This window comes from Odoribacter sp. AF15-53 (genome assembly GCF_003479425.1).
GTDB lineage: Bacteria > Bacteroidota > Bacteroidia > Bacteroidales > Marinifilaceae > Butyricimonas.
The window spans coordinates 1-55,000 of the sequence record NZ_QUHC01000016.1 but is presented as its reverse complement, the minus strand read 5'-3'; the positions used below and the strand labels follow the sequence as shown (position 1 = coordinate 55,000).

At 48.2% G+C, this 55,000-nt stretch carries 42 protein-coding genes, 3 tRNA genes and 2 rRNA genes (1 of these 47 cut by a window edge); 20 read left to right on the top strand and 27 right to left on the bottom strand.

What is annotated here, in order from left to right; genetic code table 11:
- From DWW52_RS19280 to DWW52_RS19255, 6 genes are all read right to left on the bottom strand, one after another.
- A 23S ribosomal RNA gene (locus DWW52_RS19280) occupies positions 1-2,168 on the bottom strand (it extends 718 nt beyond the left edge of the window).
- Positions 2,169-2,383: 215 nt separating this feature from the next.
- Positions 2,384-2,457: transfer RNA gene (locus DWW52_RS19275), tRNA-Ala, on the bottom strand.
- Between the two features lie 74 nt (positions 2,458-2,531).
- Positions 2,532-2,605 (bottom strand) — tRNA-Ile (locus DWW52_RS19270).
- Between the two features lie 68 nt (positions 2,606-2,673).
- Positions 2,674-4,197, bottom strand: a 16S ribosomal RNA gene (locus DWW52_RS19265).
- The 16S and 23S rRNA genes sit together here with 2 tRNA genes alongside, the layout of an rRNA operon.
- An 828-nt stretch (positions 4,198-5,025) precedes the next feature.
- On the bottom strand, positions 5,026-5,814 hold the full coding sequence (cdaA, locus tag DWW52_RS19260) for a diadenylate cyclase CdaA (RefSeq protein ID WP_118717424.1): 789 nt from the start codon (positions 5,812-5,814) through the stop codon (positions 5,026-5,028).
- An 85-nt stretch (positions 5,815-5,899) separates the two neighbouring features.
- Positions 5,900-6,766: a DMT family transporter gene (locus DWW52_RS19255; protein ID WP_118717422.1), complete on the bottom strand. Its 867-nt coding sequence runs from the start codon at positions 6,764-6,766 to the stop codon at positions 5,900-5,902.
- A gap of 123 nt (positions 6,767-6,889) precedes the next feature.
- On the opposite strand from DWW52_RS19255, the gene DWW52_RS19250 reads away from it, so the two are divergent.
- Positions 6,890-7,525 (top strand): outer membrane lipoprotein carrier protein LolA, encoded by a 636-nt coding sequence (locus tag DWW52_RS19250; protein ID WP_118717420.1) that lies wholly within the window; start codon positions 6,890-6,892, stop codon positions 7,523-7,525.
- Between the two features lie 43 nt (positions 7,526-7,568).
- Here DWW52_RS19250 and DWW52_RS19245 read toward each other — a convergent pair whose 3' ends face one another.
- The 8 genes from DWW52_RS19245 to DWW52_RS19210 all read right to left on the bottom strand — a co-directional run bounded on the left by DWW52_RS19245 (position 7,569) and on the right by DWW52_RS19210 (position 19,063).
- The gene (locus DWW52_RS19245) at positions 7,569-8,765 is read right to left on the bottom strand and encodes a DUF255 domain-containing protein (RefSeq protein WP_118717418.1); all 1,197 of its coding nucleotides are present in this window, start codon (positions 8,763-8,765) and stop codon (positions 7,569-7,571) included.
- 9 nt (positions 8,766-8,774) lie between these two features.
- On the bottom strand, positions 8,775-10,343 hold the full coding sequence (locus tag DWW52_RS19240) for a PKD-like family lipoprotein (RefSeq protein ID WP_118717416.1): 1,569 nt from the start codon (positions 10,341-10,343) through the stop codon (positions 8,775-8,777).
- Positions 10,344-10,355: 12 nt separating this feature from the next.
- Positions 10,356-11,063, bottom strand: a complete 708-nt coding sequence (locus DWW52_RS19235; protein ID WP_158582672.1) for a DUF4843 domain-containing protein — start codon at positions 11,061-11,063, stop codon at positions 10,356-10,358.
- A gap of 27 nt (positions 11,064-11,090) precedes the next feature.
- Positions 11,091-12,542 carry a RagB/SusD family nutrient uptake outer membrane protein gene (locus DWW52_RS19230; protein WP_118717412.1) on the bottom strand — a complete coding sequence of 484 codons (1,452 nt, stop codon included), beginning with the start codon at positions 12,540-12,542 and terminating at the stop codon, positions 11,091-11,093.
- A gap of 13 nt (positions 12,543-12,555) precedes the next feature.
- Positions 12,556-15,918: a SusC/RagA family TonB-linked outer membrane protein gene (locus DWW52_RS19225; protein ID WP_118717410.1), complete on the bottom strand. Its 3,363-nt coding sequence runs from the start codon at positions 15,916-15,918 to the stop codon at positions 12,556-12,558.
- A gap of 76 nt (positions 15,919-15,994) precedes the next feature.
- The gene (locus DWW52_RS19220) at positions 15,995-17,173 is read right to left on the bottom strand and encodes a FecR family protein (protein WP_118717408.1); all 1,179 of its coding nucleotides are present in this window, start codon (positions 17,171-17,173) and stop codon (positions 15,995-15,997) included.
- Positions 17,174-17,929: 756 nt separating this feature from the next.
- Entirely contained in the window at positions 17,930-18,544 is a 615-nt protein-coding gene (locus DWW52_RS19215) for an RNA polymerase sigma factor (protein WP_118717406.1), read from the bottom strand.
- Positions 18,545-18,604: 60 nt separating this feature from the next.
- On the bottom strand, positions 18,605-19,063 hold the full coding sequence (locus DWW52_RS19210; RefSeq protein ID WP_118717404.1) for a hypothetical protein: 459 nt from the start codon (positions 19,061-19,063) through the stop codon (positions 18,605-18,607).
- Between the two features lie 71 nt (positions 19,064-19,134).
- Between DWW52_RS19210 and DWW52_RS19205 the strand changes: the two genes are divergently transcribed.
- From DWW52_RS19205 to DWW52_RS19160, 10 genes are all read left to right on the top strand, one after another.
- A complete protein-coding gene (locus DWW52_RS19205) occupies positions 19,135-19,644 on the top strand; it encodes a calycin-like domain-containing protein (RefSeq protein WP_118717402.1) in 510 nt (169 codons plus the stop codon).
- A 172-nt stretch (positions 19,645-19,816) separates the two neighbouring features.
- Positions 19,817-21,907, top strand: a complete 2,091-nt coding sequence (locus tag DWW52_RS19200; protein ID WP_233556989.1) for a M3 family metallopeptidase — start codon at positions 19,817-19,819, stop codon at positions 21,905-21,907.
- 138 nt (positions 21,908-22,045) lie between these two features.
- A complete protein-coding gene (crcB, locus tag DWW52_RS19195) occupies positions 22,046-22,423 on the top strand; it encodes a fluoride efflux transporter CrcB (protein ID WP_118717398.1) in 378 nt (125 codons plus the stop codon).
- 275 nt (positions 22,424-22,698) lie between these two features.
- Complete coding sequence (locus DWW52_RS19190; protein ID WP_118717396.1) at positions 22,699-23,832, top strand: efflux RND transporter periplasmic adaptor subunit; 1,134 nt, start codon at positions 22,699-22,701, stop codon at positions 23,830-23,832.
- On the top strand, positions 23,829-26,936 hold the full coding sequence (locus tag DWW52_RS19185; RefSeq protein WP_118717394.1) for an efflux RND transporter permease subunit: 3,108 nt from the start codon (positions 23,829-23,831) through the stop codon (positions 26,934-26,936). Before DWW52_RS19190 ends, DWW52_RS19185 begins: the two co-directional genes overlap by 4 nt.
- Before the next feature lie 104 nt (positions 26,937-27,040).
- Complete coding sequence (locus DWW52_RS19180; RefSeq protein WP_118717392.1) at positions 27,041-28,417, top strand: efflux transporter outer membrane subunit; 1,377 nt, start codon at positions 27,041-27,043, stop codon at positions 28,415-28,417.
- A 197-nt stretch (positions 28,418-28,614) separates the two neighbouring features.
- Complete coding sequence (locus DWW52_RS19175; protein WP_118717390.1) at positions 28,615-29,817, top strand: MFS transporter; 1,203 nt, start codon at positions 28,615-28,617, stop codon at positions 29,815-29,817.
- Positions 29,818-29,924: 107 nt separating this feature from the next.
- The gene (gadC, locus tag DWW52_RS19170) at positions 29,925-31,472 is read left to right on the top strand and encodes a putative glutamine/gamma-aminobutyrate antiporter GadC (RefSeq protein WP_118717388.1); all 1,548 of its coding nucleotides are present in this window, start codon (positions 29,925-29,927) and stop codon (positions 31,470-31,472) included.
- A 171-nt stretch (positions 31,473-31,643) separates the two neighbouring features.
- Entirely contained in the window at positions 31,644-32,609 is a 966-nt protein-coding gene (glsA, locus tag DWW52_RS19165) for a glutaminase A (RefSeq protein WP_118717386.1), read from the top strand.
- Positions 32,610-32,851: 242 nt separating this feature from the next.
- Positions 32,852-33,532 (top strand): ion transporter, encoded by a 681-nt coding sequence (locus DWW52_RS19160; RefSeq protein WP_118717384.1) that lies wholly within the window; start codon positions 32,852-32,854, stop codon positions 33,530-33,532.
- Positions 33,533-33,539: 7 nt separating this feature from the next.
- Here DWW52_RS19160 and DWW52_RS19155 read toward each other — a convergent pair whose 3' ends face one another.
- The 8 genes from DWW52_RS19155 to DWW52_RS19120 all read right to left on the bottom strand — a co-directional run bounded on the left by DWW52_RS19155 (position 33,540) and on the right by DWW52_RS19120 (position 40,575).
- On the bottom strand, positions 33,540-34,022 hold the full coding sequence (locus DWW52_RS19155; RefSeq protein WP_148315413.1) for a hypothetical protein: 483 nt from the start codon (positions 34,020-34,022) through the stop codon (positions 33,540-33,542).
- A 75-nt stretch (positions 34,023-34,097) separates the two neighbouring features.
- The gene (locus DWW52_RS19150; protein WP_118717380.1) at positions 34,098-35,231 is read right to left on the bottom strand and encodes a hypothetical protein; all 1,134 of its coding nucleotides are present in this window, start codon (positions 35,229-35,231) and stop codon (positions 34,098-34,100) included.
- A gap of 182 nt (positions 35,232-35,413) precedes the next feature.
- The gene (locus tag DWW52_RS19145) at positions 35,414-35,617 is read right to left on the bottom strand and encodes a hypothetical protein (RefSeq protein WP_118717378.1); all 204 of its coding nucleotides are present in this window, start codon (positions 35,615-35,617) and stop codon (positions 35,414-35,416) included.
- Positions 35,618-35,635: 18 nt separating this feature from the next.
- Positions 35,636-36,088, bottom strand: a complete 453-nt coding sequence (locus DWW52_RS19140) for a cold-shock protein (protein ID WP_118717376.1) — start codon at positions 36,086-36,088, stop codon at positions 35,636-35,638.
- Positions 36,089-36,147: 59 nt separating this feature from the next.
- A complete protein-coding gene (locus DWW52_RS19135) occupies positions 36,148-37,299 on the bottom strand; it encodes a DEAD/DEAH box helicase (RefSeq protein ID WP_118717374.1) in 1,152 nt (383 codons plus the stop codon).
- 274 nt (positions 37,300-37,573) lie between these two features.
- Complete coding sequence (locus tag DWW52_RS19130) at positions 37,574-37,876, bottom strand: RNA-binding protein (protein ID WP_118717372.1); 303 nt, start codon at positions 37,874-37,876, stop codon at positions 37,574-37,576.
- A 486-nt stretch (positions 37,877-38,362) separates the two neighbouring features.
- Positions 38,363-39,760 (bottom strand): glutamate decarboxylase, encoded by a 1,398-nt coding sequence (locus tag DWW52_RS19125; RefSeq protein WP_118717370.1) that lies wholly within the window; start codon positions 39,758-39,760, stop codon positions 38,363-38,365.
- Positions 39,761-39,900: 140 nt separating this feature from the next.
- Positions 39,901-40,575 carry a pentapeptide repeat-containing protein gene (locus DWW52_RS19120; protein ID WP_118717368.1) on the bottom strand — a complete coding sequence of 225 codons (675 nt, stop codon included), beginning with the start codon at positions 40,573-40,575 and terminating at the stop codon, positions 39,901-39,903.
- A 165-nt stretch (positions 40,576-40,740) separates the two neighbouring features.
- Here DWW52_RS19120 and DWW52_RS19115 point away from each other — a divergent pair, with 165 nt between their 5' ends.
- Complete coding sequence (locus DWW52_RS19115) at positions 40,741-42,387, top strand: AMP-binding protein (RefSeq protein WP_118717366.1); 1,647 nt, start codon at positions 40,741-40,743, stop codon at positions 42,385-42,387.
- Between the two features lie 251 nt (positions 42,388-42,638).
- Positions 42,639-43,220 (top strand): DUF4251 domain-containing protein, encoded by a 582-nt coding sequence (locus tag DWW52_RS19110; protein ID WP_118717364.1) that lies wholly within the window; start codon positions 42,639-42,641, stop codon positions 43,218-43,220.
- A gap of 56 nt (positions 43,221-43,276) precedes the next feature.
- Here DWW52_RS19110 and DWW52_RS19105 read toward each other — a convergent pair whose 3' ends face one another.
- The 3 genes from DWW52_RS19105 to DWW52_RS19095 all read right to left on the bottom strand — a co-directional run bounded on the left by DWW52_RS19105 (position 43,277) and on the right by DWW52_RS19095 (position 45,757).
- Positions 43,277-43,672 (bottom strand): hypothetical protein, encoded by a 396-nt coding sequence (locus DWW52_RS19105; protein ID WP_118717362.1) that lies wholly within the window; start codon positions 43,670-43,672, stop codon positions 43,277-43,279.
- A gap of 298 nt (positions 43,673-43,970) precedes the next feature.
- A complete protein-coding gene (locus DWW52_RS19100; protein WP_118717360.1) occupies positions 43,971-44,981 on the bottom strand; it encodes an AI-2E family transporter in 1,011 nt (336 codons plus the stop codon).
- A gap of 107 nt (positions 44,982-45,088) precedes the next feature.
- The gene (locus tag DWW52_RS19095) at positions 45,089-45,757 is read right to left on the bottom strand and encodes a Crp/Fnr family transcriptional regulator (RefSeq protein WP_118717358.1); all 669 of its coding nucleotides are present in this window, start codon (positions 45,755-45,757) and stop codon (positions 45,089-45,091) included.
- A gap of 243 nt (positions 45,758-46,000) precedes the next feature.
- Here DWW52_RS19095 and hcp point away from each other — a divergent pair, with 243 nt between their 5' ends.
- Positions 46,001-47,644, top strand: coding sequence for a hydroxylamine reductase (gene hcp, locus DWW52_RS19090; RefSeq protein WP_118717426.1), 1,644 nt, complete (start codon positions 46,001-46,003; stop codon positions 47,642-47,644).
- 54 nt (positions 47,645-47,698) lie between these two features.
- On the opposite strand, the gene DWW52_RS19085 is transcribed toward hcp, so the two are convergent.
- Positions 47,699-48,082, bottom strand: coding sequence for a hypothetical protein (locus tag DWW52_RS19085; protein WP_148315412.1), 384 nt, complete (start codon positions 48,080-48,082; stop codon positions 47,699-47,701).
- A 156-nt stretch (positions 48,083-48,238) separates the two neighbouring features.
- Between DWW52_RS19085 and DWW52_RS19080 the strand changes: the two genes are divergently transcribed.
- Positions 48,239-48,898: a helix-turn-helix domain-containing protein gene (locus tag DWW52_RS19080; protein ID WP_118717354.1), complete on the top strand. Its 660-nt coding sequence runs from the start codon at positions 48,239-48,241 to the stop codon at positions 48,896-48,898.
- 11 nt (positions 48,899-48,909) lie between these two features.
- On the opposite strand, the gene lpxB is transcribed toward DWW52_RS19080, so the two are convergent.
- The gene (gene lpxB, locus DWW52_RS19075; protein ID WP_118717352.1) at positions 48,910-50,037 is read right to left on the bottom strand and encodes a lipid-A-disaccharide synthase; all 1,128 of its coding nucleotides are present in this window, start codon (positions 50,035-50,037) and stop codon (positions 48,910-48,912) included.
- Between the two features lie 82 nt (positions 50,038-50,119).
- On the opposite strand from lpxB, the gene mtaB reads away from it, so the two are divergent.
- From mtaB to DWW52_RS19050, 5 genes are all read left to right on the top strand, one after another.
- Positions 50,120-51,400 carry a tRNA (N(6)-L-threonylcarbamoyladenosine(37)-C(2))-methylthiotransferase MtaB gene (gene mtaB / locus DWW52_RS19070; protein WP_118717350.1) on the top strand — a complete coding sequence of 427 codons (1,281 nt, stop codon included), beginning with the start codon at positions 50,120-50,122 and terminating at the stop codon, positions 51,398-51,400.
- 111 nt (positions 51,401-51,511) lie between these two features.
- Complete coding sequence (locus DWW52_RS19065) at positions 51,512-52,528, top strand: NAD-dependent epimerase/dehydratase family protein (protein ID WP_118717348.1); 1,017 nt, start codon at positions 51,512-51,514, stop codon at positions 52,526-52,528.
- Positions 52,525-53,352 carry an EFR1 family ferrodoxin gene (locus DWW52_RS19060; protein ID WP_118717346.1) on the top strand — a complete coding sequence of 276 codons (828 nt, stop codon included), beginning with the start codon at positions 52,525-52,527 and terminating at the stop codon, positions 53,350-53,352. The genes DWW52_RS19065 and DWW52_RS19060 overlap by 4 nt, the downstream gene beginning before the upstream one ends.
- A 58-nt stretch (positions 53,353-53,410) precedes the next feature.
- On the top strand, positions 53,411-54,748 hold the full coding sequence (gene nhaA, locus DWW52_RS19055) for a Na+/H+ antiporter NhaA (protein ID WP_118717344.1): 1,338 nt from the start codon (positions 53,411-53,413) through the stop codon (positions 54,746-54,748).
- Between the two features lie 42 nt (positions 54,749-54,790).
- Positions 54,791-54,875, top strand: a tRNA-Ser gene (locus tag DWW52_RS19050).
- Positions 54,876-55,000: the final 125 nt, after the last annotated feature.

Here is a 55,000-nt window from a genome sequence, read left to right as displayed (position 1 = left end):
CACGATTCCTGGCGAAACCGCTTCATTGCCTCCGACCTATCCTACACGTCCCGTGCCCGGGAACAACGCGAAGCTGCAGTAAAGGTTCACGGGGTCTTTCCGTCCCGTCGCGGGTACCCGGCATCTTCACCGGAACTACAATTTCACCGAGCTCATGGTCGAGACAGTGCCCAGATCGTTACACCATTCGTGCAGGTCGGAACTTACCCGACAAGGAATTTCGCTACCTTAGGACCGTTATAGTTACGGCCGCCGTTTACCGGGGCTTCAATTCAAACCTTCTCGTTGCCGATGAGCTCTCCTCTTAACCTTCCGGCACCGGGCAGGTGTCAGGCCATATACGTCATCTTTCGATTTGGCATAGCCATGTGTTTTTGGTAAACAGTCGCCTGGGCCATTACTCTGCGGCTCTATCACTAGAGCGTCCTTTTTCCCGAAGTTACAGGACTATTTTGCCTAGTTCCTTGACCATGAATCACTCGAGCGCCTTGGTATATTCTACCCGACCACGTGTGTCCGTTTACAGTACGGGTCCTCGTCACTTGAAGTTTAGCGGGTTTTCTAGGGGGTAAATTGCCGGGATGCTATCCACTCGACCGGGGTCTCGCGGTACTATCGGCTTTCGCCTCGGGTGGCGGGCTTGACTACCACCCTCATCGGGTACGGCCTTCAACGCGGTATTCCGTCAGCGCGCGATCCCTTCATCACCCCGTCACCGCGTTACGGTGACGAGAAGCACGGGAATATTAACCCGTTTCTCGTCGGCATCCCCCTTCGGGTTAGCCTTAGAGGCCGGCTGACCCCCGGCTGATTGACATTGCCGGGGAATCCTTGGTCTTACGGCGTGGGGGGTTCTCGCCCCCATTATCGTTACTTATGCCTACATTTGCTTTTCATGCCGCTCCAGTCACTCTCGCGGGTGACCTTCGACGCGGGCAGGAATGCTCTCCTACCGGTCAGTTTTTAACTGACCCCACGGCTTCGGTTGACGGTTTGATGCCCGTGTATTATCCACGCGGGATCGCTCGACTAGTGAGCTGTTACGCACTCTTTAAATGAATGGCTGCTTCCAAGCCAACATCCTAGCTGTCTCCGCGATCCCACCTCGTTTTATCAACTTAACCGTCCATCCGGGACCTTAGCCGGTGGTCTGGGTTCTTCCCCTCTCGTCCGCGGACCTTAGCACCCGCGGGCTCACTCCATGGTTTGATGTTCTAGCATTCGGAGTTTATCCGGATTTGATAGGCGGTGAAGCCCTCGCGTCCAATCAGTAGCTCTACCTCTAGAACAGAACACCACAGGCTGCACCGAAATGCATTTCGGAGAGTACGAGCTATTTCCCAGTTTGATTGGCCTTTCACCCCTACCCTCGCGTCATCCGAAAACTTTTCAACGTTTACCGGTTCGGTCCTCCATCCCGTGTTACCGGGACTTCAACCTGCACGAGGGTAGATCACAAGGTTTCGCGTCTAGCGCCACCAACTCGACGCCCTGTTAAGGCTCGCTTTCACTTCGGCTAACGGGCCTGAAGCCCTTAACCTCGCTGGTGACGACTAACTCGTAGGCTCATTATGCAAAAGGCACGCCGTCACTGCACAAGGCAGCTCCGACCGCTTGTAGGCGCGCGGGTTCAGGGTCTATTTCACCCCCCTGCTCGGGGTACTTTTCACCTTTCCCTCGCGGTACTGGTTCACTATCGGTCTCTCGGGAGTATTTAGCCTTGCCAGGGGGTCCTGGCGAATTCAGGCAGGATTCCTCGTGTCCCGCCCTACTCGGGATACCACTATCTTCGATGTCACTGTCGTGCACGGGGCTATCCCCCTCCGCGGCTTACCTTTCCAGGTAATTGCTCTTCGTTCATCGTCGAATGGCGTGGTCCCATGCCCCCGGTATCGCCGAAACGGTCCCGGTTTGGGCTCTTCCCCGTTCGCTCGCCACTACTGGGGGAATCACTGTTGTTTTCTTCTCCTGCGGGTAATGAGATGTTTCAGTTCCCCGCGTTCGCTTGCGTGTAACGCATGACCGTCATCCAGACGGCCGGGTTGCCCCATTCGGAAATCCACGGGTCAAGGGTTACTTGCACCTCGCCGTGGCCTATCGCGGCTTATCACGTCCTTCATCGCCTCCGAGAGCCTAGGCATCCACCGCGCGCCCTTAATCGTTCACGTTCGTTAGACTCGTGTGTCTAAATTATCTACCTTGCCGTCGTGTCACCACGACAGCGGCTCTATGGTTATACTACATTTATTCTTCGTGGATCAAATGATCCATTAACGTTCCAGCATGTCAAAGAACTTTCATTCAACGCAAAATTGAAAGTTGAAGATTGAAAATGAAAAATCACTATCAACATCTACTTCCAGTCTTGTCAATGAACTTCAAGTGGAGAATAAGGGAGTCGAACCCTTGACCTCCTGAATGCAAATCAGGCGCTCTAGCCAACTGAGCTAATCCCCCGGCTCAAGCAAGATAAAAACTAAAAGTTTAAAGATAAAAGTTTGGATCTTTTACCTGTTAGTTTTTAACTCTTGTAGTCCCTCGCGGAGTTGAACCGCGGACCTCTACATTATCAGTGTAGCGCTCTAACCAACTGAGCTAAGAGACTATGGTTAACCCGTGAAGGGCTTTCTGTAAACGTGAATTTCGTAGCGAGCAACATGAACTCGTCTCCAGAAAGGAGGTGTTCCAGCCGCACCTTCCGGTACGGCTACCTTGTTACGACTTAGCCCCAGTTACCGGTATTACCCTAGCCCGTTCCTCGCGGTCACGATCTTCAGGTACTCCCGGCTTCCATGGCTTGACGGGCGGTGTGTACAAGGCCCGGGAACGTATTCACCGCGCCATGGCTGATGCGCGATTACTAGCGAATCCAACTTCGTGGAGTCGGGTTGCAGACTCCAGTCCGAACTACGACCGGCTTTAGAGATTGGCATCCAGTCACCTGGTAGCGGCCCTCTGTACCGGCCATTGTAACACGTGTGTAGCCCCGGGTGTAAGGGCCGTGCTGATTTGACGTCATCCCCGCCTTCCTCGCACCTTACGGTGGCAGTCTCGACAGAGTGCACGGCCGAACCGTTGGCAACTGGCGATAGGGGTTGCGCTCGTTATGGGACTTAACCCGACACCTCACGGCACGAGCTGACGACAACCATGCAGCACCTTGTGAATAGTCTCGAAAGAAATAACCGTTTCCAGCTAATGCAATCCACATTTAAACCCGGGTAAGGTTCCTCGCGTATCATCGAATTAAACCACATGTTCCTCCGCTTGTGCGGGCCCCCGTCAATTCCTTTGAGTTTCATCGTTGCCGACGTACTCCCCAGGTGGCTCACTTAATACTTTCGCTTGAACCCGGACGGTGTATCGCCCAGATCCAGTGAGCATCGTTTACGGCGTGGACTACCAGGGTATCTAATCCTGTTCGCTACCCACGCTCTCGCGCATCAGCGTCAGATAAAGGCTGGGAAGCTGCCTTCGCTATCGGGGTTCCAAGTGATATCTATGCATTTCACCGCTACTTCACTTGTTCCGCCTCCCTCGACTTCTCTCTAGGGCGCCAGTTTCAACGGCGTGCTACAGTTTAGCTGCAGTCTTTTACCGCTGACTTGGCGTCCCGCCTACGCGCCCTTTAAACCCAATAAATCCGGATAACGCTCGCATCCCCCGTATTACCGCGGCTGCTGGCACGGAGTTAGCCGATGCTTATTCACGAGATACTGGCATCAAAGCACGCGTGCTTCTTATTCTTCTCTCGTAAAAGAGGTTTACAGGCCATAGACCATTCTTCCCTCACGCGACTTGGCTGGTTCAGGCTCTCGCCCATTGACCAATATTCCTCACTGCTGCCTCCCGTAGGAGTCTGGACCGTGTCTCAGTTCCAGTGTGGGGGACCTTCCTCTCAGAACCCCTGGACATCGTCGGCTTGGTGGGCCGTTACCCCGCCAACTACCTAATGTCGCGCGTGCCCGTCCCGTACCACCGGGGTTTTAAATCCCCCATCATGCGATGGAAGAGTGTTATGGGATGTTAGTCCACGTTTCCGCGGGTTATCTCCCGGTACGGGGTTGGTTGCACACGTGTGACTCACCCGTGCGCCGGTCGCCACCAGTGTATTGCTACACCGTGCTGCCCCTCGACTTGCATGTGTTAAGCCTGTCGCTAGCGTTCATCCTGAGCCAGGATCAAACTCTTCATTGTAAAATATTATTCAGAAATTTTTCTGGCCGGGTCATGTGTTTTATGAATCTCGACTTCTCGTCGATTCCGATTCACGCTCGCTACGTTTTGTTCATTTCAATATCTTAAAGAACTCTTTTTGTCTTGTAAAACTTTCACTCATTTTTGAAGCGAAAGCGGATGCAAAGATAAATCGTTTTTCTGTCTACTTCCAAATTTTTTCGCAAGTTTTTTCAAACTTTTTTTTCTTGACTCTCGTAATCATTCATTTTGAACAATTAAATCAAGTAAGCGATCCCTTCCGATTTTACTTATCAACATCTCAAGAACTCTGCTAAAACCTCCGTGATTTGTGCTGTTTTGCCCATCCTCTCTTCCGTTTTAGCGGGTGCAAAGATAAGGCAATTAAATCTCCTTCTCCAAATATTTTCATCATTATTTTTCAACTTTTTTACAACTCACTAAAGAACAAGGCCTTAAAATTGATCATTTTTCACGGGATTAAAAAAGAATTACCAAACAACAAGGTTCGCTCTTCCATTTCACCCACAGATCACCTTCAGTCCCACTCCCGTCGTGAGTGTCTCTGGAGCGTCTCTGTACTGGAGGTGTAGCGTCTGTGATGCCTTTCTTGTACGGGTTCACTACAGGTTTACCCCAAATTTAATACCTGTACGACAAACGACAGGAGAACAACTATAAACAAATGATTAAACATGTCTTAAGCTTACATCTGTTCGTTATGTCTTCGATATACATTCCTTAAAACAGGGTCTATAGGAACGAAAGTATAACGATGATTTATCGAAGACATAACGAACAGATGTAAGCGAAGGAACGAGGGTGGTATTACTTATTCACGACGAAACCCGTGAAATCGTTATGTAGGAAGCTATTCAATTCCTGTGGAGTAATACGCACTTTAAAATGCCCGTCCTTCACGAAAGATATGTTTCCCGTCTCCTCACTGACCACGACAATGTGGGCATCCGTCACGGAACTCATCCCGATGGCGGCACGATGGCGCAACCCCAGACTTCCCGGAATATTATTATTATCCGAAACCGGTAAAATACATCTTGCCGCTAAAATCTTATTATCCGCGATAATCACGGCCCCGTCATGCAGCGGTGAATTCTTGAAAAAGATATTCTCAAGCAACTCCTCCGTCACGATCGAACGAATGAGCACTCCCGTCTGGGCGTAATTAAACAACTCCGAATTTTGCGACAACACGATCAGGGCACCCGTTTTAGTCTTGGAAAAATAGTCACAAGCCCGCACTATCGCGTCTGCCACCTCATCCTTGATCGACGTTTTCGCGAAGAGTCGCTCCAGGTTAAACAGATTCTGCAAATTATACTTACTACCAAGTAACAAAAGGAATCGCCGCACTTCCTGCTGGAACACGATCAACAAGGCGATCACCCCCATCCCGATGAACTGCCCCAAGATACTGGAAACCAGTTCCATGTTCAAAGCCTTCACCAGCAACCAAGCCACGTAGAAAGTAAAGATTCCCGCGAAGATATTTATCGCAACCGTACCTTTCACCAGCTTGTAAACCTGGTAAAAAATAAAAGCAGCCAACAATATATCCGCTATGGTATAGAAACTTACAGTTATAAATAACAGCATACTATATTCTTAAAAGTCAATTTCATCCGCAAAAATAGCCAAAAATAAATAGGATTCACAAAAAAACAGGATAAGATTTCCCCCGTTATTTTTTCATCCTGTATATCACGATTAAAACAGCGACTATCACGATAAGCAACCCCAGGTAATTGGCGTACGAAAGTTGTTCGTTAAAATACAAGACACCCACGACAATCGCGGTAATCGGTTCCAGAGTTCCCAGAACCGAACTTGTCACGGAACCGATCAATTTCACGGCAGCAACCAGTAGTCGAGCCGAAACGATCGTGCTCAACACGGCCAACTGTAGCATATCCAACAAGAAACGGGGTCTCGTGATCACTTCCATTTTTCCCTGGGCAACGGCTATGATCAAGTAAAAGACGGCAGTAAACAATAACACGTAACACGTGAGTACATCCGGGTTTATTTGTTTCAGCACGGGACGGTTCAGCGCCGTGATATAACACCCGTAAGTGACCGTTGACATCAACACGAAGAATAATCCCAACCATTTCACCTCCCCGGGAGCCCACGACAACAGATATACCCCGCATATCGCCAATACGATCCCGGCCTTTACTTCCAAGGGCAGTCGCTCCTTGTAAAAGATGGCCATTAATATCGCCACGACAACGGGATAAAAGAAATGAATCGCCGTCGCCACCCCCGTGGGCATGTAGTGATATGACCACATCAGGAAGAAAGCCGTGATACCATATCCCCCGACCCCGGCCAGCATGATTTCTTTCGCCTCTTTTCGGGTCAATCGCATGCTCATTTTCCTGATCAACAAATAAATAGCGTACACGATTCCCGCTATACCATACCGATATACCAGTATTGTCTCGTTATTTACGCCATCCAATATAGCCTGATTTGCATATAGTGGAATCAACCCGAAAGTTGCCGCGGATAGCGCGGCGAACAAAATCCCTTTTACCTTATCCATCTCCTGATTCAAAAAACGGTGCGAAAGTAGCAAATTTTCTTATAAGTTTTTGGTTCTACGGGATAATCCCTATATTTGCTTTAGTTTTTAAGAAAAAGGACACAATAAAAACATCACACGAATATGAAGTACATTCTAACATTAATGATTCTAGCCCTTAGCGGCACATTTTTATTTGCACAAACAGACAGCAAGGCGAAGACAATTCTTGACAAAGCCGTGGAACACATAAAATCGTATCCGGCCTTGGAAATCACGTTCGACCTAACCATGATCAATAAAGCGGAAAACATCAAGGAAAACCATCATGGCAAGGCTTTCATGAAGGATAAGATGTACAAGATCGACGTGATGGACGTCACCAACTATTTCGACGGCGAGGTCATCTATACCTACATGCCCGAATCCGAAGAAGTAAATATCAAGAACCCCGACAACAACGAGGAAGAAATGTTGAACCCCACGATCCTGTTCGATATACACAACCAGAAATTCAACCAGAAACTGGTAGAAGAAAAAGACGGCAAAGCCTATATCGAGTTGACGCCCAAAACAGTACACAAGCAGATCAGTAAAATCGGGGTATGGATTAACACGAAAACCAACACCGTCGAGAAAGTCACTTCTTTCGGCAAGGACGGGAATGACATCGAAATCTCGATCAAAGAACTAAAAAAACCGGCCACGGAACTGGATGTGAAGTTTTTCCGTTTTGACAAGGAAGCACATCCGGAAGTCGAGGTAATTGATTTGCGATAAAAATAAAGAAGCCTGAAAATCAAATTTTCAGGCTTCTTTATTTTTACCTGTATGCACTCCCCACGAAAGGCAAATTCAAATACCGATACAGGGCCAGTGATAACATGGGTTTCCCAAACATCGGCATGCTGGCCAACACGGCATAAGCTTGTTTATAATCCTCCCGTTTAGCATGAGCCACCGCCAAGTATAACAAATTCTCCTGACTAGGTTGTGCTTTCATCGCACAATCGGCAACCCGGATCACTTCTTCCACCTCTTCATCCACGACGGGAGCCTCTCGAAAATAATTGGCAATAATCATCGTGTAAAAAAGCTGGCTATACAAATACTTGTGTTCATCGCCATACTTCTCCGCGAGAGGTATAATCGCGGGAATCGCTTTACCATATTCATGATCAAAAAGTAGCCTTTCCACCTCCAGAATATCATAATACATGATTGCTAAAGGCGAATCCAATCTTTTCAAATCCTGTATATATCGTTCATATTCCTTCGGTTTCTCTTGATACATGATACTCCCGACACGAACGACAGCCCGGTACATGTTGATCCAGAAATCCTTATCGTAATTTTTGTACACATCCGCATGCAAAATAAGTTGCTTGACAACCTTTTTATCTGGAGAACGTATACAAGATCGCAACACGCTGTAAGCATCTTCCGAGAGCAACTCCTCATCCGTAAGTCCCGACAAATAATCTTCCAGACAAACATCCACCCGATCCGGGTCGAGCTTCCCCAGAGCGCCGAAAACATAAGATCGCACGAGTTCAATGGAACGTTCGCCGCCCTCCCATCGTTCTTTCATTGCCGCCAACTGTCTCGGAAAATCCGAATCCTTGGAAGCCTTCCCTTTCTCGATAAAAGCGAGAGCCTCCAGATACCCCACGTGCAAATCAAGCAAATCACCGTTCTCGTTCAGCCAGAAAAAAGAAGGATAACCACCGGCTTTATACTTCTTAAAGAACCCGTGCTCACTCTGTTTTTCCGCGTCCAACTTCACGCAAACAAAATGAGCATTATAAAACTCTCCCACTTTCTCATCCGTGAAAACGTTCTTTGCCATCATTTTGCAAGGCCCACACCACGAAGTATACACGTCTACAAAAATCCCTTTTTTCTCGGCCCCGGCTCGCTTCACAATCTCTTGGAAATCTCCGGTCGTGAAATGGATCCCCTGTGCAGCAACAAGCTGCACGGAGATACACATCATTAAAAATAAAACAATCTGTCTCATGTTTATATATTATTCGTATTTCTCTTCTATATCTATCACCCGATCACAAAATCCAGCTTTCCGGTATACCGGATCAGCATGAATCCCCCCTACCGTACCCAACTCGTAATAAGCGATCCCGCCTTTACTGTTTCCCGTCACATTTTGGTCCCGTATACATAAACGTACCTGTTGTGCCGTCCGGGTTGCCAAAGGATTTTCCGGTGTCGGGGCCGGAACCAGAATGGCATCCACTTTCATCCCCGTGATAGAGAAACCATCTTTATTCCCGTCTATGATTTCCGCCTCCAAATTACTTGTCACGCCCTCTCTCAGACTACTCAACGCGATCGAATAGACACTATTCCCCGTTGAATAAAACAAGATATCTTTCATATCATTCAGAGAGGCAAAACACGTCGCTTCCGCAAAATGAGGAGCAATTTCGGGAGTTATCGCAATCTTTGCCAGACTGGTTCCCTGATTGGCCGATGTAATCCTTATTTTATACAAATAACTCTGCATCGTTTCTTTTTGGCGTAACAACATCCAACATTCATTATTGGCAGAGAGTAATCCCCCCGCCAGGTATTCCATTCCCGTCCCCATATTATTACAATCGAAATAATTCAAATCTCCGGCCTCTGTTTTCAACTGCTTCAACGGGGCTTTATTCCACACCGTATTACTATGTACTAGAATCCGTCCGTTCAGTTCATCATAAAATGCAGGCCCACTGGTCGACTGTACCATCCCCGTTCCGATCTGGTATTCCGTCGCCCCTTCCACCACGACCATCGGGGCATCCCAAGTCATGGCCCCCATGTTTGTTCCTCTTTTAAACACCTGATTACTGATAATCAAATAATCAACAGACCTTGATGTACTTGCCACGTGCAATTTTGATGAATAAATCCCCGTTTCCGGCATGAAAGTTATCGCGCTCTCGACAGTACGATTACTTTTCATAGATACCGGATTCAGAAAATAACCTCCCGTTTCATTCTCACACAACACCAACACCTCTTTCATCTGCGGTTGGTATTTATTGGGATTCAAGGCATAAACCCGCGTGGGATGAACTAATTTCTCCCCGTTAGCCGCCTCGAAAACATTCTTGATAAATGTCTTCTCCGCGTCATCAACCATGAAATGAAGCGCGCTAGAACCATTTTCCTCGCACAACAAAAGTGTTCCTTTCGTGAAATCGGAAAGAACTTCCAGTTTCATTTTCTTCCGATAATACACGCCGGTAGTCTGATCCGTGATTTTCACCACCAGGGAATAATCCTCCCCCGGTACCAGGATTTTCGGATCAATGAAAGCATTCAAATCTTTCGTCTTTCCCAACGTATCCGCCTTCAACCGGGAAGTCGCCGTGTAAGTATACCACACGAAACTCAACCGGGATTCATCCCCCGTCGCGGTTTTTATCGACAAGGGAATCTGTAAATAGCTCCCCAATTTCGCGCTGTACTTGTCCTGTAATCCCTCCAGCGTAACCTCGTTCAGTTCCTCGATCCGGGTATTACTCTCGTCGTCCACGCATCCCATAAAAGACGCGAGGAACACAAACCATATCAATAAATATTGTCTCATACTTTTTACGAATTAAAATGGATCCCACACTTCTATTTTCTTACCGTTCTCGTCTTTCACGTCATGCGTCGCGTAATAGTAACAAACCGTCCTCCCCTGAATCATAAAATAGCTGTAACTACCGGGAAAACTAGCGACCTCATCCTGCGTCAGCGGGAAATCATGCCCCATCACCTCGATACATTTCTCGTGTTTCACCTGAGAATACTCCCCGAAATAGATGACCAACAAGTCTTCCCAATAACTGGGCTTCACCAGTTGATTCGTTACCCTCACGTACACGCGGGATTTATCCTCGTAAGCCACGTCAAAATCGTCCGTGGGCACGAGCCGGAGTGCCAAGGTCAAGATATCATCGTCTATATCCGTCCCTCCCTGTATCAGGTAAACAGGTATTTTTACTTCTCCACTACCCGGTTCAAGCCAATACGTCTCGTCCATTTCGTAATACACGCCTTCTCGTGCAGTCGTTTCATCCTTATCCACGACCAAGCCTATGGGCGCCCTGTGTTCTAAACTCTGTCCGACCAGCTTAACGGTCAGATAAACGGTATCCCGATCTTCTTTCGTCATCCGGAATGAATAAGTCACACTATCTTTACCTGCCGTGTAATCCGGGAAGAAAACAGAAGGTTTGGTCGTGTATACCAAACGATCATTCTCCTGACATCCTATACACGAAACGGCAAATAAACACATCCATACTATATTTCTTATCATAGAGCCATTCATTTAAAAATTCTTTGTCTACATGTTACCATAATCCAATTCATCTTTCGGCACGGGAATCCGGTAAACCGCATTTTTATCCGCCAGGTTCACCGTGGAGAAAACGCCGATACGTCCCAGATTCATCCGTTTATAATAGAAAAACATCTGTCCCTCGGCCACGAACTCTTTCCGGTACTCCTTGGCGATCTCGTCCGCCAGGTCAACCTCCCCCTCCAAGGCCGCCAACCCGCGATGAGCACGGATCTTGTTCAGGTAAGCCAGACCGTCATTACCGGAAGCACACTCCGCCGCAATCAAGTACAATTCGGACAGTCTCACGATAGGAATAAACTTCACGTTCTTGTATTTTGCCGGCATCCACGACGAGCTGACATCCGTCGGCTGAAACCACAATTTCAAGCGAAAATCATCATCCCCCGCCGTCACCGCCTGGTAGAGATTCGTCACCTTGGTTCCCGTGAAACACAGCGCCGTGGCACTCGTACTCACGCCATTTTTTATGGCATTCTCGCCAAAATAGGCCGATGTTCCCTCTTCCAACTCCTCCACGTTCAACCGGAATAATATCTCATCTTTAAACAACCGATCACTCTCACTGGCGGAATTTGCCAATCTTAAAGGCTCCATAGGCTCCCTCGTGTTCTCGTTGATCACCTCGCGGATAGCCCTCATCGCGTTATCCTTGTCCCCGATATAGCTATACGCTCTCGCTTTCAACGCTGACACGGTGAAACAATTCATCCGGCTCCCGCGATCGCTCATGCTGGAATCACGGGTTTCATACAGATTTTGATACGCCGGACCGAACCAGTCGGAATTAACCAGCATCACCCGTGCCGAATCCAGATCACGAACAACCCGGTTGACAAACGTACCCATGGACAAAGCCGGTTGAGCCACGTTCGTGTAAGCATCGGCATAAGGAATCGTCTGTTGCTCCAACCCGTCTGCCGGTGAAGCTCCGAATAAACGGAGCAAATCCAAATGCAGGAACGCGCGTAAGCCCAAAGCCTCCCCTTTCACGACCCGGTAATGTTGTTCGGAACTGAACACGGCTTTATTCTTATCGACGTATTCCAACAACACGTTCAGATTCACAATCGCCTTATAGTGTCCTTTCCAGATAGCCTGCAAACGGGTTTCTTCCTTGGAATCCTTGTAATCATAGCTTTTCGCCTTGTAATAATTATGTGTCTGGCTCGTGATCTTATCATAGTACTGCGCCATCACATCCAGGTAACCGTAAGTCAGTTCCCGCCCGTACGCGGAGGGAGTCACCATAACGGAATAAACACCCGTCAACACATCCCAGAAGCCATTCTCGTCCTTGAATAAATCATCCGATTTCACGTCCGATTTCGGGGAAACATCAAACCACGCCTCGCACGAAGTCATGCCCAAACATACAAAAAAGGCGACAATCATTATTTTCATATCCTTCATAATTTCATAGCTTTTATATTCCATGTATCACAACATTTTAAAAGACAACTTGCAGCGACAGCGTGTAAGTCCGGGCAAAAGGATAGACCGTTCCCCGTTCCATCTTCACCGTGGAAGCTCGGAATATATCATTCCCGATAGCAGTGACTTTCAATGATTCCATACCCAAGCGACGTAATTTCTCTGCCGGGAAACGATACGACACGCTCAAAGAAGAAAGTTGCACGTAATTCTCCTTCTCGATAAAACGCGATGTCGGCATCGTGATTTCCGTGTTACCGATCGCTTTAAACCGGGCCACATCCCCCGCCTCCTTCCAACGATCGTACAACACCCGACGATCGGCATTATTCTTCGGGTCCACGTTCTCCACCTTATCCACCAGAGTCTGGTTGTATATATCCCCCCCGATACTGTATTTAAAGAAAGCGTTCAATTGCAATCCCCTGTACATCAACATTGTTCCAAAACTTCCCTCAACATCCGCATCCTTACAACCCAACGGTTTATAATTATCCGTACTCCACTTGTCTACCTTCTTCCCATCCTGATCAAGAAATATCTCGTCCCCGCTATTCGGGTCAATCCCCAGGGACTCGTTCGCCCAAATGGCATTAATAGATTTCCCTTTCTGGTATCGAACCACCGGGCGATTACTTTTCTTGTCATCTTCAGCATTATTTACCTTGTCATCTTGCATACGATTATACGCGGCCAAAGCATCGTTCAGTTTCAACAACCGGTTCCGGTTACTCATCACGCCGACAAAAAGATCCCATTGCAACTCTTTCCCCGTGTCACGAATCACCGATCCCCGGATATTGGCCTCGATCCCCCGATTCTCAACCTCACCCAAATTATCCTTGTAAGAATTAAAACCCGTTGAAGGAGCCAACAACACATCTATCAACAAAGCCTTAGAATCCTCTTTATAGTAATTCACGTAACCCGACAACCGGCTCCTGAAAAAGGCAAAATCCAACCCGATATTACGTTTCAAATTCTTCTGCCATTTCAAGTCCGTGTTCCCGTAACTCTTCAACAACGCCCCGATACTCCCGTTGTAAGTGATTCCATCCACCAGATCATCTTTGTAACTAAACATCCGGATAGACTGGAACGGGTAAAAATTCTGTCCCCCGGTACTCCCGATCGACCCCCGCAATTTCAAATCACTCACGACACGGGAATCCTCGAACCATCTCTCCCGGTGTATATTCCACGCTACCCCGACGGAACCGAACGTTCCCCAGCGTTGATTCGCACCGTACACGGACGAACCGTCCGTACGAATGGAAAGATCAAGCAGGTAACGATTATCCCAACCGTAATTGACATTGCCCGCGAATCCCATCAAGCGACTCACCTCGTAATCTCCCGACGGTTTTCCTCCCTCTTTAAAAGCGGTTCCCATCCCGAAATGATCCATTTGCTCGTTCGGGTAATTCACCGCCAGCACGGAATAACTGTCAACACTACTCTCCCTCACGTTCCACACGGCCGCCACATTTATACTGTGTTTCTCGAACGACCGGGCATAATTGAACACCACGTTAGCATCGTACGTGAACGTCTTCCGTTCCCCTTTTTCGTAGCTTCCTTTATATTTTGTTGTCGTGAAATCCGTGTGCGTGGCAGGTTTAAAGTCATCGGAACTCTCCTTCTTGCTGTTCAACGACAACTTCCCGCGTAACGTCATCCCCTCCATGATATTCCATTCTATCGAGAAATTATTATTAAACTCGCTGTAACTGGATTCGCTCCGCGTATTCTTGGCCGCGTTATACAACGGGTTCGGAACCGTTACATCCCCGTCAAGCGTCGGTTGATACAGGTATTGCTTCACGTTCCCGTTCTCGTCATACGGGTAAAAATAAGGATTCTGGTACGTGTAAGTAGTGAAAGAACCGTAAGGAGAATTCGTACCTTTCACGCTCGAATAGATCAAGTCATTGATAAAACGCAGATTTTTATAATTATATTGCAATTTACTCCCGATCCCGATCGTCCGCCGCCCCGACTTTTTCATCACCCCGTCCGTCACGTTATAATTCACGGAAAGGCCATACCGGATAGAAGAATCTCCCCCTTCTACCAGCAAAAAATGCTTATGCCCGAATCCAAGGTCTTTTATCGGCTTACTCAACCAATCGGTATCAATCCCCTGCTTCACCCACTTCAACCGCTGGTTATACCGGTCGCTATACCTATCACCCTGCTCGATATTACTATGCTTGTACAATCCCGCCAAACGCTCGTACTCCAACTTTTCCGCGGCGTTCATCAGGTCGTAAACCCCCAAGTCCGCGAACGAGAAATCCCCGGAAAACGTGTAGCTCAACCGTAATTTCCCGGCTTGAGGCTCCACGGTTTCCACCACCACCACCCCGTTCGACGCTCTCGAACCGTAGATGGCCGTGGCGGCGGCATCCTTCAATATCGTGATCGAGGCCACCCGGTTCGGGTCCAAATCGAAAATCTTCTCGGCATTCACCTCGAACCCGTCCAGTATAAACGTGGGCATGTTAGGCGAATTCTCGTATTCCGACTGCAAGCTCCCACCCCCGCGGATCGTGAACTCCGGGATCGTGTTCGGGTCACTCCCCATCTCTATATTATCCAGCAACTTGAACGAGGGGTCCAGCACGGAAAGCGTCGACAACACGTTGCCGGAAGACACCATGCGTAATTTATCCCCCGTGAAAGAAGTTGTCGCTCCCGTGTAACTCTCTTTCTTACGATTGTAATATCCCGTGGAGACCACCACCTCGTCCAGGGCCTCGATATCCTCTTCCAGCACCACGTTCACTTCTTGCTGGTCCGTAACCTTCACCTCTTTACTTTGCATACCGATAAAAGAGAATATCAAGACAAGGTCTTGCCGCGCGGGCAACGTGATTTTATACCTTCCCGCCGTATCCGTAACCGCCCCGATCGAGGTCCCCTTCACCAGCACGGTCACGCCGATCAACGGTTCCTTCCGCTTATCCCTCACCACCCCGGAGATCGTGATCTTCTTCTGTTCATCCGGTTTCTGTTGCACCTTCATCAGGATCACGAACTCCCGGTCCATCTCGAAAGTCAAGCCTCGACCCGATAGTACTTTCTCTAACAAATCCGCCAACTCTATCCGCCCGAAATTGGCCTCGACCCTCATCTTCTTGTCCAGCACATCGCTATTATACATCACGATACAACCGGTTTGCTCACGAATCTCCTGAAACAACTTCTCGAAAGTAGTTTCTCCCATTTTCACGTTCATCTGGTTCTGCGCCGTGCTATTGGCGTATCCTCCCAACATGAAACAAAAAAGAAATACAAGTGTTAATCGCATAGCTAATAAGAATTTCCAGCGTTCGTTTTTCACCCAAACGAACCCCATTAATGGATTTTTTTTCATACATTTGTGTTTTAAGTTTCCAAAACTTTATCCAGACCGAAAGGTGGTACGAACACCTGACGGTCTTTTTTTATCATTATCTCTCGTGAATCTGAATCACTTTCCCGTCCACTTTAAAATACACGTCCGATGTCTTCTCTATAAAATCGAGCATGAACTGCAACGTGTTATTCCTCTTGATCGCCCCCGTGAATCGCTTGGCACGGGCACCGCTATTGACAAAGAAAAAATCCACGTCATACCAACGACTCAATTTCATCACCAGCTCTTCAAGAGTCATCTCCCCGAAATCAAACAACCCGTCCCGCCACGACACGTAAGAAGAAACATTTACCTCCCGGCGGGAAAGCTGCCTTGTGTCACTGTCCACGACGGCCTGCCAACCGGGGGTCAACAAGCATGTATTCCCCCGGCTCTCGACTTCAACCTTCCCTTCCACGAGCGTGATTTCCGCCAACGGTTCATTCTCGTAAGCCATCACGTTGAACGAGGTTCCCAGCACCCGCGTCGAAACCCCGGAAGCATGCACGATAAACGGCCTTGAAGAATCCTTCACCACCTCGAAATAAGCCTCCCCTTTCACGTGAACTTCGCGTTTATCCTTGGCGAACACGACGGGAAATCTCAACTCCGTCTCCGCGTTCAGCCACACCCGAGTTCCGTCCGAAAGCGTCATGATATATTCTCCCCCGCGAGGAACCACGAGTCGATTGTACGTGATAGCCTGTCCCCGCGATATATCTCTCAGGCTATCTGGAATTTCATATTTCAATCCCCCGATGGCATCTTCTTTTAACAAAGTTCCTTGCACCTGCATGCGAAAAAGCGTGTCCGCCGCCAAAGAAACATGCCTCCCGTCACTTAATACCAGGGTCGCTTTCGGGCTACCGGACCGCACCTCCGACAGGTTCAACGGAAATTCTCCCGTCCGGGGTATCTCTTTCATCCATAGAAACATCATCCCGCCAACAATCACGCACGCTGCCGCGACACACCTCCACACGTAACGTGACATTTTCCGTTTCCGAGTTCTCGAAATCCGTTTTAACAAAGATGCTCCCGCCGCTCGCATGTCAATCTCGTCCCAACGTTTCGCGTATCCTAACCGGTAATATAACCGGGATAAACGTTCATACTCCCGGTGATTTTCCTCGTTTTCTTCTATCCATTTTTTCACCCGGTCAACCTGCTCGCCCGTGGCGTTACCCTGCCAGCAAGCCTGTATATCCCGGAATATTTCATCGTGTATTTCCATGACTTTGATAATGTAATTTACCAGTTAAACAAAATTTCCTCTTTGGCGGGTGAATAAAAACAATCTTTTTTTTCATCTTTTTTTAGAACCCTCTTCCCGAAAACGGTGAGTATTCCAATTCCTCCTCTGCGTATAAGGGCACAGAAAAAGTTTCATTATTTGAACTACCACCCCTGGCCCCTCCTTACACAGGAGGGGAAACCGCTTGGTAATCAACTCTCCCCCTGTGTAAGGGGGAGCCGGAGGGGGTAGTTGTTTATCACAATACCGACTTTTTCAGTGGCCTCTATAAACAGAGGGAGAGCTGGAATACTCTTCCTCTTGGCTATATTCTTCACTCTAAACTTCTTTGTTGAACTATTTTTTCTTATAAAAAAGAGGAGTACAAAGAATAGTTATTTATAGAAGGAAACTAGCGATTAAGCGAGAATAGACAGGGAGCTTGCTCGTTGTATGTCCATACATCACGAAATATACTCCCCGCCTTATTATCTAAAAGGAAATGACAACTTGTATACTACTTAACAATAATTCCTGATAAGTTCCCGATAAGTAAGCAAGGAAGTACCCGGGAGAACCCCGGAAGCAATCACATCAAAATCAGGCGATTAATCTATCTCACGGACAAAGCATTAATTCACGACCAATCATTGTATACAAAGGTCAATTCTATCAAGTATAGCTTCCTCATATACACCGTGTAGCCGCACGACACCATGATCATGCAGACCTCTTTATCAGAAAAAGTGTTGGAAATCACGAAAGCCTCTTTCCCGAACTCGTGAAATGTGACAATCGAGAAGAAACTTTGGTAAAACGAATAACAAACAGGAGAAGTATTCCCCGCTGATCTTTCAACAACACGCGTAATTCCTTTATCCCCGCTTTCAGCAAAGTTTTCACGGTATTGACAGAGACCCCCAGTTCATCGGCAGCCTCTTTATACATGCGCCCTCCCAGCATGACGCACTCAACCACGTTACGCGTCTTTTCCGGCAAGCAATCCAAAGCTTTCCGGATCGTAGTCATCACTACCGGATCGAATTCCCGGGCTTCTTCCTGCGCTATCTGGTAATGAGGTAAATCGAGAAGTTCCGTCTTTATCCCTCGCCGGATCAATTGATTGGTACAACTATTTTTCACCATGGTAAAAAGAAATGTGCTCAACGCCTTCTCGTGAATCCGCTCGTAAAGCCGTTCCTCCCACAATTTCACGAATTGTTCCTGCACCACGTCTTCGGCCCCGGACAAATCATGCAGGAAACCGTCAGCGAATAAAACCAACGGCTTGTAATAGCGATCAAACAAGGTAACCATTCCCTCTCGTCGTCCCGCTTTCAACAATTCGATAATTTGACTATCACTCCTCATCTTGTACACTCTGGTAGTGATACAAATGTATGATTTTATTTTTTATTCCGGCGGGAATATCTACACCTTTTTCGCCTTGTAAGTCACCTTTGTTTCCATGGCATCCATGATCGTGGCTTTCACCAGCGAATCGAGTTGACCGTTGACGATCGTTCCCGTGGCGGTCACCTTCATCGGCATCCCGTTATAATTATAGCCAAACGAGATATTCAGTTGATACACGTTCTTACCGTCCTTCACCACCGGCTTCACGGAAACACCCGTTGAACGATAACTGAACTTTTGCCCGTTAGGCAGCACGAAATCCGTTACCACCACGATCACGCTATCCCGGTGAGTGCGTTTCAATTCGAGCTTCAACTTCATCTTTTGCTGCATGATCTCGATAAAGGCCTCCCCCTCGTACGTCCCGGCAACGGCAGCCGCGTGATCCTTTTTGTCCGAACTCTCCACCGACGTGGCTTTCACCGATCCCCCGACCGCAAGTAATAAAAGAAGAAGTAATCCTACAAATTTCATAATCCTGATGGTTTAATTGATAAAAGTTTCTATTTTTAACGGTCGAAAATACAAAAATAAATCAACACTTCATGAAACGGACTATTTTCTTTATCGGAATATTACTAGTGACGATCACAACATCCTCGTTGTTAAGTTCTTGTAACAGTTGTAGCGATCGACGGGCACGTGACGTCTCCTCCCTTCCCGGCCTGTACGAGGGCGAGGCCACGATCATCCTACCCGATCACGTGAAAGCGATGCTAAAACCCGATGCCAACGGCAAGACGCTGGTTCCCGAAGGCCCGATCCCCTGCAAGATCAGGATCACTGCCGATACCAGCAAGAACGTGACGCTGCAACTCGTGGACTTCACCATGCCCGTGCGGGGTATCACGGTTGATCCGGCTAAAAGCAAGGTCATCGAAACCGACACCACCTTCAACCTCGAAGGAGGAGGAAAAGTTACCGCCGGGCAACAAACCATTTCCTACACGCACAAAGGTAAAATTCAAAACGACAATCTCGATCTCGATATCACCGTCACCGTGATCCCGATGATCGTCGAGCCCAAGATCGTGTTCAAGGGGAAGAAGAAGTAAATCATAGTACTTCTTTCCATGAAATCCAAACATTGGCACGAATCATGTCGTGGCAAGCGCGAGTTTTCAAGCGTCTCCCCGGCGAAGACTTTACAGGCGTTATGAACTTTACAAACTATTCTGTAACTTCGCCACCGAAATTTCGAATACAAATCAGAACACTAATTAAACAATGAGAAAGACAACATTTATGGCTGCAATTATTCTTCTTGTGGCATCCTGCGGAAAGACGGAACAAAACCCGCTATTGACGAGTTTTGACACGCCCCACCAGACGCCTCCATTCGATAAAATCAAGGCAGAGCATTACGAACCCGCTTTTGACGTGGCTATCGAGGAAGCCAGGAAAGAGGTCGAGCAGATCGCCTCTTCCAAGGAAACCCCGACCTTCGAGAACACCATCGTGGCATTAGACAACGTGGGCGGACGGATGAATGCCATTTCCGGCATATTCTTCAACCTCAACGCCTGTCTCACCGACAGCCTGATGCAGGACATCGCCCAGAACGTGTCGCCCAAACTGACCTCGTTCAGTCACGCAATCTACATGAACCCGCAACTTTTCGACCGGGTGAAACAAGTACACGCTCAGAAAGAACAGTTGAACCTCAACCCCGAACAAACCATGTTGCTGGAAAACACGTGGAAATCGTTCATTGACGGGGGAGCCAATCTCGAAGGAGAGGCAAGGGAGCGCTTCAAGGAAATCTCGATCGAACTGGGTAAACTGAGCCTCACGTTCGATAAGAACGAGTTGGCCGAGACCAACGCTTTCCAACTGCACGTGACGGACGAGAAGGATCTTTCCGGTCTACCCGATGGTGCCAAGGAAATGGCCGCCATGACCGCCAAACAACAGGGCAAGGAAGGTTGGATTTTCACCCTCCACTACCCGAGCATGGGACCTTTCATGAAATATGCCGATAACCGGGCCTTACGCGAGCAAATGTACCGGGCCAACTCTTCCCGCGCATACCATGCTAACGAGTATAATAACGAGGAGGTCATCAAGAAAATCACCGCCCTGCGTTTTGAAAAGGCGCAATTGATGGGTTACAAGACTTACGCCGATTACGCCCTGACGGATCGCATGGCCAACACGCCGGAGATCGTGAATAATTTCATCGCCGAACTTCATGATGCTTCTTATCCTTACTCCGTGAAGGACAAACAGGAAGTAGAAGCGTTCGCCCGTAAAGCCGGGTTGAAAGGCGATTTACAACGTTGGGACTGGGCCTACTATTCCAACAAGTTGATGCAGGAGAAATACGCGCTTGACGACGAGATGCTGAAACCCTACTTCAAGCTTGAAAACGTGCAGAAAGGCGTGTTCGACCTGGCTACCCGTCTCTACGGTATCACGTTCAAGGAAGTAAACAACATCCCGCTATATCACCCCGAGGTGAAGACCTACGAGGTATACGACAACGACGGTTCGTTCCTTGCCGTTCTCTACACGGACTTTTTCCCGCGGGAAAGCAAGGGCGGTGGCGCATGGATGACCGAATTCCGCGGCCAGAAAATGGTCAACGGCAAGGATCAACGCCCGCTGGTATCCCTAGTGATGAACTTCACGAAACCCACCGACACGAAACCTTCGCTACTGACATTCAACGAGGTAACCACGTTCCTGCACGAGTTCGGTCATGCCCTTCACGGTATTTTCGGCAAATGCACGTACGCTTCGACCTCCATGGACGGTGTTTCCCGCGACTTCGTGGAACTACCCTCGCAATTCATGGAGAACTACGCGCTCGAAAAAGAGTGGCTTGACACGTGGGCCGTACATTACGAGACCGGAGAAAGTATCCCGCAGGAATTCATCGACAAGATCAAACGTTCGTCCAACTTCCAAGCCGGATACGGTAGCGATCGCCAGTTGAGTTTCGGCATGGTTGACATGGCATGGCACACGATCACCGCTCCCGTTACCGAACCCCTCGTGGAATTCGAGCAACGGGCCATGGGCAAGACAGAAATCCTGCCTATCGTGAAAGGTAGTGCCTTCTCGCCCGCGTTCGGACATATCTTCGCCGGGGGATACGCCGCCGGGTATTACGGTTACAAGTGGGCCGAGGTTCTCGACGCCGACGCATTCTCCCTGTTCAAACAGAACGGCATCTTCGACAAGGCTACCGCCGAATCGTTCCGCCGCAACGTGCTGGAGAAAGGTGCGTCCGAGAACCCGATGACCCTCTACAAGCGTTTCCGCGGTCAAGAACCGACGGTTGACGCCCTACTGGAAAGAAGCGGACTGAAATAAAAGGGTTCATAAGGTCCATAAAGTCATAAAGTCATGGACCCCTGCGGGGCGCTTTGTCTACGGCAGCTTGAGCTGCCGATAAACACTGTCCGAAGGACACCCGTGACTTTATGGACTTTATGGACTTTTGACTATACTATGTACAAGACATTATTTTTTATCGGGTTAGGAAGTTTCTTCGGGGGAATATTTCGCTTCCTCCTCTCCCGTTTCATACAAAGTTTTTCAATCGTGACCTTTCCCGCGGGAACGCTCTTCGTCAACATCACGGGTTGTTTCCTGATCGGTTTTCTCTACGGGTTGTTCGAGCGGGGTAACGTGCTAGACGGGGACTTGCGCCTGTTCCTCACCGTGGGATTGTGCGGTGGGTTCACGACCTTTTCCACGTTCATGAACGAGAACTTCATGCTGTTGCGGGATCAGGAATTCTTTTATTTCATTCTCTACACGACACTCAGTATCGTGCTGGGATTGCTGGCCGTTTACCTCGGGCAATTTCTGGTTAAGGTGTGGTAATAAAGTCCATAAAGTCGAGCCTAAGGCTCTTAAAGTCCATAGACTTTATGGACTTTATCCCCCTTTGCCCCTCCCCGTGCCGCCTTTTTCCACATTCGTGTGGTATAATTCTACAACTTTCTCTCTTTCAGAGGAACGAATCGACATGTAGCATTCTTTTTATCGGATTATTGATCAACAATATAACTTATTTTTACAACTTCACGTAAAACGTAGCATATATTTTTCATTAGAAAAGACGAACAGGAATAAGTATGTAAACAAAATCAATCAATATGAAACAAACAGGAATAATGATAGCACTCGTGGCTGTAGCACTTTTGTCCGGCTGCAAACACAAGACGGAACCGGAGCGGCAAGTGGTGGCAGTCGAGGAAGTCGGAGTGGATAACGTGGAAATATACGGGGAATACGTCGGGCAAATCCGGGCGAAAGGATTCGTCGAGGTTCGGGCTCGCGTGGAAGGTTACCTTGAACAGATGCTTTTCGAGGAAGGAAAGCGCGTGAAACGGAACCAACCCCTGTTCAAAATAAACAGTGATCTTTACCGGGCACGTGTTGACAAGGCCAAGGCGCAACTGGCAAAAGACCAAGCCCAGGAAGCAAAAGCCGCTCGTGACGTGGAGCGTCTTCGTCCCCTTTACGAGCAAAAGGCGGCCAGCCAGCTCGACCTTGACAATGCCGTGGCAGCCTACGAAAGTGCCAAGGCGAACGTGGCCATGAGCAAGGCTGACCTGGCGCAGGCAGAATTGGAACTGGGTTACACCACCGTACGCTCCCCGATTGACGGGTACATTAGCGAACGGTACGCCGACATCGGCACGCTCGTGGGTCCCGGTGGGAAGTCGCAACTGGCAACTGTCGTGGAGAGCGACGAGGTTCTGGTGGATTTCAGCCTTACCGCCCTTGATTACCTGCGCAGCCAGCAGCGAAACGTGACCCTCGGAGAGAAGGACGCGAACCGCTCGTGGCAGCCGTCCGTGACAATCACGCTAGCCGACAACTCGATCTACCCGCTCACGGGTATCGTTGATTTCGCCGATCCGCAGGTTAACCCGCAAACGGGAACTTTCGGCGTGCGCGCAGAACTCCCCAACCCTGACCGGAAATTATTACCGGGACAGTTCACCAAGGTAAAACTACTACTCGACGTACGCGAGAATGCCGTCGTCGTTCCCAGTAAAGCGGTAGCCATCGAGAAAGGTGGTGCCTACATATACGTTGTTCGGCGTGACAGCACGGCCGAAAAGCGGTTTATCGAAACCGGACCGGAAGTAAACAATCACATCGTGGTAGAGCGAGGCCTTGGCCCCGGCGAGCTGGTTGTCGTTGAAGGATACCACAAACTGACCCCGGGAGCACTCGTTAAACCCGAAAGAATCGCCACGAAAGAGGAGGTAGAGTTATGAAACCCGGCTTCTTCATCGACAGGCCGATATTCTCGGCCGTGCTTTCCATTGTCATCGTGCTGGTGGGCTTCATCGGGTTGTCCCTGTTGCCTGTCGACCAGTACCCGCAGATCACCCCTCCCGTCGTGAAAATCTCGGCCTCCTACCCGGGTGCAAGTGCCGTTACCGTCTCGCAGGCGGTGGCCACGCCCATCGAGCAGGAGCTGAACGGTACGCCGGGAATGCTATACATGGAATCGAGCAGCTCCAATTCCGGAGGTCTCTCGATCACCGTGACCTTTGACATATCGGCCAATGCCGAGCTGGCAGCCGTCGACATACAGAATCGCGTAAAACTGGCCGAATCCCGGCTCCCGGCAGAAGTCGTGCAAAACGGGATCAAAGTCGAGAAACAATCCTCCAGCCAGTTGATGACGCTGACACTCACCTCGTCCGATCCCCGGTTTGACGAAATATATCTCAGTAACTTCGCCACCATCAACGTGCTCGACGTGTTGAAACGCGTACCGGGCGTGGGACGAGTTTCCAACATCGGTAGCCGTTATTACGCCATGCAAATATGGATACTTCCCGACCGTATGGCTAACTTCGGGTTAACGATCAAAGATTTACAGAACGTACTGAAAGACCAAAACCGCGAGTCGGCGGCCGGGGTTCTCGGCCAACAGCCCATGACGGGAACAGACATCACCATCCCGATCACCGCACCGGGACGTCTCTCGTCGGTCAACGAATTCGAAGAAATCGTCGTGCGGGCCAACCCCGACGGCTCGATTATCCGCTTACGCGACGTGGCACGGGTATCACTTGAAGCCAGTTCCTACAACACAGAGAGTGGTCTGAACGGCGAGAATGCCGCCGTGCTCGGCATCTACATGCTACCCGGGGCAAACGCCATGGAAGTCGCCAAGAACGTGGAAAAAGCCATGCAGGAGATCAGCAAGGATTTCCCGGAGGGCGTGAGCTACAACATTCCGTTTGACATCACAACGTATATAGCCGAATCCATTCACGAGGTATACAAGACCCTTTTCGAGGCCCTTTTCCTCGTGATCCTCGTCGTGTTCCTCTCCCTGCAAAGCTGGCGTGCATCGCTCATCCCGCTGGTGGCAGTTCCCGTGTCGCTGATCGGAACTTTCGGGTTCATGCTCGCCTTCGGGTTCTCGCTCAACATGCTAACCTTGCTGGGACTCGTGCTAGCGATCGGTATCGTCGTCGATGACGCCATTGTCGTCGTCGAGGGAGTCGAACGTATCATGGAAGAAGAAGGATTGTCTCCCTACGAGGCTACCCGCAAAGCCATGAAAGAACTGACCGGGGCACTCGTGGCCACCTCGCTCGTGCTGGGTGCCGTGTTCGTTCCCGTGAGCTTTTTGCCCGGAATCACGGGTATGCTCTACCGCCAGTTTGCCATCACGATTGTCGTATCCGTGCTGATCTCACTGGTCGTGGCCCTCACGCTGAGTCCCGCCATGTGTGCCATATTACTGCGTCCCTCCGACGGCCGGAAAAACTTCGTGTTTCGCAAGATCAACGAATGGTTGGCACGTGGAAATAACAAATACATCCACCTGTTACAACGGGCGTTAGCCCGTCCCCGCCGCATCATCGCGTGGTTCGGTATGGCAATCGTGCTGATCGTCGTACTCAACCGGGTAATCCCCAGCAGCTTCCTGCCGGAAGAAGACCAGGGATACTTCAAAGTGGAACTGGCATTACCCGAGGGAGCCACGCTCGAACGTACCCGCAAGGTGACCGAACGGGCAGTCGACTACCTGAAAGACCACCCTGCCGTGGCTTACGTGCAAAGCGTGGCCGGGAGCAGTCCCCGCGTCGGTACCAACCAATCGCGCACAGAACTGACGGTTATCCTCAAACCCTGGGAAGAACGCAAGAAAGGCAACCTATCCCTTGAGGAGGTCATGAGCGACGTCCGCTCCGAGTTCAAAAAATACCCCGAGGCCCTCGTATTCCTGTCCACGCCGCCCGTGATTCCCGGGTTAGGAACATCGGGAGGATTCGAGTTACAAGTGGAAGCCCGCAACGGTGCCACCTTCGAGAACCTCGTGGAAGCCGTCGACACACTCGTCAAATACGCGGCCAAAGACAAGGCGTTGACGGGAGTATCCTCTTCCCTGCAAGCCGAAATCCCGCAACTGTACTTTGACGTGGACCGCGACAAGGCACAATTCCTCGGCATTCCGCTGGCGGACATCTTCTCAACGATGAAAGCCTACACGGGTTCGGTATACGTCAACGACTTCAACATGTTCAATCGGGTATACAAGGTATACATGCAAGCCGAGGCTCCCTACCGGATGCAGAAAGAGAACCTGAATATGTTCTTCGTGAAGACCTCCAAAGGTAACATGGTTCCCCTGACCGCGCTGGGTCGGGCGGAAAACACCACGGGACCGGGATCAATCAAGCGTTTCAACATGTTCACCACGGCCGTCATTAACGGGGAAGCAGCCCCGGGACACAGTTCCGGCGAAGCCATGCGGGCGATCGAGAAACTGGCCCGTCAACACCTGCCCGATAACATCGGTATGGAATGGAGCGGACTGTCGTTTCAAGAAAAGAAAGCCGAGGGACAAACGGGAATGGTCATGGCGCTCGTCTTCGTGTTCGTGTTCCTTTTCCTCGCTGCCCTCTACGAGAGTTGGTTCGTACCGATTTCCGTACTTCTCTCCTTACCGATCGCCGCGTTGGGAGCTTACCTCGGCGTATGGATTTTCGGACTAGAGAACGATGTCTACTTCCAAATCGGACTCGTCACGTTGATCGGGCTGGCTGCCAAAAATGCCATCCTGATCGTCGAATTCGCTAAAGTGGAAGTTGATAAAGGTGTTGACGCCGTGCAGGCCGCCATTACCGCCGCCCGTGCCCGGTTCCGCCCGATACTGATGACCTCGCTGGCCTTCGTACTCGGTATGTTGCCCATGGTACTCGCCAGCGGTCCGGGTTCCGCCAGCCGCCACTCGATCGGTACCGGAATCTTCTTCGGGATGCTCGTGGCGATCACCGTCGGCATCGTACTAGTCCCTTTCTTCTTTGTACAAATTTATAAGGTAAAGCAATGGAGAAGAAAAAAGAGTCTATAAATTTATAAGGTCCATAAAGTCTATAAGGTCCATGGACCTTATGGACTTTATAGACTTTCTCCCCCACCAATATCATACATGTTACAATTAACCACATCATTGCCATGAAACAACATCACATAATCCTCATCGCTCTCCTTGTCGGAAGCCTGTTAGGTTCCTGCAAGATAGGCAAAAAATATACCCGTCCGGAACTGGATTTACCCACGGCAATCACCGATTCTATTCCCTCTGACTCATCGACCGTGGCGAACATTCCGTGGTCGGAAATATACACCGATACCGTGTTACAACGGTTGATACGCACCTCGCTCGCTTACAATAAAGATCTATTGGCCGCGGCCGCAAGGGTGAAAGAGAGTCGCTACGCCCACCGCATGGAGAAAGCGAACCTTTTCCCTGCCGTCGGGATCGACGCTCTCGGAGAACGGGAATACGACCGCACCCCCGGCAACACGTTTAACATCGAAGCTTCCCTGACGTGGGAACTCGACCTGTGGGGCAAGCTGCGCTGGGGATCTCAGGCGAGTCTCGCCGCTTACCTCCAGACCGTGGAAGGACAACGGGCCCTGCAAATGACATTAATCTCCGAGGTAGCACAATCGTATTTCGAATTGCGAGCGCTTGACATGGAATTGAGTATTGTCCGCCAAACCTACGATGCCCGTGTTGAAAGCGTGCGCCTCGCCAAACTGCGTTTCGAGGGTGGACTTACCTCCGAAACCGCCTACCGCCAATCACAAGTAGAGTTGGCAAAAACGACCACGCTGATCCCCGACTTGGAACGCAAAATCCGGCTGAAAGAGAACGACATCTCCCTGCTCACGGGACACTATCCCGGCGATATCGCCCGCGGGGAAAACATTGACAAGCAAATGCTGCCTACCTCCCTTCCGGTAGGTCTACCCTCTTCCCTGCTCGAACGCCGTCCCGACATCCGGCAGGCGGAATACAAGCTTAAAGCGGCAAATGCCAAGGTCGGTGTCGCTTACACGAGCCTCTTCCCGCAGATATCACTCACCGCCCGCTACGGACGAGAGGATAATGAACTCAGTGATTTCCTTAAAGCTCCCTACTTCTATCTCGGAGGCAAACTACTAGCCCCGGTACTCAACGCCGGGAAAAACCGGGCACGCCTCAAAGCCGCCCGTGCCGCACTGGAACAGGAAACATATAATTATCAACAAACCGTACTGGCCGCGTTCAAAGAAGTTGACAACGCCCTGACCACTTTCTCGAAAATACGGGAAATGCGGGAATCCCGTTCCCGGCTGGAAGAAGCCGCCCGTTCGTACATGGAACTGGCCAACTTGCAATACATAAACGGGGTCATCAGTTACCTCGACGTGCTCGACGCCCAGCGGGGATACTTCGATGCCCAGATCGGGCTGAACAATGCCGTACGAGACGAATTACTGTCGGTCGTTTACCTATACAGGGCCCTCGGAGGCGGGTGGCAAACCGGGGAAAGTAAAATTTAGTTTATAAAGTTCATAAGGTTTATAAGATTTATAAAGTAACGGGTGTCCTTCGGACTATGTTTGTCGGCAGCTCAAGCTGCCGTGAACAAAGTGCCCCGCAGGGGTCCACGAACCTTATGAACTTTATAAACCTTATGAACTTTATAAACTTTTTCCGCCACTCTCCCGTATAGTGACAAGAACTAAACAAGACCAACATGAAAATACAGACAGGTCATGGCACGATGACGCTTACCGCACTCCTTGCCATCTACTCGATATCCATGGTAACCTCGTTGCCGGGATTAGCAATCTCTCCCATACTCGGAGATCTTCAAAACATATTCAAAGACGCTAGCGACCTCGAATTGCAGATGCTCGAATCCCTCCCGTCGTTCATTATCGTCCCGTTCATCCTGCTAGCCGGGCGACTGTCGGTAAAGATCAACAAAAAAAGAATACTTATTATCGGGTTATCCATATTTTTCGGTTGTAGCGTGATTTACCCGTTCAGTAATTCCTTGTGGCTATTGCTCGTTGTCAGCGCGTTGCTGGGAGTCGGGGCCGGAATGATCATCCCGTTCTCGACGGGGCTTATCGCCGACAATTTCTCTAAACAATACAGGACACGACAACTCGGTATCGCCTCGTCGATCACCAACATAACGCTGGTACTGGCGACTTTCCTCGCCGGTGTGCTCGCAGACCTCAACTGGCACTACGCTTTCCTGGTCTACTGCCTGTCGGGAATCTCCCTGTTATTCGCCTTCAAGCTCAAATCAACCCCGGTAGTGGCACCACAAACGAGTCCAGCCCCGGTAAACACCATGCCAGACAGGACAAAACACAACTGGCCCGTCTCCCTCATGTTCCTCTACTACTTTATCACGTTTCTGGTCCTGACGGTGCCCTTCAATCTCTCCATTTACATGGAAACCCTGAAATTCAAAGATCCCGATATATCCGGCACTTTTATTTCCGTCTTTTTCCTGGCAATGACCGTACCCGGATTTTTCATTAACAACATTATCAACCGGTTCAAAAACTACACGAACGTGATCTCGACAGCCGCCATTGCTATTGGGTTCGTCCTGTTCCTGATGAAAGGCGGAGCCGTATTGTTGACGCTGGGGGTTATCCTCGTCGGACTCGGATATGGCTGCATGCAACCAATCATATATGACAAGACCTCCACGAGTACCACCGAATCCCACGCGACTTTCGCCCTCGCCCTCGTGATGGCGATGAACTACGTGGCGATCATCACCTACCCGTTCATCCTCGAAGGATTACAAGGGATATTCTCCACGGACGCTTCTTATTTCCCGTTCCTGCTAAGTACCATTCTCGCCGCGGCATTTGCCGTGTTCACTTATTTAAAGCGGGAAACGAAAACACTGGGGATAGAAGTTCAAAGTTAAATATTGTACGGAGAAAAACCTTATGATCTTTTTTCCCGTATTTACCCCATACCGAAAAAACTAACCATAATTATTGTAATATAAATTCTAAACTAAATTAATTCAAGATGACAACAAATTCAAACACGAAAGGAACCGCGATGAAACTCGGCGTGATGACCCTTGCAATTATGAACGTTGCAGCGGTCGTGAGTCTTCGTGGTCTACCGGCAGAGGCCGTTTACGGGTTGAGTTCTGCGTTTTACTATTTATTCGCGGCGATTGTATTCCTGGTTCCCACGGCTCTCGTGGCTGCCGAGCTTGCCGCCATGTTCGCGCAAAAAGAGGGTGGAGTTTTCCGCTGGGTCGGAGAAGCATACGGCAAACGTTTCGGTTTCCTAGCAATATTCCTGCAATGGATCGAGAGTACGATCTGGTACCCGACCGTACTTACATTCGGTGCCGTGTCTATCGCCTACATCGGTTTGAATACCTCTGAAGATGCCCTGCTAGCATCGAACAAGATATTCACGCTGGTCACCGTGCTCGCTATCTACTGGGTAGCCACGTTTATCTCCCTGAAAGGATTGGGATGGGTAGGTAAAGTATCCAAGATCGGGGCCATGGTCGGAACGATTATTCCCGCCGGCTTACTGATCGTTTTCGGTATTATTTACATCTCCACGGGAGGCCATAACTACATGGACATGAGCCAAGGTTTCTTCCCTGACCTAACCAAATTCGACAACCTCGTGCTGGCCTCGGGAATCTTCCTTTTCTATGCCGGTATGGAGATGATGGGTATCCACGTGATGGACGTGAAAGCGCCCGCCTCCAAGAACTACCCGAAAGCCATTTTCATCGGTGCCGGAATCACCGTGATCATCTTCGTGCTCGGTACGTTCTCCCTGGGTTTGATTATCCCGGCAAAAGACATTAACCTAACACAAAGTTTGCTTGTAGGATTTGACGGTTACTTGAAATACCTGCACCTGAGCTGGGCTTCGCCGGTTATCGCCATCGCCTTGATGTTCGGAGTGCTGGCCGGAGTGTTGACCTGGGTTGCCGGTCCGTCTAAAGGTATCTTCACCGTGGGTAAAGCCGGTTATTTACCTCCTTTCTTCCAGAAGACCAACAAGATCGGTGTTCAAAAAAACATCCTGTTCGTACAAGGAGCCGTGGTAACAATCCTCGCGTTGTTGTTCGTGGTGATGCCCTCGGTACAATCATTCTACCAGATCCTATCCCAGTTGACCGTACTGTTGTACCTGATCATGTACTTACTGATGTTCTCCGCTGCAATCGTGTTGCGCTACAAGATGAAGAAAGCCGACCGACCGTTCGCTATCGGACGGAAAAGCAACGCCGGGATATGGATTATCGGCGGACTGGGATTCTGCGGAGCCTTGCTGGCCTTCGTGTTAAGCTTTATCCCGCCCTCACAGATCAACGTCGGTAGTAACACCGTTTGGTTCGCCGTACTGATCATCGGATGTATCGTGGTCGTGGCTACCCCGTTCATTATCTACTCCTTGCGTAAACCGTCCTGGAAAGATCCGAACGCGACGATCGCCCCGTTCCACTGGGAAGAACAACCCGTGCAAGCTGCAACTGCAACAGCTACCACACAACCAACCGCTACTCCTAAAGCAACGGATAACACAACTAAAGCATAAACTAGTCTATAAAGTCCGTAAAGTCTATAAAGTTCATAAAGTCATGGACCCTTGCGGGGCGCTTTATTTACGGCCGCGGATGCAGCCGATGAACACTTGTCCGAAGGACACCTGTGACCTTATGGACTTTAAGGACTTTACAGACTTTATGAACTCATTAAAATTACAGGTATGAAAAAAACAATTACAATCAGTGACCTCAAAAACTTAGTAAACGAGGCACACGCTCAAGTGAAAGATTTGAAGGGCGGGAAAAACGCGAATTACATACCCTTCCTCGATAAAATTGACTCTAATTTATTCGGTATATCCGTTTGTCTTCCCACGGGAGAAGTGATAACGGTAGGTGACACGGACTACGTTTTCGGTATAGAGTCCGTATCAAAAGTTTACACGGCAATACTTGTATTACGTCAATACGGGGCACAAGCTGTTCTTGACCAGATCGGGGCCGATGCCACGGGATTACCGTTCAACTCGATCATGGCTATCCTGCTGGAAAACGATCATCCTAGCACCCCGCTCGTGAATGCCGGGGCCATCACTGCCGACAGTATGGTGAAACCGGTAGGTAATAGCGATGCCAAATGGAAAGCAATCACCGACAACATGCGTGAATTAAGCGGCAGCGACTTGAAATTACTCGACGAACTTTACAAATCGGAAACCGAGACGAATTTCAACAACCGTTCTATCGCGTGGTTGCTAAAGAACTTTAACCGGATATACGACGACCCGGACATGGCTCTGGACCTTTACACACGCCAATGCTCCATGGGGGTGACAGCCAAGCAACTGTCTATCGCCGCCTGCACGATCGCCAACAACGGGTTAAACCCCGTGACGAAACAACAAGTATTCGAACCGTCACTTTCACCTAAAATTACCTCCCTGATTGCCACGGTGGGATTCTACGAACACACGGGCGACTGGTTGTACACCAGCGGAGTACCTGCCAAATCCGGAGTCGGCGGAGGCGTGTTGGGCGTGATACCCGGTTTGTTTGGTATCGCCGCGTTCGCACCACCATTGGACGAAGCCGGAAACTCGGTAAAAGCGCAAGCCGCTATCAAGTACATCGCCCAAAAACTAAACGTGAATGTATTTGGCGGTGACCAGATAGAAATAAGTCGATAAAGTCTATAAGGTCTATAAAGTCCATAAAGTCATGGACCCTGCGGGCACTTTGTCAACAGCAGCTTAAGCTGCCGTTAGACACTGTCCGAAGAACACAAGTCTGTAACATCAATAAGGTTTGAGGAGTGTCCTTAGGACAAGTTCTAATGGTAGCCTCCGGCTACCATTGATAAAGCGCCCCGCAGGGGTCCACTGACCTTACAGACTTTATAGACTTTATGGACCTTTAAACCCATTTTATCATGAAAAAAAGTAAAGCCCTGGAGAAATTCCTCAACGCCCTCGTGTTACTCGGAAGTATGGCTATCATCGTGATTGCCTCTATCGAACTATTAGAAGGCAACAACGCTCTCAGCGAAACATTTATCTTGAAATTTCATCTTTGGATATGCGGTCTTTTTCTAGCCGACTTTTTTGTCCGGTGGTACACCGACGGCTGGACGGGACGTTTCTTCAGGCATAACATATTCTTCCTACTAGTATCTATCCCCTATCTCAACATCGTTTACAGTCTATCGACTACGATCTCTCACTCCACCTGGCTCATTCTCCGTCTGATCCCGTTGGCGCGAGGTATATACGGGGTATCGCTCATCGTAGGCTGGATGACCCGTAGTCGTATAACCAATCTTTTTGCCACCTATCTCACGATACTTTTCACCACGATCTACTTTTGCAGCATCGTATTCTACTACATGGAACACGACGTCAACCCACCCGTCAAGACCTACTGGGACGCTTTCGACTGGGCTCTGATGAACGTAACCACCGTAGGCTCCAACATCTTCGGGGTCACTAAAATCGGGCAGGTTCTTGCCGTCATCCTTGCCTCGGCAGGCATGATCTTCTTCCCCATATTCACGGCCTACGTGACTACCAAATTCCAATCAAAACGGAAAGGGGTACAAGATCAAACCAACTAGTTGCCATTTACACCTCACTTCCCGTTGGGTCATTCATTTTCAAAATCCGGTGATATACTCCTCGTTTGTAATTACAATACACGAAAAGGAGTTCCATCGGTTTGAAAAAGATATACAAAGCGATTAATACCACAGCCAGTCCCGCATCCTCATCCCTCGAAGTAAAATACCTCTCCCACGAGTAATACAGAAGCCAACCGCTCAAGGCAGCCCCAACCAACACGACAAGCCCGGTCAAAATAATATTAGGATTATTGACCGGTATCGTACCGCGAGAAAGATGATAACACCCAAGCACAGCTTCTCCCAGCACCACGCAAGACGTTATCATCGCCATAAGAAACGGATCGGGATCGTTGTATCCATGCGTCAAATACACCCCCGCGAAGCCGGTAAAAATCATGGTCAGGAGGGCCCAATTCCCCAACATTCGCCGCCGTTTCAACAAGGAAACCACTTCCGGACTCAAATTATTTACAACTCCATTCATCATATTCAATATTAAAAATTACACCAATTTAACGCGGTCCACATACCCCCTGTTCGCGTAAATTACTTTTCCAAATCAAGAATCCGTCTTCTCCCGCCATTTCTTTTCCAAGTCCCTGTAGTCATCCAGTAACTTGGGATACTGGTCGAAAAGATCCGTAACTTTCGCGATGGCTTCTTCCACGGCGCCAAACTCCCTGGCAGGTAAACAAGCCATAGCCAGATAAAAATTGATGTTCCACACCTTGGCCTCGTCTTGCCTATATTCCAGAAAACGTTCGAACACACGAACAGCCTTCCTGTTATCTTCCAATTTGAAAGGAATAATCTCCCTAGCCTGTAAAATAACCAGCGAGGTTGCCCAAAAGAGAGAGAAAAAAGCATCATCCGGGCTTAATTGCAACCCTTTGGCTGACAATTCCAAGGCCACACGAAAGTCCCCTTTCGTGAATAATTCCATGATCTGTCGAGCCAAGTATTCCGGGTCATTATCGACAGTATCACACCACTTGAAATAGGGTGCAAACCACTCCCCCGGAAATTCCTCGTCCAGATAGTCATCTTCCTGGGGAGCCATATGGGCATCTTCTTTCAAAGCCCTGAAAACCTCCGGGCGACAAAGCCGATCATTCAATTCCACCTTCACCTCATCTGAAATTTCGCCCGTGTTCTCCGTCAGTTCTACTAACATCGGGAATAAAGAATACCAATGATAAAACAGGAAAGGATCTTCCCCCGACGAAACTTGTCGCACGATCCGCAATACCAGCTCGTAAGGATTCAGCGCGAGCAACGGGCGAGCCGTTTCACCGGAAAGCCGTCCACTCTCCACCAGTTGCTGCCACAAGGGAGAACCGTAATCACAAAACAACTTGTTCAGCACGAACTTTTCCCCGTCTTTCCCCTCGATTACCCCACACCAATATCCCCCCGAAGGCCCGGGAAGATAAGCAAAATCCTCTTGCACGAGACGATTAAAACTCTCCTTATCCTGAATATACAAAGGATGTTCACACGGTTCCAACGGGATCATGAAACCACAATCCAGCAATTCCTGTAATACCCGGAAATGAGTAAAACTACAATCAAACTGATCTTGAAATTCATAAAGATAATGAATATCATTCCATAACTGATAAGGATCGATCGCGACTTGGCAGAGCTGGTTTACAGACGCTTCCACCAAATCTTCAATCTGGTACATGGACATAGACGTTATTTTTTAATTTATCCGAGATTTACATTTACCCCCGACACATACGATACAAATGTAAACTTTATCTCGGGAAATAAAAAAATAACGTCTATTAAAACAACAAAAGAAGCTGTCACAGGTCATTTCTGACTTGTGACAGCTTCTTCACCTTGCACCCGATACAACGAGTAATTATATCACAGGTTATGTCGTTTTTTATAATTCTCTATCCGGATATCCCGTTCTTCCTGGGACAGGCCGGCCGGAAATTCAAAGGTGGTCCGGGAATTGATCGCCACGTGCTCTACCTTGCCTGCACGTTTCGCGTTTTCCTTGCTCTTGTTTTCTGCCTGCTGGTCTGATGACCCTTTTTCGGAATGAATAACATGATCTTTTTCCATAACTTGAATTATAAAATATTAAACTGCTACTTGATTCAGGGGACAAATATTGATCGCGTTCAATCCCCGTTTACCCTGTTCCAGATCGAACGTCACGATATCATTTTCCACAATATTGGTAAGGACATTATTTACATGAAAAAAGTACTTGTCTGTTCCTGCCAAATCCTTGATAAAACCATAACCTTTCTCCACGTTAAAATGCTCCACCCGTCCCTTCAGGACATCGGGTTCCTCTTGTTTGGCGGTCGATATACTAATCTCTTCCTGCTTGATTTCCTCCTTCTCCCGGTCCGGGTCAGGAGGTGTAGAAGTTATCATACCATACTCGTCTACGTAGGCTATCATGTCATCAAAACTATTTGCCTTCCCAGACTGCTTTCTCTCTTCTTTCCGGTTTTGTTTTTCCAGTCTTCGTGCTTGTTTCTTCTTCTCGTTTTCGCGCTTACCAAATGTTGCGGGTTTTGCCATGTAATTTGTTTTTAGTTATATAAATTGTTCTCGTGTGGGAAAGAGGTTCTTGGTCGAAATCACGATACAAGAGTCCGGACCACGGTCTTGGCTGAAAGTTCAGCCTCACGAAGTTTCTTTCCCGTTAATCTCTGAATGTTGTTCACGAGTTGAACTTCCTCCCGTGAACAGAAAGTCAATGCCTTTCCAGTGTTCCCGGCCCTTCCGGTACGCCCGATACGATGCACGTAAGTTTCGGGCACGTCAGGCAAATCATAATTGATTACCAACGGCAATTCGTTGATATCAATGCCCCTGGCCGCAATGTCCGTAGCCACCATGACCCGCGTTTTCCCTGACTTGAAATTACCCAATGCCAATTGCCGGGCTGCCTGACTCTTATTCCCGTGAATCGCCTGGCTGCCGATTCCGGCCTTGGTCAACACGCGTACGATCCGGTCGGCACTATGCTTGGTTCGTGAGAAAACAAGCACCGACTGGTTCTTCGCCTGCTGCAGGAGCGAGATCAACAAATGACCTTTCTCCGCCTTTTCCACGTAGTAAACAAACTGCTCGATCGCCTCGACGGTCGGGGATTCTGGGGTAATATCAATTCTCACCGGGGTTCTCAGCAACGTTTTTGTCAACGAAACGATAGCCGCGGGCATGGTTGCCGAGAAGAACAGGGTTTGTTTCTCTTTCGGAAGCTTGGGTACGATCCGCTTGATGTCATGAATAAATCCCATGTCGAGCATCCGGTCCGCCTCGTCGAGAACGAAATACTTCACCTGATCCAAATGCACGTATCCCTGACTCATCAAGTCGAGCAAACGCCCCGGGGTAGCAACCAGAATATCAATACCTCGCTGCAACATATTCACCTGCGAGCCTTGTTTCACGCCCCCGAACATAACCCCGTGACGAACACGGGTATACTTGGCGTAATCGTCAATACACTCGCTGATTTGCAAGGCGAGTTCCCGGGTCGGCGTCAGGATCAACGCTTTAATACCCTTCCGTTTCGCATCCTCCTTGCTGTTCTGCAAAAGCTGGATGATAGGAATGGCAAACGAGGCGGTTTTGCCCGTCCCGGTTTGCGCGCAACCTAGCACGTCTTTCCCGGCCAACGCGACAGGTATCGCTTTTTCCTGTATCGGCGTCGGCATGTTATATCCTTTTTCTTCGATAGCCTTTAAAATCGGCTCGATTATATTTAATTCCTTAAATGTCATATATATATTATTTTTTTACCGTGTTAAAACGGCCACTAATTATGTTGTACTGTCTACCAGCTTCGTTGAATATAAATAATTAAACTTTCGGCCCTGAATAGTTCCAGAAGCCGGGGCACAAAAAAGTTTAATAGATCTGTTTTCAGAAATGAAAAGACACAAGACTAAAAGCTCCTGATTCGCACGAGGGAGCAAGAATAAATTGAACTTAAATCACCCAAAAAGTGGGTATAAAACAGAACGCCATTCTCTCTGTTTTATACCGTTATTGTTCTTAATACCGTCTGGTATTATTCGAATTTCGATCCCGAAATCCACCGTTTGACGGTCTTTCGGTGCGAGGACGGGCAAGGCTTACCGCGATCACTTTTTGATCAACTTCCGTGCCGTTCAACTCCTCAATTGCTTTTTGTCCTTCCGCTTCGTCTGTCATTTCGACAAATCCGAATCCTCTGGATCTTCCTGTTTCTCTATCCAAAATAACTTTTGCCGAAGAAACATTTCCATACTCTGAAAATAATTTGTTTAAGTCCACATCTGTCGTGTTATAACTTAAACCTGCTATGTAAATATTCATCTAAAATAAAAATAAAATTAATACTAACTAGAGAAAAGGATGATTAAAGGTGAGACCTGTTTAATAAATAAAGAAGTGCTTTGTCGATAATATTCGTTACTCTAATTGCAACAAAGATAATACAATAAATCAGAAAAACAATCTTTATTTCCAGAAATATACGCATTCACCCGATAGAATCTATAAAAAAACGAATATTCTTCACTAAATATACCATTGTACATGCGCCGGAGATAAACCGGTGATTCACTAGTGCTTCACTAAGGCTTCGATTAGGCTTCGATTATACATCAATTAGGCTTCGATTGAATATTCAATCAACTTTCAATCAACTTTCAGTTAACTTTCAATGAACTTACTAGTGAGACACAGGTGAGACTACGGCGCGGGTTACCGTCGTCTATCTTCTATCCCGCCCCGTTCTACATGAAAAAAGGACCGCGTGAAAACGGTCCTCTTTATCGTAAAGAAACAACAACAGTTCGACTAACGCGAGTGGTTGAAACCTCTCTGTTTTTGCGGCTCTTTCTTCGCCCACATGAGAGCGCTGTTGGTCGGTTCTTTCAGTTGATTCAACTGGTTGACACAACGATTGATGTCTTCCATCAACAGGTCGGCCAGGTCGAATCCCGTACCCTGACGAACAACGACACGCATGATGATCACGTCCTCCATGGCCTTCGGCATCGTGTAAGCAGGAACTTGCCAGCCTTCCACGTGCAAAGCGTCAGACAAATCATACAAGGTCCATTTCCGGTTTGGATCGTCTTTCAACTTCCAGATGAACAACGGGTTCGGCATCTCATCGCTGAAGAACTCGAAGATTCCCATGTCCTTCAATTGTTTCTTCAAGTACAAGCAAACGTTCAAGCAATTCTGTTGAACTTTCTTGTACCCGTCTTTACCCAATCGCATGAATTGATAGTATTGAGCTAATACTTGATTACCCGGACGGGAAAAGTTAATAGAAATACTCGGGATATTAGCTCCCAGGTAGTTCACGGCAAAGTTCATTTCCTCGGGCAAGTATTGTTTGTCTTTCCAGACAACCCAGCCCACACCGGGATAAACCAACCCGAACTTATGCCCGGAAGTACTGATAGAAAGTACCCATTTCAAACGGAAGTCCCAAAGCGTGTCCGGATCGATGAACGGGTGAATGAAACCTCCGGTAGCGGCGTCCACGTGGATGCAGATTTCCCAGCCCTTCTCGGCATTCAGCTTATCCAAGGCGTCATTGATCTCCTTCACGTTATCGTTCAATCCGGTGATCGTCACTCCCTGGATCGGCACCACGCAAATGGTGTTCTCGTCACAAGCCTTTACCACATCCTGCGGGTTCAACGTGATCTTGTCCATCGTCACGGGAATCATACGCATTTCCACGTCCCAGTAGATCGCGAACTTCTCCCAAACCACCTGCATACAGGTTGAAATGATAAAGTTCGGTTTATCGGTGGGAAGACCTTTCGCTTTACGTCTCTTTTGCCAACGTTTCAAAGCAGCGATACCGCCCAGCATACAAGCCTCGGAAGAACCCACCGTACTCGTACCCGTGCAATAGGGTTTCTCCGGGGAATTCCACAACTTGGCAAGAATATTCACGCATCGACGTTCTATTTCCGCGGTTTGCGGGTACTCAGTTTTATCGATCATGTTCTTGTCCATGTTCTCGGTCATCACTTTTCGAGCGTAATCATCCATCCATGTTGTCACGAAAGTCGCCAGGTTCAAACGTGAATTTCCGTCCAGCATTGCCTCGTCATGCACGATTTGATAAGCGACCTCGCCCGGCATCATACCCTGTGGCATCTCGTATTTCGGCGCAACTCGGGCCTCTTCATCCGTCCCAAAAACCGGTGTGATAGGATTTTCTGTCTTCATAATTTAATTAGTTTAGTTTATTTAGAATATTAAAAACAAGGGATTGTCAATGATGACATCCGAGAGTAATTACGGCGTCACGGGACGAAAGTTTCAGCCATTCCCCAGATTTAACAACACTTGTAATTTGCTGACATCACTTACAAGTCCTTGACAACAAGCCCCAGATAACGAGTCAGCTCCAACGCTTGCAACGACGAAACGATCACACCTTTCAAATCATCAATCCCCAGCCGGATTCCCGCCATTTGCGACGAGCGCAGGTCGATACCCTTCAACGGCGTTCGGGAAAATTCAACCTCCGTCAGGTTGCACGTGTCGAAGCCCACCGGGGTCAAACGACAACTCTCCATACTCCCGCTTTGAAGATCGCTATGGGCGAATAACACGTGTTTCATCTTGCCCATGGAAAGATTCACGTACCGGGCGTTGCAATGATGAAAAAGGACATGATTGAACACGCTCTCACCCAGATTCGTCCCCATCAACTTGCAACCGATAAACTCCACCCGGTACAACATGCTATCAGAAAAATCCACGTTCGACAGGTCACAATTCTCGAATCGTACATCCGTGAGTTGAGCCCCACGAAACCGACACTCGCAGAAGACCACGTGATCGAACACGCAATGACTCAAACTCAGGTTCGACACGCTCGCACCCGTGACCGATTCCTTGCGGAAAAACCGCTCGCTGACTTCCTCTTCCGGTAAAACCTCCTCGAACCGGACATCACTTTCCTGTATTCCCTGCACGACCGGTGGAATAATCTTCATCCCCTCTCCTGTCTTGTTATTTTTCTGTTTCAATACCATCTTGTTATCTATATTTCATTTTAAAAGTTGCCCCGAAAGCACGTGTCAACAAATCTATATATTTTTATTAGTATTTCAACAAAAGCGAAACAGAATTCTAAACCTTCCCGGTTGATTTCCAGTATAAAATAGATGACACACAAAACAGATTAATTCTATATTACCATGGAAAAAAGTTTCTTAAAACTCATAGAACACAGCATAAAAGAACACTGGCACCTACCCTCGCTGACCGATTACGAGGGGGCCGAACACAATTACAAGGACGTGGCCCGCTGGATTGAAAAATTGCATATCCTTTTCGAACGGAGCGGGCTACAAAAAGGAGATAAAATAGCACTATGCAGCCGGAACACCTCGAACTGGGGAATTGCTTTTCTCGCCACGCTCACTTACGGGGCGGTGGCGGTGCCCATCCTCAACGAGTTCAAACCCGATACCATACACCATATCATCAACCACTCGGGAGCACGCCTACTCTTCGTGGGTAAATCCGTGTGGGACAATATCGACCACGGGCAAATGCCCGGTCTTGACGGGATTCTCGCCATGTCCGACTATTCCGTGATCTCTTCCGACAACAAGGCATTGGTCGAAACTGCCCCCCGGCTAGAGGAACTATTCAAGATGAAACATCCCGAGGGACTAGCCCTCAAAGATATCCACTACCGCCTGGAACAACCTGAAGAACTGGCAATGATCAACTACACGTCGGGCACCACCAGCTCGCCCAAGGGAGTCATGCTCCCCTACCGCAGCATGTGGTCGAACCTCCGCTACGCCCTGGATCAAATGGGGTACACGCCGGGCGAGAAACTCGTGTCGATCCTGACCATGGCCCACATGTACGGGTTAGCTTTCGAGTTCATCTACCCGTTTGCCAGCGGGATACACATCTACTTCTTGCAAAAAATGCCCTCGCCCAAGATTCTGGGTGAAGTTTTCGCCAATATCCGCCCGCACCTCATTGTAGCCGTACCCTTGATCATCGAGAAAATCATCAAGAGCCGGGTACTTCCCCAACTGGAACGGTTTCACATCAAACTAATGCTTAAAATACCCGTTCTCGGGGGAAAAGTCCGGCACAAAATCAAAAAGCAGATACTCGACGCTTTCGGGGGACGATTTAAATTACTCGCCGTCGGGGGAGCCGCCCTCAACAAAGAAGTCGAGGCATTTCTCCACTCCGTGAAATTCCCCTACACCGTGGGTTACGGGATGACCGAATGCGGTCCCGCCATCGCTTTCGACCACTGGCAGACGTTCCGACCCACCTCCTGCGGGAAAGCCGTCGATCGCATGGAAATCAAGATTGATTCCGCTGACCCGTTCAACCAAGTCGGGGAGATCCTCACGAAAGGAATGAACGTTATGGAAGGCTATTATAATAACACCGAAGCCACCGAAACCGTACTATCTTCTGACGGTTGGTTACACACCGGTGACCTCGGCGTGCTCGACAAAGAGGGCTATCTCTACATCAAAGGTCGCAGCAAAAGCCTTATCCTCGGCCCCAGCGGGCAAAACATCTACCCGGAGGAAATCGAGGACATCTTTAACGCCCAGCCTTACGTGGCCGAATCTCTCGTCATCGAACGTGACGGAAAACTCGTGGCGCTCGTCTATCCTGATGCCGAAGCCATGAAGCAAAACAAAGTTTCCCGGGAAGCTCTCGTCAAAATCATAAACGACACCCGCAAACAAGTCAACCAACAAATCCCGGCGTACAGCCAGATCGCCCACATCCAAATCCATGACGAGGAATTCGAAAAAACTCCCAAGAGAAGCATAAAGAGGTATTTGTATCAATAACGACTCGGTCGTTATTGATACAAATACCTGTTACAAGTTTGCAGGTTACAAGTTACAGGTTATCCCCCTGCAAAAAGCCATCCCAAAAAATTTCAACAATCCAAAACCTGTAACTTCTAACTTGTAACCTGTAACCTGCAATGGCGTAGCCGTAACCTGTAACTGATAATTTATAAATAATTATGCCGTGAAGGACATAATTATTTATAAATTATCACTATATTTACATTCACACATAAAACAACAAGAACATGAAAACACTAAAAACAATCATTCCTATAGGAATTCTTCTATTCTCCTGCCTGTTTGCGGTAGGTGAAAAGAAACAGAAAACCGACACGACCGGTATCGACAAGATCGAGAAACTAATGAAAAGTCGTATTTTCTATATCGAGGTAGATCAAGCTTTCCCCACGGGTAACAGCAGCATCACCATAGATTCCAAATACGGGCAGAAACGCATCGGTGGTGAAGGCTACGTGTCGCTGGCAACCAACGAGGGACAAATATTCTTCCTTGACACGGTTGCAACCGGACGCTTACCCTTCTTTGGACGGGCTTACTCGGTTGAATACGGCAAAGGCGGAGGCATTGAATTCGAAAAAGCTAAAATAGAGAAAGAATCTCTTAAAGTAATCAATAAACGCAAAAAGCACTACATCGAATACAAATTCAACGTGCGCAATCACAACGATGTCTTCAACTTCCATGTTGAAGTTTACGGAAACGGGAAATGCTCGGTCAACGTGACCAGCAACAACCGGGCAAGTATCTCGTATGCCGGTAAATTGACCCCCATCCCGGATGACAAGAAAGAAATTTACCTGAAATAACCGGAAGATCATGGTGTAACGATTTATATTCGTTACACCATAATTTTCAAAACCAATTACTTGGAATTCGTCTCCAGGAAATGGACCAGAACTTCCCGTTGAAGTGAAAAATTAGTATCTTCCTTCTGAACGTATTTAAGCAATTGCATTCCATCTTGACGGAATTTAGACTTCATTACTCTATCCTCCTCTATCTCCTCGGATAACTTCAACAAATACATGGATGCAAATTCTATTTTACTCATCCGGTCCTCCTCCTTGTCATACCGATCAATAAGCTCCTCCACGCTCATACTCGTCAATTCTTTCACTGGAAGCCCCAAAACCTCTTGAGTCAACAAATCAAACTCGGCCCAGTCCTGCTGACGGATTTTCTTTCTATCCATAATCGCTTTAGCAACCCGTGAAATGAAATCCTGAATCATACGTATCAAATAATCTTGTTTTATCATAACGCCTTCCTTTTATATATTCAATTACAAAGTTACCACAACGTATACTCGATATCACCCTTAAAATAATACAGACAAGCACGGAAGCTATCGGCCATATCAATCAATCGGCTTTAACGATAAACATCACGAATTAACAACTACCAAATTTAACTACAATAAATGGAAAATGCAAAGCCCAAGAAAGGGAGTATCAAAAGCCTTTTTTACAACTCCCTCCCGGTTTCACCGCATTGAGCCCGAAGGGCGAAAGAGTTCCTAAAAGAAAATCGACTTTTCCCTCCCTAGTTTACAAACTTCAGTTTCTTCCCTCCAAATACTCTTCCTTGAAGATATTCACGCAGAAAACAAAAATAGACAACAACAACGGGCCGAATATAACTCCCATGAAACCGAACAGAGAAAGCCCGATCACCACCCCGAAGATCGTGATCAACGGGTGGGTATCCGCCATTTTCTTCTGTAACATAAACCGAACCAAGTTATCCACGTTGGCGATCACCACCAGAGCATAGATTGCCAACCCGATCGCCATTCCCCAGTGCCCAGTCATCCCCATGTACAAGGCCAACGGCGCCCAGATTAACGCGGTTCCGACAATCGGGATAATCGTGGCGAAACAAGACACGAATCCCCACAACACGGGACTAGGAGCCCCGAAAATAAAGTATCCCACCATGGCAATCGCCCCTTGAATCACGGCAAGTAAAGGAATCCCTATCGCGTTGGATTTCACAATCATGTTAAACTCGTGCAACATATTTTTCTTATTCCGCTGGTTAAAAGGCAGAAGATCATTCACGTAAGCCTCCATACTCTTCCCCCCGATCAACATGAAGTAAAGCACGAAAAGCAAGACAACCACGTTAATGGCGAAACTGCTAATACTTCCCATTAACACTTGCCCGATCTTGGGCAAAACGGACAAAATCGTGTCGATATTTTCCCTACTCAGCACGTCGTACCCTACTTTTTCCTGAATCAAATCCGCCACGTGTTCCACCGGGGCCACAAGACTGTGCGGGTCCAGGTTTATCGCCTGCAACTTGTTCACGAACACCCACACGACAAGCGAGAGCGGGATAAGAAAACAAAGAATCGTTTCGCACAACAAAAGAATCGCCATGATACTACGTTTCATACGCTTTTTCTCTGTCAAGTACAACATCTGGTTACGCAACAGGATATAAATCGTCATGGCACCCAAAATGCCGCTAAAAAATGGTAAAGTTTTCAGGAATATAAGCGTTCCCAGCAACAAGATAATAATCACGAGAGAGTATCTCCAATATTGTTCTTTAAGGCTCATTTTTATCACAATTAACGTTTTACAATATAAAGCTAAACAGACCGTCTCTTTAGCTATTGTATTAACGGAAACAGAGAAAAAATGTTTAATTTTATAGCGTATCAAATTTAATACAACGTCTTCCGCATCGCTTCCCGGTTCAGGATAGTAATTTCCCGGCGATTCACCGCGATCATCCCCTCGTCCGCCAGCTCGTACAACACTTTTGCCAGCGCCGGACGGGTCACCCCGAAATATTCAGCTAGTTCTTGCTGAGACTTATCCAACAGGATTTTCTTCTTATCCGGGAACGCCAGTTCAAGAATATAATGAATCAATTTTCCCCGGATCGTCTTGAAAGACAGGAATTGCAATCGCCCCGTCAGGAATGTAGTCCGGTTAGCATTCACGGACAGGAAATTCCGCAGGAACACCTCGTTACGTCCCATTTGCCGGAACACGGATTCTTTCGTGGCTATGAACACCTCTGCCTTTACCGACACGGTTGCCGTCACCGGAAAATGATTATCTTCGGCAAAAAGAAATGCCGGGGCAAGTGCCCGCGGAGCCTGAATCGCCTCGATCCGCAACATAGCCCCCGAATCGTCCGTCATCTCCGCCTCGACCTCTCCTTCCAGTAATATATAGAGGAATCGACACACCTCTCCCTGCCGGAAAACGACATCTCCCTTCACGTAACTCTTCACCGTAAAATCAAACCCTTCCAGGAATTGTTCCCATTCTCTTTCAGGAATTCCCGCGCACAAGGGACATTTGAAAAGTCGTGTTATTTCCATAGCTTACATTTCTTTATTATATTTACAAATATATTATTTTCTCCTTTAGATTCACTCTAAATTACCCTTAACTTCCTGTTTTAATCTTTCAATTTTTAACCTTTCCTACTCACACTCGTACAAATTATAGAAATTTAAACTCATGACTGTAATTTATATTACAAATATTGTTTCATCGCCCTCGTACATTCGCGACCAACAATTGAAAAAAGTATTTATTAAACACACTAGACCATGGAAAAAATGTTTTGTTACCAATGTCAGGAAACAGCTAAAGGAACAGGATGCACCGTACGCGGAGTATGTGGAAAAACATCTGATGTCGCTAATATGCAAGATTTATTATTATTTATTCTCAAAGGGATTGCCCACTACCGGGTACAACTCCGGGCCCTGGATGCTGTCGATCACACGGCCGACCGTTTTATGCTCGACGGCCTGTTCATGACGATCACGAATGCCAATTTCGACAAACAACGTTTTGTCGAGAAAATCAAAGAAGCTTTCAAACTACGGGAACAATTGAAACAAACGCTTTTGAAGAAAGGCGGTAAACCCGAAAACATCACTTTCGAAGGTGCTCATTGGACGGCTAACACACCAGAAGAAATGGAAGCAAAATCCGGTAGCATCGGCGTGCTTTCCACTGAAAACGAGGACATCCGTTCCCTGAGAGAAATGCTCACCTACGGGATGAAAGGAATGGCAGCCTACACGGAACACGCCCATAATCTCGGACACGAGAATCCTTCCATTTACGAATTCATTGACCGGGGATTGGTGGCGACCACACTACCTCTATCCGCGGATCAATTAATACAGTTAGTCCTAGAATGCGGTAAAAATGGCGTTGATGCCATGGCCCTTCTCGACAAAGCCAACACCGACACCTACGGGAATCCCGAAATCACAAAGGTCGACATCGGAGTTCGCAAAAATCCGGGAATACTGATCAGCGGACATGATCTGCGAGACCTGTACGAGCTTCTGGAACAAACCGAGGGAACCGGGGTTGACGTTTACACGCACAGCGAGATGCTACCCGCCCACTACTACCCGGCATTCAAGAAATACAAACATTTCGCAGGCAACTACGGAAATTCCTGGTGGAGACAGGTGTACGAGTTCCAGCACTTCAACGGCCCGATGTTATTCACCACGAACTGTATCGTTCCCCCGCACCCGGACGCGAACTACAAAGACCGGGTATACACCACCGGGTCAGCCGGATTCCCCGGTTTCAAACACATCGAGCGCAAACCGGGACAACCCAAGGATTTCAGCGAGATTATCGCACAGGCCAAGAAATGCCCGCCACCAACAGAAATTGAAAGCGGAAGCATCGTCGGGGGATTCGCCCACAACCAAGTCTTTGCCCTAGCCGACAAGATCGTCGAAGCCGTAAAATCGGGAGCAATCCGCAAATTCTTTGTCATGGCAGGTTGCGACGGGAGAATGAAAAACCGGGAATACTACACCGAATTTGCCCAGAAATTACCCAAGGACACGGTAATCCTTACCGCCGGGTGTGCGAAATACCGCTACAATAAACTACCGCTTGGAGACATTAACGGAATCCCCAGAGTTTTAGATGCCGGACAGTGTAACGATAGCTACTCGTTGGCCGTGATCGCCTTGAAACTGAAAGAGATTTTCGGCGTAAAAGACATCAATGACTTGCCTATCGTTTACAATATCGCCTGGTACGAACAAAAAGCCGTGATCGTGTTGTTGGCGCTTTTGTATCTGGGCGTGAAAAATATCCACCTCGGCCCCACCTTACCGGGCTTCCTTTCCCCCAACGTGGCGAAAGTTCTCGTGGAAAAATTCGGAATCGCCGGAATTACTACCGCAGACGATGATTTGAAATTCTTTTTGGAAAACTAAAAAATACACCATAACGAAAGGGGGCGGAAGATTTGTTCCGCCCCCTTTTCATTCCTATTTTTTTGCCGGATAGTGATCGGCATAAAAATCCACAACCATCATCATCGCCGGACAGTTCTTCATCCTATCCGCCAACAATCCATCGGCAGCAGATGCGCAATAACGCGCGTATTCAAGGAAACGAGGCTGGTTTCTCCTCTCGTTCTCCAAGCAAAGCGTTATCGCCCGCTCGTAAGCGTCAATCGCCTCCTCGTCCCGGCAAACCTCCCGGCAGAAATCGCCCATACTGATCAATTCCCGGATCTTCTCCTGCACTTTATCGCTATCGAGAACTGAGGCCCGGTAAGCCTTGATAGCCGCATCAAGCCCAACAGCATTAAAATAAACCTGTCCTTTACTCGCTACCGCCACCCGTTGATCTTCTTTCATTTTTCCCATACTCAACATCATTAATAAAAAAAAGACATAAATCCACAGCCGTCACCGGATGTATAAAGATTCATGTCTCATTTTCTGCGCACAAAGATAAGAAGAAATTCTCGAATATCCTACTCTTGTTCTGTTAAAACCTATATCTTCGCGAACCGATAAAACATGATTAAACCGATGATCCACTCAAAAGCGGACTACATACACGACCGGATTGCAGAGGGAGAACACCAGCAACAGGATTTCAAATTCGAGATTTCCGATGCCCGCAAAATAGCGAAATCCCTTTCCGCCTTTTCCAACACGGATGGCGGCAGGTTACTTATCGGAGTCAAGGATAACGGAAAAATCGCCGGAGTACGCTCGGAAGAGGAAATATACATGATCGAAGCGGCGGCCAAACTCTACTGTAAGCCACAAATTTCCTGTGACTTGCAAGTCCATCAAGTCGAAGGGCGCACGGTACTCGAAGTTGTCGTTCCACCCGGCCAGCAAAAACCCTATCTTGCCAAAGACCACGACAATCGCTGGTGGGCCTACATACGGGTACGAGATGAAAATATTCTCGCGACACCCGTACACATCAAAGTCTGGCAACAAGCCGGAACACCCAAAGGTTCATTTGTACATTACACGGAGAGCGAACAACTCCTGCTGGATTACCTCAACTCACACGACGCGATCACGCTGAATCAGTACTGCCGATTGGCAAAGATTACCCGCAACAAGGCGGAAAACACACTAGCCAAATTCATCCGCTTCGAACTGATCGAACCCTTCTTTGACGGACAACGCTTCCTTTTCAAACAAAACGAAAAGGATTAACACATTATCAATCACGCTTTCAAGTCATCAATCATCATCCGGGCAAATCGCACGGAAGCCCCAGCATCACCCAATTTATCGTTCACATCGTCATACCCGGCCAACATCTGATTTCGTTTCTCCCCTTCCGGCAGAATTGCCGACAGTTCCCGCAACACGTTCTTCTCGTTCAACTTCTGCATCAACAACTCGGTCACGACCTCACGCCCGGCAATCAAGTTTACCAGCGAGATGTATTTCACTTTCACGAACGTCTTGAACAGGAAATAACTGAATGCCCCGCCTTCACCGCTATAACAAACGACCTGCGGAGTTCGCAGGATAGCGGTTTCCAGTGTCGCCGTACCCGAGGTAACCAAAGCTGCACGTGCCTGTTTCACCAACCGGTAAGTCTGCCCGTAAACGATCTTCACGTTCATATCCCGCAGATAAGGAGCGTAATCCGCATCACTCATGGAAGGCGCCCCCGCGATCACGAACTCATGATCGGGAAAATGCTTCACCATAGTCAGCATCTTCGGTAAAACGTGTTTCAACTCTTGCGAACGACTCCCCGCCACCAAGGCAACAATCGGTTTACCCGACAGCCCGTTCGCCTTCACGAATTCATCAAAAGTCTCTTCCTTGAACGGCCGATCATGAATCGCATCCACGAGAGGATTACCCGCGTATTGCACGGGATAATCATAACGGGCGTAGAAATCCACCTCAAATGGGAAGATCACGAACATCCGATCGACCAGACGCTTGATTTTCTTCACCCGTCCCGTGTTCCAAGCCCATATCTTCGGAGAAATATAATAGAAAACCCGGATACCCGCCTCTTTAATAAACTCGGCCACCCGGAGATTAAAACCGCCATAATCCACAAGAATCACCACGTCGGGCTTCCATTCCAGAATGTCCCGATGGCACTCCTCGATGTTCGTCTTGATCTTATCGAGATTCTTCAGGACTGTAAGAAATCCCATAATCGCCGTATCCTTGTAATGGCGCACGATGTCGCATCCGGCTTCCCGCATCAAATCACCACCCCACCCACGGACTTCCGCGTCAGCGTCAAGCCTTCTCAATCCCTTGATCAAATTAGAGGCATGCAAATCTCCCGATGCCTCCCCCGCTATAACGTAGTATCTCATTGGCTTTTTTCTATTCTTTGGGCAAAGATAGAGTTTTTTTCTATCTTTGCCTCCCGCTAGTAAATTTAAAAGTAAACCGCACATGAACATTGTTGGGAAGAAAGTGGCCTATATCACGCTAGGATGCAAGTTGAATTTTTCCGAAACATCTACGATCAAACACAGTCTGGAAAAAGAGGGAGCCGTGACCGTCGGGGAAAAAGAGGGAGCGGATATATTCGTCATCAACACTTGTAGCGTCACCGATATCGCCGAGAAAAAGGGAAGACAAATGATTCGTAAAATCATTCATCGTAATCCCGGAGCCTACATCGTTATCGTGGGATGTTACGCCCAACTCCGAGCACAAGAGATCATGGCCATCGAAGGGGTGAACCTGGTACTCAGCGCACGAGACAAATTCAACGTGGCCCACTACCTGAATCACCTTGAAGAACAAGAACAACACGAACCGCACTCCTGCGATATATTCAAGGTCGGGAATTTCGATCTCGCCTATTCGTACGGGGACAGGACCCGTTGCTTTCTCAAAATCCAAGACGGGTGCGATTACTTTTGCACGTACTGCACCATACCCTTTGCCCGCGGACGTAGCCGAAGTGCCACGATCCAAAGCGTCATCAATGCCGCACGTGACGTTGCCTCCAAGGGTATAAAAGAGATTATCCTCACAGGAGTAAATACCGGAGATTTCGGACGGGGTACGGAAGAAACTTTCTTTGACCTCGTGCAGGAACTCGACAAACTGGAAGAGATTCAACGATTCCGGATTTCCTCCATCGAGCCGAACCTGCTGACGGATGATATCATTCGTTTTGTTGCCTCTTCTCATCGTTTCATGCCACATTTCCACGTACCCCTCCAATCAGGAAGTAACGAAGTGTTACACCTGATGAAACGTCGCTACGAACGGGAACTCTTCGCCGAGAAAGTGCAGGAGATCAAAACTCTCCTTCCCGATGCCTTTATCGGGGTCGACGTGATCGCCGGGATGCGCGGGGAAACACCGGAAGCATTCGAGGACGCCCGTCAATTCATTGCCGGATTGGACGTGTCGCAGTTACACGTGTTCCCCTATTCCGAACGTTCGGGAACCAAGGCTCTCGACATACCTCTTGTCGTACCGCAGGCAGAGAAACATCGCCGGGTAAACGTGTTACTTGACATTTCCGAACAGAAATTACACGATTTCTACACGGCACACGTGGGACAAACCCGTCCCGTGTTATTTGAAGACAGCGAGGTCGCCGGATCAATCGGCGGTTTCACGGATAATTACATCCGCATAGAAATCCCGTACGATCCTTCTCTGGCAAACCGTATCGTACCGGTGGAATTAAAACCCGAGATATTCGGTTCATAAGTTAGAACTAATTTTCAGACTCATAAACTTTCTAAAGTTCGCAAACTTTAGGAACTAATTTTATATTTTTGTCCGGACAAAAGGAATTATTAAAACAAAAATTGATTACAAATGCATGTTTTAGTCACGGGAGCAGCGGGGTTTATTGGTTTTTACCTTGTTCAACGATTACTGGATGCGGGACATATCGTCTACGGTATCGATTCTATCAACCATTACTATGATGTTGCCCTTAAACATGACCGACTTCATGAATGTGGCATCGACAACCCGGCTCCCGGTAAGGAAATCATATCCACCCGGAACGCCGCTTACACCTTTTGTCAGGTAGATTTGTGCGATGCGATGGCCATCCATGAATTATTCAAAACACGAACTTTTGACTGCGTGGTAAACCTTGCCGCCCAAGCCGGAGTCCGTTACAGCCTGGAACATCCTGAAAGCTACGTGCAGAGTAACGTAGCAGGCTTTCTCAACTTACTGGAAGCATGTAAAAAAACAACGTGCAAGAAGTTTATATACGCTTCATCCTCTTCCGTGTACGGCAACAACCAATCGGTTCCCTTCAAGGAAACTGACAACGTGGATCACCCGCTCAGCATCTACGCCGCTACCAAAAAGAGCAACGAGCTCATGGCAAACGCCTACTCCCACCTTTACGGGATACAAACCATCGGATTGCGTTTCTTCACGGTGTACGGTCCCTTTGGACGACCGGATATGGCACCCATGCTTTTTGCCAATGCCATACAACACGATGAAGTGATCCGTATCTTCAATAACGGTAATCTTTCCCGTGACTTCACCTACATTGACGATATTGTCACGGGAGTTGAGAAAATTGTATCGACACCGGGTATCCGAAGGGAGGATGTTCCCGGGATTCCGGCCACGATATACAACATCGGGCACGGCACCCCGATCAAGTTAATGGACTTCGTGCACATACTGGAACAAAACCTGGGCAAAGAAGCTCGTAAAGAATTCATCGGCATGCAACCCGGAGATGTTTACCAAACATGGGCCGACACCTCCCGCTTGCAGGAAGATTACAGGTATACCCCTCACATATCGCTTGAAACAGGAATAGCCCGATTCGCCGAATGGTTCAAAGCATACAACAAATGACAATAATCAACAAGGTATGGGCTGTTTATTTTAGCCCGACTGGAACGACCCGGAAAATAGCCTTCGCCACGGGCCGGGGACTCTCCAGAGCGTTAAAATCCGACTTCGAGGAATATGATTTCACGTTGCCGAAAGCTAGAGTCCAAGCATTACATTTTTCTCCCACGGATCTTGTTGTGTTAGGAACCCCGGTATATGCCGGACGAGTTCCCAACGTGTTGCTTCCCTACCTGAACTCGATAGAAGGCAATGAAGCCCTGGCCATACCAATCGTGCTATTCGGGAACCGGAATTACGATGACGCCTTGATTGAATTACGGGACATTCTCGAAAAAGACGGGTTTCACACCCTGGCAGCCGGGGCATTCGTGGGCGAACACTCCTTTTCCCGAATCCTGGCCAAGAACCGACCAGACGCACAAGACATGGATATCGTGAGCGAATTCGTGCAACAAATTGTCGCAAAACTCCACGGATCAACCGATTCACCGAAACACCCGATTCCCGTATCCGGAATGCCATTCCCTTACCGGGCTTACTACTCGCCCCGCGACCGACAGGGTAATCCCGTGGATATACGTAAAGTCAAACCTCTCACCAATGACCGTTGTAACGATTGCAAACTATGTGCAAAAGTTTGTCCCATGGGATCAATCTCGTTCGACAACGTGAGAGAATTCACGGGTATCTGCATCAAATGCGGCGCTTGCATCAAAAAATGCCCCAAACAAGCAAAATACTACGAAGACGCTGGCTATCTATATCACCAACATGAACTGGAAGAAGAACTGACTCGCCGGGCAGAAAACATGCTTTTTGTTTGAAAATTGTATAACATTTGCTAAATTTGCAACATCATATAGTCAACAAACCGAAAGATAGATGATTAAAGAAACATTCAAATTCTCCATTAGAAGATTGATTCAGACGAAAATAAATGGGGGAATTATTCTTCTATTCGTGGCCTTGGCTGCCATGCTAATTGCAAACACACCATTACGGGAACATTACAATATTTTACTTTCCCAAAACATTACCCTCACCATCGGTAATTTTAATCTCTTCGATCGTCATGACGGCAACCCGATGACCTTGTTGGATTTCATCAATGATGCCCTCATGGCTATCTTCTTCTTTTCCGTCGGGTTGGAAATCAAACGGGAATTATTGGTCGGGGAACTCTCGTCCCCCCGGAAAGCATTACTCCCGGTTATAGCCGCCTGCGGGGGTATGATCGTACCTGTTCTACTTTTTTGGGCGATCAGCCCAGCCGGTCCCGCCACGCGGGGAGCCGCCATTCCCATGGCAACGGATATCGCTTTTTCACTGGGAGTACTCTCCCTTTTGGGCAAGAAAGTACCCTTAAGCCTTAAAATATTCCTTACCGCTTTTGCCGTGGTAGACGACATCGGGGGCATCATCATTATTGCACTATTTTACAGTTCTCATTTGACCGTAGAATACCTCGTTGCCGCCGCCGTTATCGTCACCCTGTTATATATCGGGGGACGTCAAGGAATTCATAATAAACTGTTCTTCATCTTCTTCGGGATCGTTGTCTGGTGCTTGTTCATCAACGCCGGCATTCATCCCACAATCGCAGGGGTTGTCGTGGCATTTACCGTACCCGCTCGCCCGAAGTTGTATATTTACAAATACGTGAACAGTATCCGGGAAAGCCTGAAAAGACTACCGGAAAACTCGAACGAAACCATACTGAGTAATTCGGAACTCTCTATACTGAAAAGCATCGAGTCCGCATCCGATAAGGTTGTCAGTCCACTACAAGCCATGGACGACGACTTGCGAACATTGGTAAATTACGTGATAATGCCCCTTTTTGCCTTTGCCAACGCCAGTATCTCTTTCGAAGGCTTCACCCTAGCCTCGTTACAAGGCGTGTCCATCACCATTTTCGTTTCCCTCGTGTTCGGTAAATTGATCGGTATTTTCTCATTCACCTATCTGTTCATCAAATGCGGTTGGTTGAGCATGCCCGACAAAATGAACATGCAATCCCTTTTCGGAATATCATTACTGGGAGGTATCGGCTTCACCGTATCGCTCTTTATCGCTACGCTCTCTTACACGGGAATGGGTGCCGAAGGAGCTATGTTATTAAATCAAGCAAAAATTGGTATCATCGGAGGTTCCTTATTCGCAGGGATATCCGGTTACTTCTATCTACGACACACCCTGAATAAAAAAACACAAAAATAGCTTTGAAAATAGAATAAAGTCCTTATATTTGCATCCGCATTTGGAGAGGTGGCAGAGTGGTCGATTGCGGCGGTCTTGAAAACCGTTGAACTGCGAGGTGCCGGGGGTTCGAATCCCTCCCTCTCCGCTGAACTAACCGGACAATACCGGACAGTAAGCAGACAAGTCCCACAAATTCAATGATTTGTGGGACTTTTTTTATCCCCCTGTGTCTGCCTTAAAGTGGCTCACGTGAAAAATTAGGTGGACCTT

Coding starts and splice junctions, on each gene's coding strand:
- DWW52_RS19245 (WP_118717418.1), bottom strand. CDS start 8,765: ATGAGACAGATTGTTTTATTTTTAATGATGTGTATCTCCGTGCAGCTT.
- DWW52_RS19240 (WP_118717416.1), bottom strand. CDS start 10,343: ATGAGACAATATTTATTGATATGGTTTGTGTTCCTCGCGTCTTTTATG.
- DWW52_RS19115 (WP_118717366.1), top strand. CDS start 40,741: ATGGAAAAAAGTTTCTTAAAACTCATAGAACACAGCATAAAAGAACAC.
- DWW52_RS19160 (WP_118717384.1), top strand. CDS start 32,852: ATGAAAAAAAGTAAAGCCCTGGAGAAATTCCTCAACGCCCTCGTGTTA.
- DWW52_RS19175 (WP_118717390.1), top strand. CDS start 28,615: ATGAAAATACAGACAGGTCATGGCACGATGACGCTTACCGCACTCCTT.
- DWW52_RS19190 (WP_118717396.1), top strand. CDS start 22,699: ATGAAACAAACAGGAATAATGATAGCACTCGTGGCTGTAGCACTTTTG.
- DWW52_RS19125 (WP_118717370.1), bottom strand. CDS start 39,760: ATGAAGACAGAAAATCCTATCACACCGGTTTTTGGGACGGATGAAGAG.
- DWW52_RS19230 (WP_118717412.1), bottom strand. CDS start 12,542: ATGGAATATAAAAGCTATGAAATTATGAAGGATATGAAAATAATGATT.
- glsA (WP_118717386.1), top strand. CDS start 31,644: ATGAAAAAAACAATTACAATCAGTGACCTCAAAAACTTAGTAAACGAG.
- DWW52_RS19210 (WP_118717404.1), bottom strand. CDS start 19,063: ATGAAATTTGTAGGATTACTTCTTCTTTTATTACTTGCGGTCGGGGGA.
- DWW52_RS19205 (WP_118717402.1), top strand. CDS start 19,135: ATGAAACGGACTATTTTCTTTATCGGAATATTACTAGTGACGATCACA.
- crcB (WP_118717398.1), top strand. CDS start 22,046: ATGTACAAGACATTATTTTTTATCGGGTTAGGAAGTTTCTTCGGGGGA.
- DWW52_RS19080 (WP_118717354.1), top strand. CDS start 48,239: ATGATTAAACCGATGATCCACTCAAAAGCGGACTACATACACGACCGG.
- lpxB (WP_118717352.1), bottom strand. CDS start 50,037: ATGAGATACTACGTTATAGCGGGGGAGGCATCGGGAGATTTGCATGCC.
- DWW52_RS19105 (WP_118717362.1), bottom strand. CDS start 43,672: ATGATAAAACAAGATTATTTGATACGTATGATTCAGGATTTCATTTCA.
- DWW52_RS19185 (WP_118717394.1), top strand. CDS start 23,829: ATGAAACCCGGCTTCTTCATCGACAGGCCGATATTCTCGGCCGTGCTT.
- cdaA (WP_118717424.1), bottom strand. CDS start 5,814: ATGCTGTTATTTATAACTGTAAGTTTCTATACCATAGCGGATATATTG.
- DWW52_RS19110 (WP_118717364.1), top strand. CDS start 42,639: ATGAAAACACTAAAAACAATCATTCCTATAGGAATTCTTCTATTCTCC.
- DWW52_RS19095 (WP_118717358.1), bottom strand. CDS start 45,757: ATGGAAATAACACGACTTTTCAAATGTCCCTTGTGCGCGGGAATTCCT.
- nhaA (WP_118717344.1), top strand. CDS start 53,411: ATGATTAAAGAAACATTCAAATTCTCCATTAGAAGATTGATTCAGACG.
- DWW52_RS19145 (WP_118717378.1), bottom strand. CDS start 35,617: ATGGAAAAAGATCATGTTATTCATTCCGAAAAAGGGTCATCAGACCAG.
- DWW52_RS19180 (WP_118717392.1), top strand. CDS start 27,041: ATGAAACAACATCACATAATCCTCATCGCTCTCCTTGTCGGAAGCCTG.
- DWW52_RS19120 (WP_118717368.1), bottom strand. CDS start 40,575: ATGGTATTGAAACAGAAAAATAACAAGACAGGAGAGGGGATGAAGATT.
- DWW52_RS19235 (WP_158582672.1), bottom strand. CDS start 11,063: ATGATAAGAAATATAGTATGGATGTGTTTATTTGCCGTTTCGTGTATA.
- DWW52_RS19130 (WP_118717372.1), bottom strand. CDS start 37,876: ATGAATATTTACATAGCAGGTTTAAGTTATAACACGACAGATGTGGAC.
- DWW52_RS19065 (WP_118717348.1), top strand. CDS start 51,512: ATGCATGTTTTAGTCACGGGAGCAGCGGGGTTTATTGGTTTTTACCTT.
- DWW52_RS19060 (WP_118717346.1), top strand. CDS start 52,525: ATGACAATAATCAACAAGGTATGGGCTGTTTATTTTAGCCCGACTGGA.
- DWW52_RS19215 (WP_118717406.1), bottom strand. CDS start 18,544: ATGAGGAGTGATAGTCAAATTATCGAATTGTTGAAAGCGGGACGACGA.
- gadC (WP_118717388.1), top strand. CDS start 29,925: ATGACAACAAATTCAAACACGAAAGGAACCGCGATGAAACTCGGCGTG.
- DWW52_RS19200 (WP_233556989.1), top strand. CDS start 19,817: ATGAGAAAGACAACATTTATGGCTGCAATTATTCTTCTTGTGGCATCC.
- DWW52_RS19140 (WP_118717376.1), bottom strand. CDS start 36,088: ATGGCAAAACCCGCAACATTTGGTAAGCGCGAAAACGAGAAGAAGAAA.
- DWW52_RS19220 (WP_118717408.1), bottom strand. CDS start 17,173: ATGGAAATACACGATGAAATATTCCGGGATATACAGGCTTGCTGGCAG.
- DWW52_RS19135 (WP_118717374.1), bottom strand. CDS start 37,299: ATGACATTTAAGGAATTAAATATAATCGAGCCGATTTTAAAGGCTATC.
- DWW52_RS19155 (WP_148315413.1), bottom strand. CDS start 34,022: ATGAATGGAGTTGTAAATAATTTGAGTCCGGAAGTGGTTTCCTTGTTG.
- DWW52_RS19250 (WP_118717420.1), top strand. CDS start 6,890: ATGAAGTACATTCTAACATTAATGATTCTAGCCCTTAGCGGCACATTT.
- DWW52_RS19225 (WP_118717410.1), bottom strand. CDS start 15,918: ATGAAAAAAAATCCATTAATGGGGTTCGTTTGGGTGAAAAACGAACGC.
- DWW52_RS19150 (WP_118717380.1), bottom strand. CDS start 35,231: ATGTCCATGTACCAGATTGAAGATTTGGTGGAAGCGTCTGTAAACCAG.
- mtaB (WP_118717350.1), top strand. CDS start 50,120: ATGAACATTGTTGGGAAGAAAGTGGCCTATATCACGCTAGGATGCAAG.
- hcp (WP_118717426.1), top strand. CDS start 46,001: ATGTTTTGTTACCAATGTCAGGAAACAGCTAAAGGAACAGGATGCACC.
- DWW52_RS19255 (WP_118717422.1), bottom strand. CDS start 6,766: ATGGATAAGGTAAAAGGGATTTTGTTCGCCGCGCTATCCGCGGCAACT.
- DWW52_RS19085 (WP_148315412.1), bottom strand. CDS start 48,082: ATGGGAAAAATGAAAGAAGATCAACGGGTGGCGGTAGCGAGTAAAGGA.
- DWW52_RS19100 (WP_118717360.1), bottom strand. CDS start 44,981: ATGAGCCTTAAAGAACAATATTGGAGATACTCTCTCGTGATTATTATC.